The organism is Pseudomonas sp. (genome assembly GCF_030684895.1).
Taxonomy (GTDB): Bacteria; Pseudomonadota; Gammaproteobacteria; order Pseudomonadales; family Pseudomonadaceae; genus Aquipseudomonas.
Window position 1 is genome coordinate 1 of record NZ_JAUXXP010000067.1, and the last position, 48,650, is coordinate 48,650.

The 48,650-nt window shown below is 61.6% G+C and carries 43 protein-coding genes and 1 riboswitch; of the genes, 18 read left to right on the forward strand and 25 right to left on the reverse strand.

What is annotated here, in order from left to right:
- Positions 1-79 precede the first annotated feature (79 nt).
- From pilP to Q8M42_RS15190, 4 genes are read right to left on the reverse strand one after another with little or no spacing between them, the layout of a single operon-like run.
- On the reverse strand, positions 80-598 hold the full coding sequence (gene pilP / locus Q8M42_RS15175; protein ID WP_304863890.1) for a type 4a pilus biogenesis lipoprotein PilP: 519 nt from the start codon (positions 596-598) through the stop codon (positions 80-82).
- Positions 595-1,218 (reverse strand): type 4a pilus biogenesis protein PilO, encoded by a 624-nt coding sequence (gene pilO, locus Q8M42_RS15180; protein ID WP_304863889.1) that lies wholly within the window; start codon positions 1,216-1,218, stop codon positions 595-597. Before pilO ends, pilP begins: the two co-directional genes overlap by 4 nt.
- Complete coding sequence (gene pilN, locus Q8M42_RS15185; RefSeq protein WP_304863887.1) at positions 1,215-1,787, reverse strand: type 4a pilus biogenesis protein PilN; 573 nt, start codon at positions 1,785-1,787, stop codon at positions 1,215-1,217. Before pilN ends, pilO begins: the two co-directional genes overlap by 4 nt.
- Positions 1,787-2,851, reverse strand: coding sequence for a pilus assembly protein PilM (locus Q8M42_RS15190; RefSeq protein ID WP_275960449.1), 1,065 nt, complete (start codon positions 2,849-2,851; stop codon positions 1,787-1,789). The genes pilN and Q8M42_RS15190 overlap by 1 nt, the downstream gene beginning before the upstream one ends.
- A gap of 184 nt (positions 2,852-3,035) precedes the next feature.
- Between Q8M42_RS15190 and Q8M42_RS15195 the strand changes: the two genes are divergently transcribed.
- Positions 3,036-5,450 carry a penicillin-binding protein 1A gene (locus Q8M42_RS15195; protein WP_370692682.1) on the forward strand — a complete coding sequence of 805 codons (2,415 nt, stop codon included), beginning with the start codon at positions 3,036-3,038 and terminating at the stop codon, positions 5,448-5,450.
- A 97-nt stretch (positions 5,451-5,547) separates the two neighbouring features.
- Here the strand turns inward: Q8M42_RS15195 and Q8M42_RS15200 are convergent, their stop codons facing one another.
- The 3 genes from Q8M42_RS15200 to rpmE all read right to left on the reverse strand — a co-directional run bounded on the left by Q8M42_RS15200 (position 5,548) and on the right by rpmE (position 8,183).
- Positions 5,548-6,816, reverse strand: coding sequence for a malic enzyme-like NAD(P)-binding protein (locus Q8M42_RS15200; protein ID WP_275960447.1), 1,269 nt, complete (start codon positions 6,814-6,816; stop codon positions 5,548-5,550).
- Between the two features lie 324 nt (positions 6,817-7,140).
- Positions 7,141-7,941 carry a thermonuclease family protein gene (locus Q8M42_RS15205; protein ID WP_304863879.1) on the reverse strand — a complete coding sequence of 267 codons (801 nt, stop codon included), beginning with the start codon at positions 7,939-7,941 and terminating at the stop codon, positions 7,141-7,143.
- A 26-nt stretch (positions 7,942-7,967) separates the two neighbouring features.
- Positions 7,968-8,183: a 50S ribosomal protein L31 gene (rpmE, locus tag Q8M42_RS15210; protein ID WP_296216777.1), complete on the reverse strand. Its 216-nt coding sequence runs from the start codon at positions 8,181-8,183 to the stop codon at positions 7,968-7,970.
- Positions 8,184-8,490: 307 nt separating this feature from the next.
- Between rpmE and Q8M42_RS15215 the strand changes: the two genes are divergently transcribed.
- The 3 genes from Q8M42_RS15215 to Q8M42_RS15225 all read left to right on the forward strand — a co-directional run bounded on the left by Q8M42_RS15215 (position 8,491) and on the right by Q8M42_RS15225 (position 13,493).
- Positions 8,491-10,710 carry a primosomal protein N' gene (locus Q8M42_RS15215; protein WP_304863872.1) on the forward strand — a complete coding sequence of 740 codons (2,220 nt, stop codon included), beginning with the start codon at positions 8,491-8,493 and terminating at the stop codon, positions 10,708-10,710.
- A gap of 89 nt (positions 10,711-10,799) precedes the next feature.
- Positions 10,800-12,179: an ATP-dependent RNA helicase DbpA gene (gene dbpA, locus Q8M42_RS15220; RefSeq protein WP_304863869.1), complete on the forward strand. Its 1,380-nt coding sequence runs from the start codon at positions 10,800-10,802 to the stop codon at positions 12,177-12,179.
- A 78-nt stretch (positions 12,180-12,257) separates the two neighbouring features.
- On the forward strand, positions 12,258-13,493 hold the full coding sequence (locus Q8M42_RS15225; protein ID WP_304863866.1) for a diguanylate cyclase domain-containing protein: 1,236 nt from the start codon (positions 12,258-12,260) through the stop codon (positions 13,491-13,493).
- Here Q8M42_RS15225 and Q8M42_RS15230 read toward each other — a convergent pair whose 3' ends face one another.
- On the reverse strand, positions 13,494-14,231 hold the full coding sequence (locus tag Q8M42_RS15230; protein ID WP_304863863.1) for an ABC transporter substrate-binding protein: 738 nt from the start codon (positions 14,229-14,231) through the stop codon (positions 13,494-13,496).
- 133 nt (positions 14,232-14,364) lie between these two features.
- On the opposite strand from Q8M42_RS15230, the gene Q8M42_RS15235 reads away from it, so the two are divergent.
- Positions 14,365-15,549 (forward strand): NAD(P)/FAD-dependent oxidoreductase, encoded by a 1,185-nt coding sequence (locus Q8M42_RS15235; protein ID WP_304863861.1) that lies wholly within the window; start codon positions 14,365-14,367, stop codon positions 15,547-15,549.
- A 4-nt stretch (positions 15,550-15,553) separates the two neighbouring features.
- On the opposite strand, the gene Q8M42_RS15240 is transcribed toward Q8M42_RS15235, so the two are convergent.
- Complete coding sequence (locus Q8M42_RS15240) at positions 15,554-16,330, reverse strand: ABC transporter substrate-binding protein (protein ID WP_304863860.1); 777 nt, start codon at positions 16,328-16,330, stop codon at positions 15,554-15,556.
- Positions 16,331-16,501: 171 nt separating this feature from the next.
- Between Q8M42_RS15240 and yccS the strand changes: the two genes are divergently transcribed.
- The 3 genes from yccS to Q8M42_RS15255 are packed head-to-tail and all read left to right on the forward strand — an operon-like array spanning position 16,502 to position 19,422.
- Positions 16,502-18,673: a YccS family putative transporter gene (gene yccS, locus Q8M42_RS15245; RefSeq protein ID WP_304863858.1), complete on the forward strand. Its 2,172-nt coding sequence runs from the start codon at positions 16,502-16,504 to the stop codon at positions 18,671-18,673.
- A complete protein-coding gene (locus Q8M42_RS15250; protein ID WP_304863855.1) occupies positions 18,670-19,152 on the forward strand; it encodes a GreA/GreB family elongation factor in 483 nt (160 codons plus the stop codon). The genes yccS and Q8M42_RS15250 overlap by 4 nt, the downstream gene beginning before the upstream one ends.
- A gap of 36 nt (positions 19,153-19,188) precedes the next feature.
- A complete protein-coding gene (locus Q8M42_RS15255) occupies positions 19,189-19,422 on the forward strand; it encodes a DUF2789 domain-containing protein (protein WP_304863852.1) in 234 nt (77 codons plus the stop codon).
- Here Q8M42_RS15255 and Q8M42_RS15260 read toward each other — a convergent pair.
- The 3 genes from Q8M42_RS15260 to Q8M42_RS15270 all read right to left on the reverse strand — a co-directional run bounded on the left by Q8M42_RS15260 (position 19,405) and on the right by Q8M42_RS15270 (position 21,598).
- Positions 19,405-19,929, reverse strand: a complete 525-nt coding sequence (locus Q8M42_RS15260) for a YgjP-like metallopeptidase domain-containing protein (protein WP_304863850.1) — start codon at positions 19,927-19,929, stop codon at positions 19,405-19,407. The genes Q8M42_RS15255 and Q8M42_RS15260 overlap by 18 nt on opposite strands.
- An 81-nt stretch (positions 19,930-20,010) precedes the next feature.
- Positions 20,011-21,111 carry a PQQ-dependent sugar dehydrogenase gene (locus Q8M42_RS15265; protein WP_304863847.1) on the reverse strand — a complete coding sequence of 367 codons (1,101 nt, stop codon included), beginning with the start codon at positions 21,109-21,111 and terminating at the stop codon, positions 20,011-20,013.
- Between the two features lie 31 nt (positions 21,112-21,142).
- Positions 21,143-21,598 carry a hypothetical protein gene (locus tag Q8M42_RS15270; RefSeq protein ID WP_304863845.1) on the reverse strand — a complete coding sequence of 152 codons (456 nt, stop codon included), beginning with the start codon at positions 21,596-21,598 and terminating at the stop codon, positions 21,143-21,145.
- A 178-nt stretch (positions 21,599-21,776) separates the two neighbouring features.
- On the opposite strand from Q8M42_RS15270, the gene Q8M42_RS15275 reads away from it, so the two are divergent.
- Positions 21,777-22,775 carry a carboxylesterase gene (locus Q8M42_RS15275; protein WP_304863843.1) on the forward strand — a complete coding sequence of 333 codons (999 nt, stop codon included), beginning with the start codon at positions 21,777-21,779 and terminating at the stop codon, positions 22,773-22,775.
- Positions 22,776-22,853: 78 nt separating this feature from the next.
- On the opposite strand, the gene Q8M42_RS15280 is transcribed toward Q8M42_RS15275, so the two are convergent.
- The 7 genes from Q8M42_RS15280 to tkt form a co-directional block, all read right to left on the reverse strand.
- The gene (locus Q8M42_RS15280; protein WP_304863840.1) at positions 22,854-25,343 is read right to left on the reverse strand and encodes a collagenase; all 2,490 of its coding nucleotides are present in this window, start codon (positions 25,341-25,343) and stop codon (positions 22,854-22,856) included.
- A 177-nt stretch (positions 25,344-25,520) separates the two neighbouring features.
- A complete protein-coding gene (locus tag Q8M42_RS15285; protein WP_304863838.1) occupies positions 25,521-25,958 on the reverse strand; it encodes a hypothetical protein in 438 nt (145 codons plus the stop codon).
- A 218-nt stretch (positions 25,959-26,176) separates the two neighbouring features.
- Positions 26,177-27,241, reverse strand: coding sequence for a class II fructose-bisphosphate aldolase (fba, locus tag Q8M42_RS15290; RefSeq protein WP_304863836.1), 1,065 nt, complete (start codon positions 27,239-27,241; stop codon positions 26,177-26,179).
- A gap of 110 nt (positions 27,242-27,351) precedes the next feature.
- The gene (locus Q8M42_RS15295; RefSeq protein WP_304864140.1) at positions 27,352-27,669 is read right to left on the reverse strand and encodes an MliC family protein; all 318 of its coding nucleotides are present in this window, start codon (positions 27,667-27,669) and stop codon (positions 27,352-27,354) included.
- Between the two features lie 29 nt (positions 27,670-27,698).
- Complete coding sequence (locus Q8M42_RS15300; protein ID WP_304863834.1) at positions 27,699-28,862, reverse strand: phosphoglycerate kinase; 1,164 nt, start codon at positions 28,860-28,862, stop codon at positions 27,699-27,701.
- 86 nt (positions 28,863-28,948) lie between these two features.
- Positions 28,949-30,055, reverse strand: a complete 1,107-nt coding sequence (epd, locus tag Q8M42_RS15305; protein WP_304863832.1) for an erythrose-4-phosphate dehydrogenase — start codon at positions 30,053-30,055, stop codon at positions 28,949-28,951.
- A 66-nt stretch (positions 30,056-30,121) separates the two neighbouring features.
- The gene (gene tkt, locus Q8M42_RS15310; RefSeq protein ID WP_304863830.1) at positions 30,122-32,122 is read right to left on the reverse strand and encodes a transketolase; all 2,001 of its coding nucleotides are present in this window, start codon (positions 32,120-32,122) and stop codon (positions 30,122-30,124) included.
- 198 nt (positions 32,123-32,320) lie between these two features.
- Between tkt and Q8M42_RS15315 the strand changes: the two genes are divergently transcribed.
- Positions 32,321-33,352 carry a metalloregulator ArsR/SmtB family transcription factor gene (locus tag Q8M42_RS15315; RefSeq protein WP_304863827.1) on the forward strand — a complete coding sequence of 344 codons (1,032 nt, stop codon included), beginning with the start codon at positions 32,321-32,323 and terminating at the stop codon, positions 33,350-33,352.
- Positions 33,349-34,539 carry a methionine adenosyltransferase gene (metK, locus tag Q8M42_RS15320; RefSeq protein WP_304863825.1) on the forward strand — a complete coding sequence of 397 codons (1,191 nt, stop codon included), beginning with the start codon at positions 33,349-33,351 and terminating at the stop codon, positions 34,537-34,539. Before Q8M42_RS15315 ends, metK begins: the two co-directional genes overlap by 4 nt.
- 69 nt (positions 34,540-34,608) lie before the next feature.
- On the opposite strand, the gene Q8M42_RS15325 is transcribed toward metK, so the two are convergent.
- Entirely contained in the window at positions 34,609-35,523 is a 915-nt protein-coding gene (locus Q8M42_RS15325) for a hypothetical protein (RefSeq protein WP_304863822.1), read from the reverse strand.
- A gap of 82 nt (positions 35,524-35,605) precedes the next feature.
- Between Q8M42_RS15325 and ligB the strand changes: the two genes are divergently transcribed.
- Positions 35,606-37,288 (forward strand): NAD-dependent DNA ligase LigB, encoded by a 1,683-nt coding sequence (gene ligB, locus Q8M42_RS15330; protein WP_370692681.1) that lies wholly within the window; start codon positions 35,606-35,608, stop codon positions 37,286-37,288.
- Between the two features lie 7 nt (positions 37,289-37,295).
- Here the strand turns inward: ligB and Q8M42_RS15335 are convergent, their stop codons facing one another.
- Both Q8M42_RS15335 and Q8M42_RS15340 read right to left on the reverse strand, forming a co-directional pair.
- The gene (locus Q8M42_RS15335; protein ID WP_304863818.1) at positions 37,296-37,748 is read right to left on the reverse strand and encodes a cytochrome c; all 453 of its coding nucleotides are present in this window, start codon (positions 37,746-37,748) and stop codon (positions 37,296-37,298) included.
- A gap of 123 nt (positions 37,749-37,871) precedes the next feature.
- Positions 37,872-38,258, reverse strand: coding sequence for an MAPEG family protein (locus Q8M42_RS15340; RefSeq protein WP_304863816.1), 387 nt, complete (start codon positions 38,256-38,258; stop codon positions 37,872-37,874).
- Between the two features lie 191 nt (positions 38,259-38,449).
- Positions 38,450-38,600: riboswitch (S-adenosyl-L-homocysteine riboswitch) on the forward strand.
- A gap of 22 nt (positions 38,601-38,622) precedes the next feature.
- On the opposite strand from Q8M42_RS15340, the gene ahcY reads away from it, so the two are divergent.
- The 4 genes from ahcY to Q8M42_RS15360 all read left to right on the forward strand — a co-directional run bounded on the left by ahcY (position 38,623) and on the right by Q8M42_RS15360 (position 44,615).
- Entirely contained in the window at positions 38,623-40,017 is a 1,395-nt protein-coding gene (ahcY, locus tag Q8M42_RS15345) for an adenosylhomocysteinase (RefSeq protein WP_305284406.1), read from the forward strand.
- Between the two features lie 86 nt (positions 40,018-40,103).
- On the forward strand, positions 40,104-40,949 hold the full coding sequence (gene metF / locus Q8M42_RS15350; RefSeq protein WP_304865952.1) for a methylenetetrahydrofolate reductase [NAD(P)H]: 846 nt from the start codon (positions 40,104-40,106) through the stop codon (positions 40,947-40,949).
- 189 nt (positions 40,950-41,138) lie between these two features.
- Positions 41,139-42,512 carry a nucleotide 5'-monophosphate nucleosidase PpnN gene (gene ppnN / locus Q8M42_RS15355; RefSeq protein WP_304865954.1) on the forward strand — a complete coding sequence of 458 codons (1,374 nt, stop codon included), beginning with the start codon at positions 41,139-41,141 and terminating at the stop codon, positions 42,510-42,512.
- 228 nt (positions 42,513-42,740) lie between these two features.
- Complete coding sequence (locus Q8M42_RS15360; RefSeq protein ID WP_275960407.1) at positions 42,741-44,615, forward strand: DEAD/DEAH box helicase; 1,875 nt, start codon at positions 42,741-42,743, stop codon at positions 44,613-44,615.
- A 109-nt stretch (positions 44,616-44,724) separates the two neighbouring features.
- Here Q8M42_RS15360 and Q8M42_RS15365 read toward each other — a convergent pair whose 3' ends face one another.
- Together Q8M42_RS15365 and Q8M42_RS15370 are read right to left on the reverse strand one after the other, a co-directional pair.
- Positions 44,725-45,303: a YceI family protein gene (locus Q8M42_RS15365; protein WP_304865957.1), complete on the reverse strand. Its 579-nt coding sequence runs from the start codon at positions 45,301-45,303 to the stop codon at positions 44,725-44,727.
- 60 nt (positions 45,304-45,363) lie between these two features.
- Positions 45,364-45,909, reverse strand: a complete 546-nt coding sequence (locus Q8M42_RS15370; protein ID WP_304865960.1) for a cytochrome b — start codon at positions 45,907-45,909, stop codon at positions 45,364-45,366.
- Between the two features lie 302 nt (positions 45,910-46,211).
- On the opposite strand from Q8M42_RS15370, the gene Q8M42_RS15375 reads away from it, so the two are divergent.
- Together Q8M42_RS15375 and Q8M42_RS15380 are read left to right on the forward strand one after the other, a co-directional pair.
- Positions 46,212-47,618: an adenosylmethionine--8-amino-7-oxononanoate transaminase gene (locus tag Q8M42_RS15375; protein WP_304865963.1), complete on the forward strand. Its 1,407-nt coding sequence runs from the start codon at positions 46,212-46,214 to the stop codon at positions 47,616-47,618.
- A 154-nt stretch (positions 47,619-47,772) separates the two neighbouring features.
- Entirely contained in the window at positions 47,773-48,492 is a 720-nt protein-coding gene (locus Q8M42_RS15380; RefSeq protein WP_304865965.1) for a 16S rRNA (uracil(1498)-N(3))-methyltransferase, read from the forward strand.
- A gap of 26 nt (positions 48,493-48,518) precedes the next feature.
- Here Q8M42_RS15380 and Q8M42_RS15385 read toward each other — a convergent pair.
- Positions 48,519-48,650, reverse strand: a 132-nt coding sequence (locus tag Q8M42_RS15385; protein WP_304865968.1) for a transposase, incomplete at its 5' end; no start/stop codon positions are given.

The following is a 48,650-nucleotide window of genomic DNA, read 5'->3' on the forward strand; positions in this document are numbered from 1 at the left end:
TATACATTTAATTTATTTTTTCATTTTTATATTCCGGCGTTCTAATTGTTTTTTCTTTTTAATTTGCATTCCTCTCTATTCAAGAGCGCTCTTTGAGAGACAAGCTACGCGGACGCTCCAACCAGCCACCCTCGCCGTCTGGAACAATCTCTACAACATCAATCTTTGAATTATCTATAGAGAGTATGTACCCATGATTACGCCCCAAATAATCACCGACCTTCACTCGATGAACACCACCCGCACCATTTATCAAGGCAAAAGAACCTGACTCATTGGCCAGAGTCCCAACCATTACAAAAGTCTCTATATTAAACCCCTCAAGAAACTGCTTAGTCCGAGCATCATCAGGTTTTATATCTTTGGAACCTTTCTGCCTGCTTGCCATCTCCAACTTTACAGGAGGCTGAAACGGGCTACGTAATGCCGCTGCGCTGTAAGCGAAGCTTTCATAAGTTATGAACTTCGGCAACGGCTCAATCTCGCCCTTAGGCCGTGAGCGCACTTCATCCATATAGGCCTGAAGATCTGAAAAATCGCCACCAGCACCGCACCCCGCAAGAACAAAAAAAAGCAAACCAAGCATATAAATCTTCATGGCTGAACCCCCTTATCATTATACCGATAAGTTTTAGCCGTAATATTCATTCGCAATTTTGAAGAGTTTTCCTCATTGACCGGAACCAAATCAAAATCATGCAATGTAACGATCCGAGGAAGACTCGCGACACCACTGACAAAAGTTGCCAAATCATGATAGGAGCCGACGACCGAAATCTGGATAGGCAACTCAATATAGAACTGTTGCGCAGCCTCTGGCAGAAGCTTTATTTCTTCAAACTCCAGACCACTACCCAAACCTGTGCGGGTAATATCCTCTAGCAAGCCAGGAACCTCAGTATCACTTGGCAACTGCTTCAGCATCGCCCCAAACGAGACTTCCATTTCTTTCATTTGCTCTTTGTAGGCATCTAGGTTTGCAGCCTGAAAAGCCTTGCTGGAAAACTGATCTTTTAAAGAAATCTCTTCGGCTTGCTTACCTTCCAATTGAGCCTGCAAATCCTTGAGATGAAAGTTATACCCAATAGCACCAACCGCCAACACTACCAAGACACCTGCAATAAACTTAACTGCGGCAGGCCAGGAACCGACGTTATTGAAATCAAGGTCACTCAGATCAATCTGACGCAGACTTTCTAGCGAATCATTAAGGCTCATTGCTTAGCCTCCTCTGCCGCAACTCCTGGCTGAGTCTGTTGCACACTCAACTGAAATACGTTTGCCTGATCAACCGCACCCGCCGTCACAGACTTAACTTCAGTTAGATTTGGCGCAGTCAGCCACTCAGATGAATCCAAGTTACGCATCAAATTTGATACACGGTTGTTCGACTCAGCAGCACCAACAATTGCGATATTTTTTGCAGTCATTTTCACACCAGTGAAATGAACACCATCGGGCAATGTTCTAACCAGCTGATCGAAGACACGACCGATGATCGGTCGATTACCCTGCAGATCCTGAATAATTTTCATCCGTTCAAGGAGCTGCTGGCGACGGGTTTTCAGCTCGCTAATCTCTTTAATCCGAGCATCCAAAACAGCAATTTCCTTACGCACAAACTCATTTCGAGCATCTTGCCGCTCAATCGCCCCACTTAAATATTGATCACCGAGAAATACAGCCCCAGCGGCAACAACAAACACACCAGCAAGCGTCACTAAAAAGCGCTGTTTACGCTCTTCGCGTAGCTGCTCGCGCCAGGGTAGAAGGTTAATCCGCGCCATTAGTCGAAACTCCTCATCGCCAGACCACAGGCAATCATCAAGGCCGGCGCATCACTGGCGAGCGCGCCGGCGTTGACCTTGCCACTCAGCGCCATTTCAGCGAATGGATTGGCGACCAATGTCTGGGTGCCTATTTTTTGCTGAATCAAACGGTCAAGGTCTGGAATCGACGCAGTGCCGCCCGCCAACAGGATGTAGTCGACGTCATTGAACTGACCGGCGGCGAAGAAGAACTGCAGAGAACGCGCAACCTGCTGAACCACAGCTTCTTTGAACGGTTGCAAAACTTCGCTGTCGTAGTCATCTGGGAGGCCGCCTTGTTTTTTTGCAAGGCCAGCTTCTTCGACGGACAGACCATAGCGACGCTGAATTTCTTCGGTGAGCTGTTTGCCGCCAAACAGCTGCTCACGGGTATAGATAGTGCGACCGTTATGCAGGACGCTGAGGGTGGTCATGGTCGCGCCAATGTCGACAACCGCAACAGTCAGCTCATCACGACCACCACCCAGCTGATCAATCAACAGACCGTAGGCACGCTCAAGCGCATAGGCTTCGACATCAACCACTTTGGCGGTAAGCCCTGCGAGCGCCAGAGCGGCCTCGCGAACCTCGACGTTCTCCTTGCGGCAAGCGGCAAGCAGCACTTCGACACGATCGGCATTGCGCGCAGACGCGCCCTGCACTTCGAAATCGATTGCGACTTCTTCCAGCGGATAGGGAATGTATTGATCGGCCTCGATCTTCAGCTGATTCTCAAGCTCATCATCGGAAAGCCCAGCCTCCATTTCGATGGTCTTGGTAATCACCGCTGAGCCCGCCACCGCCACCGCTACGGTTTTCACACCGCTCTTGGCTTTGGCAAGCACGCGTGAAAGGGCCTGCCCCACCCCTTCCAGCTCGGCGATGTTCTTTTCGACCACCGCGTTTGGCGGGAGCGGCTCGACTGCGTAAGCCTCTACCTTGTAGCGGCTTCCGGAGCGGCTCAATTCGAGGAGCTTGACGGAGGTCGAACTGATATCGATCCCGAGTAGCGTATTCGCTTTCTTATTGAAGAGCCCTAGCACGACCGATTTCCTATTGGCATCCGCGACTTACGGACTATTTATGTTTTTTCACATTAAATAACAGTCTTGACAGAAGCGCAAATGGCTACCTAGCAAAAAAACCGCTTATAATGTGATCAGTTTTTCTCTTTTAACCTTGTGTTCCGCTTAACCCGTTCTTTTATTTGGAAATCCAAAAATCTTGATGCGTCTTTTGCGTTTTTTCTGCTGGTCTGGCCTCGCCGCTTTTTGTGGCCTGGTGCTCAGTTTCAGCGGGGCCTTCCTCTATCTTAGCCCTAGCCTTCCATCCGTCGAATCTTTGCGCAGCATTCAGCTGCAGATTCCTCTGCGCGTTTACAGCAGCGACGCCAAGCTGATTGCCGAATTCGGTGAAATGCGCCGCTCGCCAATCGCCTTCGCGGATATACCCCAGGATTTCATCAGCGCATTGCTAGCGGCCGAGGACGACAATTTTGCCAACCATTATGGCGTCGACCTTACCAGCCTGATGCGCGCTGCAACGCAAATCTTGAAAAGCGGGCAGATCCAATCCGGCGGCAGCACCATTACGATGCAGGTAGCGAAGAACTTCTTTCTCACCAGCGAAAGAAGTTTCTCGCGCAAGATCAACGAGATACTTCTGGCTCTGCAAATTGAACGAGAGCTCAGTAAGAACGAAATTCTTGAACTTTATGTGAACAAGATTTACCTGGGTAATCGCGCTTACGGTATTGAAGCAGCCGCACAGGTGTATTACGGCAAATCCATTCGAGAGGCCAGCCTGGCGCAAATGGCAATGATTGCCGGCCTGCCCAAAGCCCCCTCACGCTTCAACCCCCTGGTTAACCCAACCCGCTCGATGGAGCGCCGCGACTGGATTCTGGGGCGCATGTACGGACTTGGCCGCATCGACAAACAGCGTTACGAAGAAGCACTGGCTGAACCCATCAATGTCAGCTACCACGTACCGGCACCGGAGCTGGCGGCACCTTACATCGCGGAGATGGCACGTGCAGAAATGGTCGGCCGTTACGGCAGCGAGGCTTACACCGATGGTTTTAACGTCACCACCACGGTATCCAGCGACCTGCAACTAGCCGCCAATTCGGCAGTCCGCGAGGGATTGATGGCTTACGATCAGCGCCATGGCTATCGCGGGCCGGAGAGCCGTCTGCCTGGCATGACCAGGCCAAACTGGCAAGCCGAGCTAAGCAAGCAAACCTCTCTCGGAGGCCTGGAGCCGGCTATTGTCACGGGGGTGGAGAAAAGCGGAATCATGGTTCTGCTGCGTAACGGCGAAGAACACGCCGTAGCCTGGGACAGCATGAAATGGGCGCGGCCTTTCCTCAATACCAACAGCATGGGCCCGCGTCCACAGCAGCCTGCCGACGTCAGCCAGATCGGCGACCTGATCCGCGTGCAGTTCCAGGAAGACGGCAGCCTGCGCTTTGTTCAACTACCCGCGGCACAGAGCGCTCTAGTATCGCTGGACCCGAATAGCGGTGCCATTCGCGCCCTGGTCGGTGGTTTTTCCTTTGAACAGAGCAACTACAACCGCGCCGCACAAGCCAAGCGCCAGCCAGGTTCAAGCTTCAAACCCTTCGTGTACAGCGCCGCGTTGGATAAAGGCTACACCGCCGCCACCCTAGTGAATGACGCGCCAATCGTGTTCGCCGACGATGCGCTGTCGCAGGTATGGCGACCGAAGAATGACAACAACACCTTCCTCGGCCCGATCCGCCTGCGCGAAGCCTTGTATCGCTCGCGCAACCTGGTGTCGATTCGCCTGCTGCAGGACCTCGGCATCGCCAGCACCCTGAGCTATATCGAGCGCTTTGGTTTCGAGAAGAAGGACCTGCCGCCCAATCTGTCGTTGGCGCTGGGCACCGCGAGTCTCACACCAATGGAGATCGCCGAAGGCTGGAGTGTGTTTGCCAGCGGCGGCTACAAGACCGAGCCTTACCTGATCGAACGGATCGAAGACCGCACCGGCAAGCAGCTGTTCAACGCCAATCCGGCGCAAACCCCGACCGGTATCGCCCAGCGCACAGAACAGAGTAGCGCCGTGCAATTCAGCGGCGGCGACCAGCCACTGCCGCCTGAGCCGGTGCTTGCCGAGCAGATCATTGATGAGCGCACCGCCTACATCATGACCAGCATGCTCCAGGACGTGATCAAGCGCGGCACCGGACGCCGCGCCATGGCCTTGGGTCGCGATGACCTGGCGGGCAAAACCGGCACCACCAACGAGTCGAAAGACAGCTGGTTCTCCGGCTACAACGCGGATTACATCACCACGGTCTGGGCCGGCTTCGATCAGCCGGAAAGTCTTGGCCGCAATGAATATGGCGGCACCGTGGCCCTGCCGATCTGGATGAGTTATATGGCCGCCGCCCTGAAGGACAAGCCCAGCCACCTGCTGGCCGAACCCGAAGGCCTACTGACCCTGCGCATCGACCCACACAGCGGCCGAGCCGCCACGCCGGATACGCCGCAAGCCTATTTCGAGCTGTTCAAAAGTGAGGACTCCCCGCCCCCCATGGGCGAATTCGAGCCTGGCATGTACATCCCGGGCAGCCCGCTGCCCGCCGATGAAGCAGCGCCAATCGATCTGTTCTAAGGCCTCTCGCGGCAGATGCATGACGCCTGGCATTGCCAAAATAGCGCCAATAAAAAACCCGCCGTAGCGGGTTTATTATTGCTCTATAGCTAAGCGCTTAGCCGTTGAATACGTCGTTTACCGACTGCAGCGGGTAATGCTTCGGATACGGCAGAGTCGCCACACCGCTTTCAATCGCAGCCTTGGCCACAGCATCGCAGACCACTGTAATCAGGCGTGGATCCATCGGCTTCGGAATGATGTACTCACGGCCGAACGACAGGGCAATGCCACCGTAGGCGTCACAGACCTCCTGCGGCACCGGCAGCTTGGCCAGGTCACGCAGAGCCAGGGCTGCAGCGATCTTCATCTCTTCGTTGATGCGGGTCGCGCGAACGTCCAGGGCACCACGGAAGATGAACGGGAAACCCAGCACGTTGTTGACCTGGTTCGGGTAGTCGGAACGACCGGTGGCCATGATCACATCATTACGCACTTCATGGGCCAGTTCCGGTTTGATTTCCGGGTCAGGGTTGGAGCAGGCGAACACGATTGGGCTCGGCGCCATGCGCTTGAGGTCTTCCGGCGCCAGCAGGTTGGCACCCGACAGGCCGACGAATACGTCAGCACCGTCCAGCGCATCAGCCAGGGTGCGCTTAGTGGTTTCGCTGGCGAATACCGCCTTGTACTGGTTCAGGTCGTCGCGGCCGGCGTGGATCACGCCTTTGCGGTCGATCATAAAGATGTTCTCGACCTTGGCGCCCATGCTCACCAGCAACTTCATGCAGGAGATGGCGGCAGCGCCAGCGCCCAGGCAGACGATCTTGGCATCTGGCAAGGTCTTGCCGGCGATTTCCAGGGCGTTGAGCATGCCGGCCGCAGTCACGATAGCGGTGCCGTGCTGGTCATCGTGGAACACTGGAATGTCGCACTGTTCGATCAGCGTGCGTTCGATTTCAAAGCACTCAGGCGCTTTGATGTCTTCCAGGTTGATGCCACCGAAGGTGATCGAGATGCGGCGTACGGTGTCGATAAAGGCCTGCGGGCTCTCGGACTCGACTTCGATGTCGAATACGTCGATACCGGCAAAGCGCTTGAACAGCACGCCTTTACCTTCCATCACTGGCTTGGAAGCCAGCGGGCCGAGATCACCGAGACCGAGAATAGCGGTACCGTCGGAAATGACTGCCACCAGGTTGCCTTTGCCGGTGTAGCGGTACGCCAGCTCCGGATCACGCGCGATTTCGCGCACAGGCTCAGCGACGCCCGGGCTGTAGGCCAGGGACAGATCGCGTGCGGTTGCGGTGGGCTTGGTTAGCTCGACACTCAGCTTACCCGGACGGGGATGGGCGTGATATTCGAGAGCGGCTGTTTTCAAATCAGACATGTTGGCATTTCCGCTTTGGGCTGTTGAACAGGCAGGCGGCCGAGGATACGCAAGTTGTATACAGCTGCACAAGACTGGCAAGTCCGGATGGGCACGCGGGTCCAAGGGGCTGTTGCCATTTCATTCACGGCCGCGATGAAACGGCAACAGCCCCCTAGCACAAGCCCTTCAGCCAATCGCTAGCACGCAACTGGCCTGCCCGTACTCTGCACGCATCATTACCCAGAAGCCTGGTGACGCTTAGAAAACGATCATCCTGGCATTCCGGCGAGGCGCTGGCGCAACAGTTCAGCCGGAGGGCGTTTTTACTGATTGCCTCCAGGATCATGGCAACACCTCTAGCATCGCCTTATCGGTCAACGGCAACATCCAGCGCGCCTGCCCCGCGCGCAAACCACCACGCTTGGCGCGGTCGATCACCCAGCCGCGGGCCTCGACCTTACGACCCTCAAGGCCTTGGACGGCATGTAGATCAAAATTACCTAACGCACGGGGCGCGATATGCAGCACCAGCGAATCGCCCATTTCTAGCCACAGACCGCCGCCATTACGCTCGATACGCTGGACCTGGCCCTGGAGCAAGGCAAAGCCGCCGCTGTTTAACTGCTTGGGCGTTTGCACCGGTGAACGCTGCCAGAGCCCGGTACGCGCCTGCCGGGCACTGCGCTCGGCAGCCTGTTGGCACTGCACCAGCGCCAGATTGGGCGCCACAGCCACTAGATAGCCGAGGCCCTCGGCCAGCAACTGCGCCTCCAGATTGTGCCCACGGCTGTCATAGGCATGCGCCAGGGTGCGCCCGTAGTGATCCTTGGCCTGCTTGCCGTACTGCAACGAAACGCGCTCATCGCTGGCAGCCACCAGCGCCTGCAAGCGTTTGCGCGCGGCATCGGCAAAGGGCTCGGCAGAACGGCCCTGACGGCCCATCTCCGGGCTATTTAGGCCGATCAACCGCACACTGCGTCCATCGACCAGACGCAGGGTGTCGCCGTCCACCACGCGCTGCACCTTAACGCTGGGCAAGTTGCCCGGCGCCGGGCAGAACGCCAGGGCGCCGCCTGCATAAACGCCGAGAACGAAAAAGGCGCCCACTAGGGACGCCTTTTTCAGTAGCGCGGGGTAACCCATGTGGGTCTCCGTCGCTGCGCGCAAGCTTACTGCTTGGCGCCGAACATGCCGAAACGCTGTTTGAAGCGATCAACACGGCCGCCGGTATCCAGCATTTTCTGCTTGCCGGTGTAGAACGGGTGGCACTCGTTGCACACGTCCAGGCTCAGCGCTTTGCCCAGGGTGGAGCGAGTTTCGATCACGTTGCCACAGCTGCAGGTGGCGGTGATGGCTACATAGTTTGGGTGGATATCGGCTTTCATGGTGATTCCTCAGGGCTATCGCGCCGCCACCAGACACTATTGTCAGGTACCGCACGGAATTAGGCCGGCGATAATACCAGAGCACCGCAGCGACGCAAGGCCGGCCGTCGACTGGCTGCATGCTAAGATCGCGGCTCTCCAAGAACGTGTTCAAAGTCTCGCGAGCTAGAGTCATGCAAGGCAAAGACAGGCGAGGAAGCGGAGTTTACTGATGTAAATGAGCATTCCGAGCCTGTCTTTAACGCAGCAGGGCCGACGCGCAGCAGACTTTGGGCAGGTTATTACCCCGAGACCAGGAGCCCCTTGCTTGCCCGACGTCATTCTGCGCCTTGCCCTGCCCTCGCCGCTGCGCCGTCTGTTCGACTACCGCGCCCCGGCCGGTGTGCCGCGCAGCTCCTTGCAGCCTGGCGCACGGCTGCGCGTGCCGTTTGGCCGACGCGAGATGATCGGCATTCTGATCGAGGTGACCGAACACAGCGAAGTTCCGGCAGACAAACTCAAGCCCGCCCTGCAACTGCTCGACGCCCAATCGCCGCTGCCGCCCGCGCTGTTCAAGCTGTGTCTGTGGACAGCGCAGTATTACCAGCACAGCCTCGGCGACACCCTGAGCTGGGCGCTGCCGGTGCTGCTGCGCCAGGGCGAGCCGGCGGAAGTGCGCCAACAGCGCTTCTGGTCGGTCACTGCAGGCGCACAGCTGGATGATCCACGCCTGAGCCGCGCGCCGCGCCAGCGTGACGCGCTGAAAACCCTGGCCCAGCATCCGCACGGCGTCGCCCATGCGCTGCTGAGCAAACTGCAGCTGAACAAGGACAGCCTTGACCTGCTGCTGGAAAAGGGTCTGGTCAAGGTCGAAGTGCGCCGCCATGCGCCGAGCGAGCGCCACGCCAACTGGCTGGCACAGCCGGAACTGCCGCTGAATGCCGAACAGCGCGCGGCCAGCGAGGCGATCCGCTCGGGCTTCGGCAGCTTCAACGCCTTTCTCCTCGCGGGGGTCACCGGCAGCGGCAAGACCGAGGTGTACCTGCAGTTGATCCGCGAAACCCTGGAGGCTGGCAAGCAGGCCCTGGTGCTGATCCCGGAGATCAACCTGGGCCCGCAAACCCTGGCGCGTTTCGAGCAGCGCTTTAATGCGCGCATCGCCCTGCTGCATTCGGCGGTGAATGACCGCGAGCGCCTGGACGCCTGGCTGGCGGCACGCGATGGCGAGGCCGACATCATCATCGGCACCCGCTCGGCATTGTTTACGCCGATGCAGCGCCCAGGGTTGATCATCATCGATGAAGAGCACGACGCCTCCTATAAACAGCAGGAAGGTTTGCGCTATCACGCGCGCGATCTGGCCGTGGTGCGCGCGCATCAGGAAAACATCCCGATTGTGCTGGGCTCGGCCACGCCCTCGCTGGAAAGCCTGCACAACGCCCACAACGGCCGCTACGCCCTGCTGCACCTGCGCGAACGCGCCGGCGGTGCCAAGCAACCGCGCTTTCTGCGCCTGGATGTAAAAAGCCGGCCACTGGATTCAGGTATCTCCGGCCCGATGCAGCAGGCTATCGCCCAGACCCTGCAAGCCGGCCAGCAGGTGTTGGTGTTCCTCAACCGCCGCGGCTTCGCCCCGACCCTGCTCTGCCACGACTGCGGCTGGCTGTCGGAATGTCCGCGTTGCGACGCGCGGATGACCGTGCACCAGCGCTCGCGCGAATTGCGCTGCCACCACTGCGGCCACGTCGAGCGCCAGCCGAGCAACTGCCCGAAATGCAACAACGTCGACCTGCGCCCGGTTGGCGCCGGCACCGAGCGCGCCGAAGAACGCCTGGAAATTCTCTTCCCCGGCGTACCGGTCTTGCGCGTCGACCGCGACAGCACCTCGCGCAAGGAGGCCATGACCAGCCTGTTCAACACCGTGCAGCGCGGCGAGCCATGCATCCTGGTCGGCACGCAGATGCTCGCCAAGGGCCACCACTTCCCGCGCGTGACCCTGGTGGCGATTCTCGACGCCGATGGCGGGCTGTTTTCCGCGGATTTTCGCGCCAGCGAGCGCATGGCTCAGCTGATCGTTCAGGTCGCCGGCCGCGCCGGGCGCGCCGAAGAGCCGGGCAAGGTGATTATCCAGAGCCACCTGGCCGACCATCCTTTATTGGTGCAACTGACCGAGCAGGGCTACTTCGCCTTTGCCGAACAAGCCCTCAGCGAACGACGCAGCGCCGGCCTGCCGCCCTTCTGCCACCTCGCCCTGCTGCGCGCCGAAGCGCACAAACCCGGCCAGGCCGAAGGCTTTCTCGATGATGCCTGCAGCGAAGCCGAGCTGTTGCTGACTGAGCTGAAACTCAGCGGCATTGAGCTGCTCGGCCCGGTGCCCGCACCGATGGAGCGCCGCGCCGGCCGCTACCGCGCCCAATTACTGGTGCAAGCCAACGCCCGCGCACCGTTGCACCGCCTGCTCAATACCTGGATGCACGCTTTGGAGCAGATGCCCAGCGGCCGCGCCGTGCGTTGGTCGTTGGACGTAGACCCGATTGACCTCTTCTAGCGCCGGCCCACGACCGGCTGCCTGTTAACGTCGGGGCGTAGGGCGCAGCCTGTTACACTGCACGCCATTTCGTTTAGCAGGCCTGTACCGTGACCAACACCGCTTTCTCTTCTCTGCCGCTTTCCGCCGCCATGCTGGCGAACCTCGAGTCGCTCGGTTACACCGAAATGACCCCGATTCAGGCGCAGAGCCTGCCGGTAATGCTCAAGGGCATGGACCTGATTGCCCAGGCCAAGACCGGCAGCGGCAAAACTGCCGCCTTCGGCATCGGCCTGCTCAACCCGCTCAACCCGCGCTACTTTGGCTGCCAGGCACTGGTGATCTGCCCGACCCGCGAGCTGGCCGATCAGGTGGCCAAAGAGCTGCGTCGCCTGGCGCGCTCGGCGGACAACATCAAGATCCTCACCCTCTGCGGTGGCGTGCCGTTCGGCCCGCAAATCGGCTCTTTGGAGCATGGCGCGCAGATCATCGTCGGCACCCCGGGGCGCATCCAGCAGCATCTGAGCAAGGGCACCCTCAAGCTCGACGGCCTGAATACCCTGGTGCTCGACGAAGCGGACCGCATGCTCGACATGGGCTTCTACGACAGCATCGCCGAAATCATCAGCCAGACCCCAACGCGCCGGCAGACCCTGCTGTTTTCCGCCACCTACCCAGCTGGGATCAAGCAGCTGTCCGCGACCTTTATGCGCGACCCGCAGCAGGTCAAGGCCGACGCCCTGCACGACGACACGCAGATCGAGCAGCGCTTCTACGAGATCGCTCCGGAAGAGCGCATGGACGCAGTGGTCAAGCTGCTCAACTGCTACCGCCCGCAGTCCTGCGTGGCCTTCTGCTTTACCAAGCAGCAGTGCCAGGAAGTGGTCGACCACCTGACCGCCAAAGGCATCTCGGCCGCCGCGCTGAACGGTGACCTGGAGCAACGCGACCGTGATCAAGTACTGGCCATGTTTGCTAACCGCAGCCTGTCGGTACTGGTGGCCACCGATGTGGCGGCCCGCGGCCTGGATATCGATGCGCTGGACATGGTGATCAACGTCGAGTTGGCGCGCGACTCAGAAATTCACATTCACCGTGTCGGCCGTACCGGTCGTGCCGGCGAAAAGGGCCTGGCGATGAGCCTGGTTGCCCCAGCCGAAGGCCATCGCGCCCAGGCCATCGAAACCCTGCAAAGAGCGCCGCTCAACTGGCACCCGCTGAGCAGCCTGAAACACCAGGGTGGCGCACCGCTGCAGCCGCCAATGATTACCCTGTGCATTGGCGCGGGGCGCAAAGACAAACTGCGCCCCGGCGATATTCTCGGCGCCCTGACTGGCGAGGCTGGCATCCCTGGCGCGCAGGTCGGCAAGATCGCCATCTTCGACTTTCAGGCTTACGTGGCCGTTGAGCGCGTCGTAGCCATGCAGGCGCTCAAGTGTCTCAGTGAAGGCAAGATCAAGGGCCGCTCGCTGCGCATTCGTACCCTATAGTTGCCGATGCAGTTAACCCGCAGCACGAGCTAAACAGACGGCCGCACTGACGCGGCCAGCGACAGAGGAGTAGCCCCCTTGCGCAATATTCTGGTGATCGAAGACAGCCCCCTGGTGCTGAAAATTCTCGAGCATCTGTTTCGCAAGGAGACCGGCTTCCAGCCGATCTTCTGCGCCTCCATGGGCGAAGCCCAGGTGATGCTGGAAACCTCCGCCGAGCTGTTCTTCGCCGCCATCGTCGACCTCAACCTGCCGGATGCCCCGGACGGCGAGATCGTCGATGTGGTGATGGGCTATCACCTGCCCTGCATCGTGCTCAGCGGCACCTACAACGAACAGCGCCGCGACCAGATGCTGCTCAAGGGCGTGGTCGATTACGTGCTCAAGGAAAGCCAGCACTCCTACGAGTACGCCTTCCGCCTGCTGCACCGCCTGGAAAGCAACAGCGAGGTGAAGATCCTGATTGCCGAGGACTCCGACGCCACCCGCCATTACATCCGCCACGTGCTGACCCCGCATCGCTACCAGATTATGGAAGCCTGCGACGGTGACGAAGCCCTGCGCATCCTCAAGGACCAGCCGGATATCGACCTGCTGGTGGTCGATCACAGCATGCCGGGGCTCAGCGGTTTCGACCTGGTCAAACTGCTGCGGCAAAAGATGAAACGCCACGAGCTGATCATTCTCGGCCTGTCCGCCGACACCAAGGGCTCGCTCAGCGCCAAATTTATCAAGCACGGCGCCGACGACTTTCTGCGCAAACCCTTCTGCCCGGAAGAGCTCAACTGCCGGGTGATGTCGACCCTGGAGCGCCGCGACCTGCTGCGCGCGCTCAAGCAGGCCGCGCAGTTCGATGCCCTCACCGGGCTGAACAACCGCCGCGCCTTTTATGAGCACGGCCAGCAACTGTTCCAGCAGGCACGCTCGGGCGGCCGCGATCTGAGCGTGGCGATGCTCGACCTGGATTTTTTCAAACGAATCAACGACGAACACGGCCACGCCAGCGGCGATGCAGCACTGATCGCCTTCTCCCGCGCATTTTCTGCCGCCTTCCCCGATGCCCTGCTCGGCCGTCTGGGTGGCGAAGAGTTCGCCATGGTCAGCCAGCAGGATGCCGCGACCCTCAGCGACACCCTCGACCAACTGCGTACACACTGCGCCAGCCTGAAATACGCCATCGGCGCACCGCCGCTGTCGTTCAGCGCCGGCATCTACCACGGTGCCCCCGATGACCTGGAAAGCCTGCTGCACCAGGCCGACCTGCGCCTGTATCAGGCCAAGAACCAGGGCCGCGGGCGTAACGCCTGGCAGTGACTACAAGCCGTGGCGCTGAAATATCTGCGCATAGGTGCCATCGGCGCGCATGTCCTCAATCGCCTTGTTGAAGGCATCGGCAATCTGCTGATGCTGTGGGTGTTTACGGCTGACCAGAATGTGCAGGCCGTTCTCACTTAACGGCTGCGGCAGAAACTCCAGTTGATCGCGAATCCCGGCCAGGCTGCGGCTCAGGTGATAGCGCGCCACCAGCTCGTCCTCCAGGGTCAGTTGCACCCGCCGCGCCTGCAGCATGCGTGCGCCCACTTCAAAACCGACCACGCCGACCTTGGTCAGCCGGCTGTCCTGATCAAACTCGCTGGAATAGGCATAACCGCGCACCACGGCAATGCTGTAGGGGTACAGGTCGGGCAACTGGGTGAATTTGATCTGGCTGCCCTTGCGCTGCAGAAACCGCACGCGGTTGATCAGGTAGGGCTGTGAGTAATGGCCAAAAACCGCGCGCTCGTCGGTGTACCAGGCGTTGATCAGCACATCATAGATTTCCTGCTGCAACCCCCGCACCGCACGCTCCCACGGCACCTGCACATAGCTGGTGGTGTAACCGGCGCGAGTCAGCGCGGTGGTCACCAGGTCGGAGGACACCCCGTTGTTCAGCAGCGTCTGGTCATTGAATGGCGGCCAAGGGTCCGCCACCAGACGCAAGGTCTCTGCAGCGTTGCCATACAGGGGTGCCAACAGCGCCCACGACAACAGGCAGGCACGCAGTCCATTCATCAACGGGGCTCCAGAGAAAACCGAAAGCTAAGCCTAGTCGATCACCGGCGCAGTCACACCCTGATGACCATAGGCTAAGATGCGCGCTGTTTTGCGCCCGCCATGGCGCACGTCGCAGGTTGAGGAAATAGCTGTGCTTACACCCCAGGTCGTGATTATCGGAGCCGGTGCCGCCGGGCTTATGTGCGCGCTGACCGCTGCCGCGCGCGGGCGTCAGGTGCTGTTGCTGGATCACGCCAACAAGGCCGGCAAGAAGATCCTGATGTCCGGCGGTGGGCGCTGCAATTTCACCAATATGTACTGTGAGCCGAGCAACTTTCTCTCGGAAAACCCGCACTTCTGCAAGTCGGCCCTGGCGCGCTACACCCAGTGGGACTTTATCGGTCTGGTGGCCAAACACGGCGTGCCGTACCACGAGAAAAAGCTCGGCCAGCTGTTCTGCGACAACAAGGCCAGCGACATCCTCGGCCTGCTGCTCAGCGAGTGTGATGAAGCCGGCGTGACGCTGCGTCTGGACACCTCGGTCAGCGAGATCAGCAAGCTGGATAACGGCTACCAGCTGCAGACCAGTGCTGGCGCGGTGCGCTGCGAATCGCTGGTGATCGCCACTGGCGGCCTGTCGATTCCGACCCTCGGCGCCACGGGCTTTGGCTATCAGGTGGCCAAGCAGTTCGGCCATGAGCTGCTGCCGACACGCGCCGGCCTGGTGCCGTTCACCCTCACCGACCCGGCGCTCAAGGTGCTGTGCACCGAGCTGTCCGGCACCTCGGTGGAGGACTGCGTGGTGAGCTGCAATGGGCAGAGCTTCAAGGAAAATATCCTGTTTACCCACCGTGGCCTCAGCGGCCCGGCGATTCTGCAGATTTCCTCATTCTGGCAACCCGGCGAGGCCATCAGCATCAACCTGCTGCCGCATATCGACCTGCCCGAGTGGCTAGAGCAGCAACAACGCGAGCGGCCGAACAGCGAGCTGAAAACTCTGCTGGCTGAGCTGTTTACCAAGAAGATGGCCGGCCTGCTGGCGGACAACTGGTTCGCCTCCAAGCCAATGAAGCAGTACACCCACGCCGAACTCAAGGCGATTGCCGAACAGCTCGGTGACTGGCAACTGGTGCCAGCCGGCACCGAGGGTTACCGCACCGCCGAGGTCACTCTGGGCGGCGTGGACACTCGCGAGGTGTCATCGAAAACCATGGAGTCGCTGAAATCGCCAGGGCTGTATTTTGTCGGCGAAGTGCTGGATGTGACGGGGCACCTGGGCGGCTTCAACTTCCAGTGGGCCTGGGCGTCGGGCTATGCGGCGGCCCAATACGTCTGAAGCATCAAGGCGCGGGAGCGGGTTCAAGCGGCGGCAACGGCTCACCCGGCAGCCACTTCTGATGGATCGCGGCAAAGCTGCCGTCGCGTTTCATGCTGTCGAGTTCGCGCTGCCAGCGGGCGATCAAGGCGTCATCGGTCTGCTGGGAAAAGGCGATATAGCTGTCGCTATGCATAAAGTTGAACAACAGCTGCACTTCATCGGCCTGGATATCACCCTGCGCCAGCAGCGCATTGAGGCTGAGGTTATCCAGCACCATCAGCTTGACCCGCCCGCGCTTGAGCATGCTCACCACCTGCGCCGGCCCGGTGACCGGGGTGAGGTTGCTGAAGCCCTCGGCCAGCAGGCGCTGGTGGCTGTACCAATCGCGCGGCACGGCAATTTCGCCGTACTCGCGGGCTTCCTCTAAACGACTGATAGACAGAAAGGAGCGGCGCAGCGCGTAGAAGCTGGTGACGTTGCGAGTAATCGGCCCGACCCATTTGAACAGCTGTTCACGCTCACGGGTGCGCATGGTCACGAACAGCCCAGTATTGGCACGGGTCAGCGCTTCTTGATAACCGCGCGCCCAGGGCACCATAGTAATCGGCGCGCTCTGCCCGGTGCGCTGCATGATGGCCTGCACCACCTCGGTGGCCAGCCCTGTCGGTTTGCCCTCTTCGCTGAAGTTGATCGGTGGGTATTCTTCGGTGTACAGGCGCAGCGGCTGGGCCTGTAGGCTCACACACCAGAAGCTGGCAAGCAGCAACGCGAGCAATCCACGCACACAGGTGTACAACACGGCAGATGCCTCGCGAATGAGCGGATAGTTTCAGCGTAGCCCGGCCACGGTGATTCACCTCACACAACCGATCAGCGCGACATTTTAATCGGCCCGAGCAGCGCTTGCTGCTGCCAAGTCGACACAGACTCCGTTAGGCTGCTACCTGTTACGGTTGATCAAGGTCGGGCCATGCCGTCCACTGCGCTGCGCCACTCGCTTCGTCGTCTCTGGGCTCAGGATAAATTCAGCTACAGCCTGCGGGTGTTTATCGCCCTGAGCGGGGCGTTGCTGCTGTGCTGGTCGCAGGGCTGGATGCATGCGCTGATCCCGCTGTTTCTCGGGGTCATCGCCAGTGCCCTGGCGGAAACCGACGACAGCTGGCAAGGCCGCGTGATGGCGCTGCTGGTCACCCTCGGCTGCTTCAGTGTGGCGGCCTATGCGGTGGAGTTTCTCTTTCCCTACCCCTGGCTGTTTGTCTGCGCCTTGGCGCTGTCGAGCTTTGCCCTGACCATGCTCGGCGCCCTCGGCGAACGCTATGCCACCCTCGGCGCGGCCACACTGATTCTCGCGGTCTACAGCATGATCGGCGTAGAGCAGCGCGGCGGCGCGGCGGGCCTCTGGCAGGAGCCGCTGCTGCTGGTGGCGGGCGCAGCCTGGTATGGCCTGCTGTCGGTGCTGTGGAATGCGCTGTTTGCCAACCAGCCGGTGCAGCACAGCCTGGCGCGGCTGTTTCGTGAGCTGGGCCAGTACCTCAAGCTCAAGGCGGCGCTGTTCGAACCACTGCGCCAGCTGGATGTGGAGGAACGCCGCCTGGCCCTGGCCAAGCAGAATGGCCGGGTGGTGGCGGCGCTGAATGCGGCCAAGGAAATCATCCTGCACCGGGTCGGTAATGGCCGGCCCGGGCCGAAGGTCAGTCGCTACCTGAAACTGTACTTTCTCGCTCAGGACATTCACGAGCGCGCCAGTTCCTCGCACTACCCCTACAACGAGCTGGCCGAGGCGTTCTTCCACAGCGACGTGCTGTTTCGCTGCCAGCGCCTGCTGCGCCTGCATGGCGAAGCCTGCCAGCGGCTGGCCCAGGCCATCGAGCTGCGCCAGCCATTCGAATACCGTGAGCTGTGCCGCCAAGCGCTGGACGACCTGCACGACTCCCTCGAACACCTGCGCGTGCAAAGCAACCCGGCCTGGCGCCACCTGCTGCGCTCCCTCGGCGCGCTGGCCGGTAACCTGCGCAGCCTGGATACGCTACTGGGCAACGCCAGTAACCCCGACGCCATGGCCGAGCAGCAGGACAGCAGCCTGCTCGACCGCGAACCGCAGTCACTCAAGGATGTCTGGGAGCGCCTGCGTCTGCAGCTGACGCCGACCTCGCTGCTGTTTCGCCACGCCTTGCGCCTGTCGCTGGCACTGGCGGCCGGGTACGGCATGCTGCACTGGATTCACCCGACCCAAGGCTACTGGATTCTGCTGACCACGCTGTTTGTCTGCCAGCCGAACTACGGCGCGACCCGGCTCAAGCTGGTGCAGCGTATCAGCGGCACGGTGCTCGGTCTGCTGCTGGGTTGGGCGTTGTTCGACCTTTTCCCCAACCCGCTGGTGCAGGCGCTGTTCGCGGTGGTCGCCGGGGTGGTGTTCTTCGCCCTGCGCAGCAGCCGCTACACCCTGGCCACCGCCGCCATCACCCTGCTGGTGCTGTTCTGCTTCAACCAGGTCGGCGATGGCTACGGGCTGTTTATTCCACGCCTGGTCGACACCCTCCTCGGCAGCCTGATCGCCGGCCTGGCGGTGCTGCTGATTCTGCCGGACTGGCAGGGCCGCCGCCTGAATCGCCTGCTGGCCAGCACCCTGAGCTGCAACAGCCGCTACCTGCAGCAGATCATCGCCCAGTACGCCAGCGGCAAGCGCGACGACCTGACCTACCGCCTGGCCCGGCGCAACGCTCACAATGCCGACGCCACGCTGTCGACCACCCTGGGCAATATGCTGATGGAGCCGGGGCACTTCCGTAAGGAGGCGGATATCGGCTTCCGCTTTCTGGTGCTCTCACACACCCTCTTGAGCTACCTCTCGGGCCTTGGCGCGCACCGTGGCGAAACCAGCCTGAGCGGCAGCGACAACCCGCTACTGACCAGCGCCAGCCAGTTGGCCGCCAGCCTGGAAGAGATTGCCAGCTGCCTCAACGAGCAGCGCCCGGTGGCCATTCACAGTGACGCAGAGGAGCAGCTGGCGGCCGAGCTTGAACAACTCAGCGACGACCTGGACGACCAGCAGCGTCTGGTGCAAACCCAGCTGGCGCTGATCTGCCGCCAGCTCGGGCCCCTGCGCACCCTGGCCGCACACCTACTGAAGAGCCACGCATGAACAAACCCCAGTTGCAGCAACAGGTCATCGCCCGCCTCGAAGATGACCTGCTGCAGGCCCAGCAGGCGGCGCAAACCGCCTATGAAACGGCGACCCATGAAGAAAATATCGCCGAAAACAAATACGACACCCTGGGCCTGGAAGCCTCCTACCTGGCCACCGGGCAGGCACGCCGCGCGGCCGCCATTCGCCAGACCCTGGCGAACTGGAAGCAGCTTGTGCTGCGCAGCTTCGACCCACAGCTGGGCATCCAGCTCGGCGCGCTGATCGAGCTGAGCGACGATGAAGACCGCCGCCAATGCCTGTTCCTCGGCCCGGACGGCGCGGCGATGAAACTGCAGCAGGACGGCCAGACCGTGCACGTGATCGGCCCACAAGCGCCGCTGGGGCAGATTCTGCTCGGCAAGACCATTGGCGACGAAGTGACCCTGCGTGTGGCCAGTGGCGTGCAACTGTTGGCGATTCTGTCGGTCGACTAAAGGGCTATCAGCCGATAGCGCCATGGGGAGATCGCTATGCAAGCCAACGTCCAAGAGCTGGAAACACTGTTCCAGCAACTGGGTCTCGAGCATGACCAGGAAAGCATCGACCGCTTTATCAAGCAGCACTCACCCTTGCCGGAAGACTGCCGCCTGGCGGATGCGCCATTCTGGGACAAAGCGCAGGCCGACTTTCTGCGCCAACAGTTTTTAGCCGACGCCGAATGGGCCGAGGTGGTGGATCAGCTCAATCTACTGCTGCGGGGCTGACAACTCGCCGAGTGAGCCGGGCAGCTCGCGCCAGGTCAGGTAAACCCGCAGATCGAACTCCAGCTGGTGGTAGCCCGGCAGCATGTGCTCGCAGAGTTTGTAGAAGGCCTTGTTGTGCTCGGCCTCCTTCAGATGCGCCAGCTCGTGCACCACGATCATCTGCAGAAACTCCGGCGCGGCATCGCGAAACAGCGAGGCCACGCGGATTTCCTTCTTCGCCTTGAGCTTGCCGCCCTGCACCCGCGAGATCGCCGTATGCAGGCCAAGGGCGCGATGGGTCAGGTCAAGACGATTGTCGTAGAGCACCTTGTCGATGGCCGGAGCATTGCGCAAATGCTCCTGTTTGAGGCCTTGGATATAGGCGTACAGCGCCTTGTCGCTCTGAATCCCGTGCTTGCCGCTGTAAGACCGCGCCAGGTAATCGCCCAGGCGCTGCTCGGCGATCAGCTGGCGGATCTTGTCTTGCAGCGGGGCCGGATAGCCTTGCAGGTATTTAAGCGGAGTCATGGGCGAAGTAGCGCTGGCACGGTAAGGCCGTGAATTATGCCGCAAGCCGCACGCACCGGGGGTGCGGCTTTTGGCGGCGCGCTACTGGCTCGGCAGCACACGCAGCAGCCGTCCGTCGGCGCTATCGGTAAGCAAGTACAGCGCGCCATCCGGGCCGCCGCGCACATCACGAATACGTTCCTTGAGCTCTTCGAACAGAATTTCTTCGCCGGCCAGCTTGCCGTCCTGCAAGCGAATGCGGCGCACGCTGCGTTCGGCCAGGGTCGAGGCAAAAAGGTCGTCCTGCCATTCGGGGAACAGCGCGCCGCGGTACTGGGTCAGGCTCGACGGCGCCACCGAGGGCGTCCATTGCAACAAGGGCTGCTGCAGGCCAGGCAGCTCGGTGTAAGGCGAGATCTGCGCGCCGGTGTAATCCACACCAAAGGTGATCAGTGGCCAGCCATAGTTGTTGCCGGGCTCGATCAGGTTCAGCTCGTCGCCGCCGCGCGGGCCGTGCTCGTGGCTGTACAGGCGCTGCAGCTGGTTGTCATAGACGATGCCCTGCACGTTGCGATGGCCCAGGCTGTAGATCTCCGCGGCGGCGCCGGCCTGGCCTACGAGCGGGTTGTCCTTGGGAATGCTGCCATCGCGATTGAGGCGCACGATCTTGCCGATATGGTTAGTCGGGTCCTGGGCCTGCTCACGCAGGTCAAAGCCATCGCCCAAAGTCAGCACCAGGCTGTTATCCGGCAGCCAGGCCATGCGCCCGCCGTAGTGTGCGGCACCTGCTTTGGCGGGCTGCGCACTGAACAGCACCTGCAAATCCTGCAACTGGCCATCGACCAGTCGCGCTTTGGCTAGACGCGTGTTGTTGGCCTGGGCGGTGCCGTAGGCGTAGCTCAGATAGAGCTGCTGATTGCTGGCGAACTCGGGATCGAGCAGCACCTCCATCAACCCGGCCTGCGCGGCGACGAAGCCCTCAGGGACGCCGCCGACCGGCTGCGGATTGAGGCTGCCGTCCGCCTCGATGATGCGCAGGCGGCCGACCCGTTCGGTCACCAGCATGCGCCCATCCGGTAGAAAAGCCAGTGACCAGGGATGCTCCAGGCCTGCGGTCACGGTTTCGATGCGGTAGTCCATGGCATGCGCCAGGCTGCTGCCAAGCAGACCAAGCAACAACAGGGCGCGGGAGGTATTCAGCATGGTTCGGGCCTTTTGCTCACAGAGGAATCAATCAGGATTGTGCTGGGGGCGAGCGCCTCGCCAGCACGGCAAACAACAGCGCGCCCAGGCTGCCGCAGGCCATCAGCCCGACGGTGCCGGCCAGGCTGCGGTTGGCGCCGATCAGCGTCGGCATCGGCAATAACGCATTGGCCAGCGCCATCGCCGCCAGCACCGCGATTGCCCCGGCCAGGGCAAACAGCAGCCAGCGCCCCGTCGGCCAGGCGCCTGCCAGGCGGCTGGCCACCGGCAAGGCAAAGATAAAACCGAGGATCACCAGCACCGCGAAGGTCGGGCTAAAGCCCAGCAGGTCCAGGCAGGTAGTGTGCACCCGCACGCCAAATGGCATGGGCGCACCGAGCGCCTGCAGGTTGGCCAGGTTGAACTGGGTCTGCAGCACAGTGCCCAGCACACTCGCCAGCAGCACAGCCAGAAAGAAGTACAACAGAGTGCGCAATTGGCTCGGCATGCGGGCGGACTTCCAGAGACGACAGTGGCCCGAGTATGGACCAGCGCGCCGCGCGGCATGTGGCCGGTGTTTTACATGGTTTTACCAAGCCCACAAATGGGCGATAGGCGCGGCCACAGCGCTGTAGCAGAATGCCAGCAGCCATCCTGCCGACAACAACCCACACAAGAACTGCACGATGAAAAAAGCCCTGCCTCTTTGCGCGCTGACGCTTGCGCTATTCGCCCTAGTGTTCAGCCTCGGTCCCGTGCCGCCAGTCGATACACAACTGACCTCGATCCAGCTGCCTGCCGACCTCGACCGCTATCTGGCCGCGACAGAAGCGCGCTACCCGGACATTACCCCCGGCGCGGGAAAGACCATCGTCTGGGCCCACCCGGACCAACGCCAGACTGACCTGGCAATCATCTACCTGCACGGTTACTCGGCCACCCGCCAGGAAACTGCGCCGCTCAGTGATCAACTGGCCCGGCAGCTGGGTGCCAACCTGTTCTACACCCGTCTGAGCGGTCATGGCCGCAGCGGTGCGGCGATGGCCGAGGCCAGCGTGCACGACTGGCTGCAGGACAGCCAGGAGGCCCTGCAGATCGGCCAACGTCTGGGCAAACAGGTGCTGGTGATCGGCACCTCCACCGGCGCCACCCTCGCCACCTGGCTGGCGCTGCAAGGCGATAACCCGCAGGTGCTGGCCTATATCATGGTGTCGCCAAACTTCGCCCCCAAAGACCCAGCCGCCACCGTGCTGACCTGGCCCTGGGCCAGCCATTTCGTGCCCTTGCTGCTGGGCCCCGAGCATCAATGGCAACCGCGCAACGCCGAGCAGGCGCGCTACTGGAGCCACCGCTACCCGGTACAGGCGCTGCTGCCGATGATGGCGTTGGTGAAATACGTGCGCGAGCAACCGCTGGAACAGATCAAAGCGCCGATTCTCACGCTCTACTCGCCAGACGATCAGGTGGTCAGCGCCCCGGCCATCGAAGCGGCCTTTACCCGCTTCGGCTCGGCGCATAAGCAACTGATCGCGCTCAAGGACACCCAGGACCCATCGCACCATGTGCTGGCTGGTGAGATCCTGTCGCCAAGCGACACTGCGCGAGTCAACCTGGCGATCATGCAGTTTCTAAAAGCCTTGCCGGGCCTGCCGTCAATATCGATGCGCAACGCAGACCCGCAATAAGCGGCCATAAAAAATGCTCGTATCCAAGGATACGAGCATTGATTACCGAGCAAAGCGTGACTCTAGGCCAGCCGTACCTCAGTCACGCGGTGGACGGGCCAGGCTTGCACGCGGGTCAGGCTGACGCTGATGCGCCGTGGCATGTTCCGGCATGTCCTGCACCTCACCCAGCTGTGCGGCACTGCGCGGCTGCTGCAGCCAACTGGCAAGTAGCTGGTCGCGCCACTGCGGGTACTGCGCACCGTGCAGTCGATTCAGCTCATCCAGCGCCTGTCGGTAAGCCGCCAGGTCATTGCGCCGCAGGTGCGCGGCAAGGGCCAAATGGCGGGCTGGATCGCGCTCCTGCAGGTAGCGATGCAGGGTGTAAGACCAGTGATAAACCATGCTGCTGCCACTCTCGTAACTCAGCTTGGTGATCGCCTCAAGGCTCGGGCGCTGGCCGGCAGCCACGCGACTGATGTCATTCATGCCACGCTCGAACTGGCTTCCCCAGGCCAGGTATTCCGCCAAGCCTTCCGCCCACCAGGTGGTCAGATTGAGCGGGTAGTGGCCAAAGGCACCGTATTGATTGAAACGGCCGTCCAGGTAGTGGACGTACTCATGGTTCAAGTTCCACACCTGCCCCGCCTGCACATAAGCGAAGAAGCGCGCCTGATTACCCGCCAGCCACGGGCTGCCTTCCAGGTACATGCCACCATTATCGGTGCTGAAGCCGTACAGCAGCCCGCCGAACTTCTGGTACTGCTCGCGACTGGAGAAAATCACCAGTTCCAACGCCGCGTTGAGGTCATCGGCGACCGGCTTCCAGTTGGTCTGCATGATGCGATGGAAGTCCTGCTCCTGCTTGCCCAGGCTCTGGCAGATTTCCAGCATTTGCGTCTGGCTCAATGGCTGTGAGCGCACTTTAAGCGTGGGGCCGCAGACGTGCGTTTGCGGCAACACCTGAGCGATTTCAAACGTGTAGCACAGCCCGTTGAACAGGCTGCTGCACGCACCGTCAACATCTGCACGGTAGGCGTAGTCCACGTAATAGCTGCGGAAGTTGCTCTTCAGCTCCAGATCATCCAGCACCCCTTGTCCGAGATGCGCCTGCATCACCTGACGCACTGCACGGTTGCTGCCCTCACGCCAGACGCCATCACTCAGTTGGGCAAGTTTGCCCAAGGCCTCAATGGCGTTCATCACGATAAAACCATCGCGATTGAGCCACAGCCCATTGCGGCTGCTGGCCAGTTGGGCGATCGCGTCTGCAAAGCGACTGTCCTGGATCAAGGCACTGCGTAATGCGCCTTCGGCCCAGCCAAAACGGTCAAACAGGTTCAAGGTCTCGAATACCGCATCACCGTAACTGCGCTCCTTGCTCAGCTGTGCGGTACTGGTGAAGTGCTGCAGTAACGCCTGCAAACGCGGCAGGTGGCGCACGATGCCGGCACTGGCTTGCGGCGTAGCCATCAGCGCACCCAGACCGACGACATAACCTTCGATCACCTCGCCCGAGGCTTTCTGGTAGGTCAGCAATTCACGCATGTTCGACACTTGGAACAGCGCGTGCTCCAGCATGCTCAACTGCGCCGGCGTGGCCTTGCTGAAACCCAGGAAGTAGTTATAGGCACGCACGTAGTACAACAGCTTGTTCAGGTCAGGGTCCTGAATCTGTTGCTGGCGGGCCAGGAAGTCGATGGCGGCCAATACCGCCTCCAAACGTCCAGCCTTGGCATGCTGGAAATGCTCAACGAAAAATTCGTTTTCCAGCACCTCGCGGACCATGGGCGAGAAATCCGCTTTGCTGCGCAGCGAAGGGTCCAGCGGCGGCAGGGTTGGCTGCACCGGCTGGACAGGCGGTTGCGGCGTAACCGGCGGCTGTACCGGCGGCGTGACGGGGGGCGTAACCGGCGGTTGCGGCTGTGCCCCGCTGCGCAGCTGCAGACGAACCTGAGTAATACCAGAGTGGGCATGCTTGCTGTCCCTGATCTGGTAGCTGAAGCTGTCCTCGGCGTTCTGCTCGCGGTAGGCCCGATAGCTGTAGCGCCCGGTTTTACCATCCAGCTTGAGGCTACCCAGGCGTGGATAATCAATGATGCTGAACGTCAGCGGATCGCGGTCCGCATCGCGCCCCAACAGAGTCGCTTCAAACAGCGTATTGGTACTCACCGCCAGAACCTGGCTGGTCGCCTCTGGCGCACGATTACCGGCGCTGCCGTCTGCAGGCAACAGGTTAAGCTGCACCACGGCAGGTGCCGACCAGCTCTTGCCATCGGTGGCGCGGTACTCGAATTCATCGTAATTACCAGGGGCGCTGGCCGTCGGCTGATACGCATAACGCCCAGTGTTCCAGTCCAGCTGAATACGGCCGTACTTGGGCTGCTTGGTAATCGCAAACGTGATTCGCTCGCCCTCTGCATCGCGCGCCCAGATCCAGCTGGCATTCACTTTGCCCGCTGCGATGTGCTCACTGTGCCCGCGCACTTCAGGGGCCTGGTTAACCGCAGCAAGCGCGGCGCTCAGTGGCGTCAACGCCAGGATTAGCGCGCAGACGTGCAGGTCTTTTCTGATTATTTTTCTGAACATAGCGTCATCATCTTGATGAATAGTAAGGGGCGCGGATTCTATCCAGCCACCTACCGTGAAGACGCCAATCACCGCACGTTGCCTGCAACTTACCTGGCTTTTACCGGTTAAATCCCGAATTTGCGCAACTGATCGCAACGCAAGTGCCAACCCGTTCGTACCGAGTTGCCTGCGGGCTTACTGCGTTTCAACAACACAGGGCCGAACATCTGCCTGGAAAGCACACGCACGCCCACGCAAATAGCTGCGGTAGATCTGCAACAGCTGCGCGGCCGTCAGGCGACAGGTCTGCGCCCGGCACTGCGCATTAAAGGCAAAGGCGCTCTGCTCGGCTTCGGCCAGACGGATATATAGCGCCGGCCAGTCAGTGACGGGCGCATCAGCCGGAGTAAACAGCAAGCGCCCGTCACGCTGCGCCAGCGGCGCGCCGGCTGCGGCATAGTCGAAGATGAACAGCAGCGTACGCGCGGTCTTGGTGGTGCACTCGGCGCGGGTAAGGCATTGCTGCGGATCGACGGCGATAGCCACTGGAGCAGGTGGCTCGCTAACCGGTGACTGACTTGCACAGCCGGCCAACGCAGTGAGCACGACAAACAGCGCGATCAACCTCGTCATAGAGTCCTCCCGGATAACGACTCAGTACCTATTGCATGCGATGAGGCACCAAGTCGTAGGTTGGTGCTGAGCGCAGCGAAGCCCAACAAGCAGCGGCCTTCTCGTTGGGCTTCGTCGCGTTGCTCCTTAACCCAACCTACCCATCGCATGCACCACAACACGGGGACATAGCCAACAAAAAGCCCCGCATCGGCGGGGCTTTCAGTACAGCAACAGGCTTAGTTGACCTTGGCGGCCAGCTCACCCTTGGCGTAACGCTGGAACATGGTTTCCAGGTTCATCGGTTTGATCTTCGAGGCGTTGCCGGCGGTGCCGAAGGCTTCGTAGCGGGCGATACAGATGTCGCGCATGGCAGTCACGGTCGCGCCGAAGAATTTACGCGGATCGAATTCACTCGGGTTCTCAGCCATCAGGCGGCGCATGGCACCGGTGGAGGCCAGACGCAGGTCGGTGTCGATGTTGACCTTGCGCACGCCGTACTTGATGCCTTCAACGATTTCTTCAACCGGCACGCCGTAGGTTTCTTTGATGTCGCCGCCGTACTGGTTGATGATCGCCAGCCACTCTTGCGGTACCGACGAGGAACCGTGCATCACCAGGTGGGTGTTGGGGATGCGCTTGTGGATTTCCTTGATGCGGTCGATCGCGAGGATGTCACCGGTGGGCGGCTTGGTGAACTTGTACGCGCCATGGCTGGTGCCGATGGCAATGGCCAGGGCATCGACCTGGGTGCGCTTGACGAAGTCAGCCGCTTCTTCCGGGTCGGTCAGCATCTGGCTGTGATCGAGCACGCCTTCAGCGCCAACACCGTCCTCTTCGCCGGCCATGCCAGTTTCCAGGCTACCCAGGCAACCCAGCTCACCTTCCACCGACACACCGCAGGCGTGGGCAAAGGCGACGGTCTGCTGGGTGACACGCACGTTGTAGTCGTAGTCGGCCGGGGTCTTGCCGTCTTCTTTCAGCGAGCCGTCCATCATCACCGAGCTGAAGCCCAGCTGGATCGAGCGCTGGCAGACGTCAGGGCTGGTGCCGTGGTCCTGGTGCATGCACACCGGAATATGCGGGAACTCTTCGATAGCGGCCAGGATCAGGTGGCGCAGGAACGGCGCGCCGGCGTATTTACGCGCACCGGCGGAAGCCTGAACGATCACCGGGGAATCGGTCTTGTCGGCCGCTTCCATGATCGCGCGCATCTGCTCGAGGTTATTGACGTTAAAAGCCGGCACGCCGTAACCGAATTCGGCGGCGTGGTCGAGCATCTGGCGCATGCTGATAAGTGCCATGGTGTTCTTTCTCCCGGTGGTGCTCGTTAATCGTGCAAGCCTGCCGCAGGGGCAGGCGCTATTCAAGTCATTCAGACCGGGGGTGAACCCAGTCTGTATTCAAGTCGTTATCAGGGCGCCTTGCAGCCACGGCCGATCAGGTCATCCTTGGCTGTCCAATAAACCAGGCCTTCCTCACCCTTGGCGTGAAAGGACAACAGGCCATCGCTGTACAGCGCGCCCGAGCCGGACGGCTCCTGAGCCAGGCGATAAACGATATCGCCGCCACCCAAGCGCAGATCAACGGACTCGCGGCTGCTGTCGGCGAAGCGCCAGAGCACTTCGGTCTGACTGTCACAGACCCAGCGCGTCCAGTTATCCGACGGTGCAGGCTGACTGGCGCAAGCGCCAAGCAGGCTGAGCAATGCCAGCAGGGTAATCCGTTTCATCATCGGGACTCGCTCCATGATCAGGCGGCTTATGCCTTAGCGCGCTGTTCCAACACGTCTACGGCCGGCAACACCTTGCCCTCAACGAACTCGAGGAAAGCGCCGCCACCGGTGGAGATATAGCTGATCTGCGCGCCAACGCCGTATTTGTCGATGGCCGCCAGGGTATCGCCACCGCCGGCGATGGAGAACGCCGGGCTTTCAGCGATGGCCTGGGCCAGCACCTTGGTGCCGTTGCCGAACTGGTCGAACTCGAACACGCCGACCGGACCGTTCCACAGAATGGTCTTCGACGACTTCAGCAGCTCGGCGAACTGCGCGGCGGTCTGCGGGCCGATATCCAGAATCATGTCGTCTTCAGCCACATCGGCGACCAGCTTGACGGTGGCTTCGGCGTCTTCGGCGAAGGCTTTGGCGACGACCACGTCGACCGGCAACGGCACGCTGACCTTGGCCGCGATGGCCTTGGCAGTGTCGAGCAGATCGGCTTCATACAGCGACTTACCGACCGGGAAACCGGCGGCGGCAAGGAAGGTGTTGGCGATGCCGCCACCGACGATCAGCTGGTCGCAGATCTGGCTCAGGCTATTGAGTACGTCGAGCTTGGTCGACACCTTGGAGCCCGCAACAATCGCCGCCATTGGCTTGGCCGGGTTGCCCAGCGCTTTGCCCAGTGCGTCCAACTCAGCAGCCAACAACGGGCCGGCGCAAGCTACCTTGGCGAACTTGGCTACGCCGTGGGTCGAGCCCTCGGCGCGGTGAGCGGTGCCGAAGGCGTCCATCACGAACACGTCGCACAGGGCGGCGTATTGCTGGGCCAGTTCGTCGCTGTTCTTCTTCTCGCCCTTGTTAAAGCGCACGTTCTCGAACAGCACGATCTCGCCGGCCTTGAGCTCAACGCCGCCCAGATAATCCACCACCAGTGGTACATCGCGGCCCAGGGCCTTGCTCAGGTAGTCAGCGACTGGCTTGAGGCTGTTCTCTGCGCTGAACTCACCTTCAGTCGGACGCCCCAGGTGCGAGCAGACCATTACCGCTGCGCCTTTCTCCAGCGCCAGCTTGATGGTCGGCAGGGAAGCGAGGATGCGCGCGGCGCTCTTCACCACGCCGTCTTTTACCGGCACGTTGAGGTCTTCGCGGATCAGCACGCGCTTACCGGCGAGGTCGAGGTCGGTCATCTTCAGAACGGTCATATATCAGTCCTTCACGGGGGCTGGTTGCGCCAAACCACAAGAGGCTGCGCGTCGGCGATACGGCGTTAAAAACAGGCTCAGAATGCTCATTTACCACCTGTAAACTGCGCTTCTTCGCCTATTTTTGCCTTGTCTCGCTCTAGCTCGCTCACTTGTGGATTGGCTTTTAAAAGGAAATGTTCAGCGACATCGAGCATACGGTTGGCAAAGCCCCACTCGTTATCGAACCAGGCCAGCAGATTCACCAAACGCGGGCCGGAGACCCGGGTCTGGCTGCCGTCGACAATCGCCGAATGCGGGTCGTGGTTGAAATCGCAACTGGCATGCGGCAGTTCGGTATAGGCCAGCAGGCCTTTTAGCGGACCGCTCTCGGCCGCCTGACGTAACACCGCGTTGATTTCGGCCGCCGAGGTATCGCGCGCGGTCTGCAGGGTGATATCCAGGCACGAGACGTTTACCGTCGGCACGCGAATAGCTTTGGCCTGAATGCGCCCGCTTAGTTCCGGCAGCAGCCGCTCAATACCGCGGGCCAGACCGGTGGACACCGGAATCACCGACTGGAAGGCCGAGCGCGTACGGCGCAGGTCTTCGTGGTGGTAAGCGTCGATCACCGGCTGATCGTTCATCGCCGAGTGGATGGTGGTGATGGACACGTAGTCGATGCCCACCGTCTCATTCAGCAACTTGAGCAGCGGCACGCCACAGTTGGTGGTGCAGGAGGCGTTGGACACCAGCTGCTCGCGGCCGGTCAGGCAATCCTGATTGACCCCGTAGACCACCGTAGCGTCGATATCCGCCTCGCTGGCCATCGGTTGCGACAGCAACAGCCGTGGCGCGCCTGCATCGATAAAGCGCAGGGCGTCGGCACGGCTGGTGTATTGGCCCGAGCATTCGAGCAACAGGTCAATATCCAGGGCGGCCCAATCGATGGCCTCAGGCGTCGACTGACGCAGCACTTTCACGCAGTCGCCATTGATATGCAGGCAATCACCGTCGACCTTCACCTCACCGGGGAAACGCCCGTGGGTGGAGTCGAAACGGGTCAGGTATTCGATGCTGGCCTGGTCGGCCAGGTCGTTCAGCGCGACGATTTCCAGCTGCGCCCCGGCGCCACGCTCATGCAACGCGCGCAGCACGCAGCGGCCGATCCGGCCGTAGCCGTTGAGGGCAATTCGATAGGGGCGCTTGGGCATGGTGGTCTCGATAGGGAACCGTAGGATGGGTGAGCCGCAACGCGGCATCACCCATCATTCGCCGGATCAGGCGTCCAGCAGCTCGGCGGCGGTTTCCAGGATATTTTCGACGGTGAAGCCGAATTCCTCGAACAGCGCCGGCGCGGGGGCAGACTCACCGAAGGTGGTCATGCCGATGATGCGACCTTCCAGACCGACGTACTTGTACCAGTAGTCAGCATGCGAGGCCTCGATGGCGATACGCGCGCCCACCTGCACCGGCAGCACGGCCTGCTTGTAGCCGGCGTCCTGCTGGTCGAACACACTGGTGGACGGCATCGATACCACGCGCACCTTGCGGCCCTGCTCGGTCAGTTTCTCGTAGGCGGCAACCGCCAGACCGATTTCAGAGCCGGTGGAAATCAGGATCAGCTCTGGCTCGCCGGCGCAGTCTTTCAATACATAGGCACCGCGAGCGACATCGGCCAGTTGCTGAGCGCTGCGCGACTGGTGCGGCAGGTTCTGCCGGCTGAAGATCAGTGCGCTCGGGCCGTCGTTACGCTCGATGGCGTATTTCCAGGCCACCGCCGATTCCACGGCGTCGCATGGGCGCCAGGTGTCGAGGTTCGGCGTGCCACGCAGGCTGGCCAGCTGCTCGATTGGCTGGTGGGTCGGGCCGTCTTCACCGAGGCCGATGGAGTCGTGGGTAAACACGAACAGCACGCGCTGCTTCATCAGCGCGGCCATACGCACCGCGTTGCGCGCGTACTCCATAAAGATCAGGAAGGTCGCGCCGTACGGCACGAAGCCGCCGTGCAGGGCGACGCCGTTCATAATCGCGCTCATGCCGAATTCGCGCACGCCGTAGAACATGTAGTTGCCGGAAGCATCCGCAGCCGACACGCCCTTGCAGCCTTTCCACAGGGTCAGGTTGGAGCCGGCCAGATCCGCCGAGCCACCAAGAAACTCTGGCAGTAGCGGGCCGAAGGCGTTCAGCGCGTTCTGGCTGGCCTTGCGGCTGGCGATGGTTTCGCCCTTCTCGGCAACTTCCTGGATATAGGCAGCGGCTTTGGCGGCGAAATCGGTGGGCAGCTCACCGGCAACACGGCGCTTGAACTCGCTGGCCAGCTCCGGATAGGCAGCGGCGTAGGCAGCGAAACGCTGATCCCACTCGGCTTCGGCAGCGGCGCCGGCTTGTTTGGCGTCCCACTCGGCGTAGATGTCTGCGGGAATTTCGAACGGGCCGTGGTTCCAGCCCAGGGTGGCGCGGGTCAGGGCGATTTCTTCGAGGCCCAGTGGCGCACCGTGGCAATCTTCCTTGCCACCTTTGTTTGGCGAACCGAAGCCGATGGTGGTTTTGCAGCAAATCAGGGTCGGGCGGTCACTGGTTTTGCGCGCGGTCTCGATGGCGATCTTGATTTCGTCGGCGTCGTGGCCGTCGACATTGCGAATCACCTGCCAGCCGTAGGCTTCGAAGCGCGCCGGGGTGTCGTCGGTGAACCAGCCTTCGACTTCGCCGTCGATGGAGATGCCGTTGTCGTCGTAGAAGGCGACCAGCTTGCCCAAACCCAAGGTACCGGCCAGCGAGCAGACTTCATGACTGATGCCTTCCATCATGCAGCCGTCGCCGAGGAAGGCGTAGGTGAAGTGGTCAACGACCTGATGGCCGTCGCGGTTGAACTGCGCGCCCAGCACTTTCTCGGCGATGGCGAAACCGACGGCATTGGCGATGCCCTGACCCAGCGGGCCGGTGGTGGTTTCCACACCTGGGGTGTAGCCATATTCCGGGTGGCCCGGCGTACGGCTGTGCAGCTGGCGGAACTGCTTGAGGTCTTCGATGCCCAGGTCGTAGCCGGTCAGGTGCAGCAGCGAATAGATCAACATCGAGCCGTGGCCGTTGGACAGCACAAAGCGGTCACGGTCGGCGAACTTCGGGTTGCTTGGGTTGTGCTTGAGGAAATCACGCCACAGCACTTCGGCGATATCCGCCATACCCATCGGGGCACCGGGGTGGCCGCTGTTGGCTTTCTGCACGGCATCCATGCTCAGGGCACGAATGGCATTGGCTCGCTCACGACGGCTGGGCATCACTGAATCTCCTACGGGGCTGCTTGGGCAACTGGGGGTCGAAAAAGGCGGCCATTTTCGCCCAGCGGGGCCTGTCGGGGCAATGACAGATAGTCGCACCACCAATGTTTTCTGGGCGGAGCGCCAGCAAGGGCAATATCAAAACTTTTTGATATTGCCCTTGCTGGATAAAAAGTGACCGACTAGACTGCCCAGCCTATGAATATGCGCGCCTCCTACCTGGCCTTCGAGCCCGTCGATGCCCTCGCCGCCCTGTGCAAGGCCAGCGGTGATGCGCTGCGCCTGAACATTCTGCGCGCCCTGGCCAACGACTCGTTCGGTGTACTGGAGCTGGCGCAGATCTTCGCGACCGGTCAATCCGGCATCAGCCATCACCTGAAAGTCCTGGCCCAGGCCGGCTTGGTGGCCACCCGCCGCGAAGGTAATGCGATCTTCTACCGCCGCGCCCTGGCTCAAGGCGAACAGCTGGGCGGCCGCCTGCATGCCGCATTGCTCGACGAAGTGGACCAGCTGTCACTACCGGCCGAGGTGCAACAACGCATTGCTGCGGTGCACGGCCAGCGTGCCGCCGCCAGCCAGGAATTTTTCGCCCGCAGCGCAGCGAGCTTCCAGGCGCAGCAGGACCTGATCGCCGGCCTGCCGCAGTACCGCGACAGCGTGCTGGCCCTGCTCGATTCCCTGGGCTTTGCCCGTGACGCCAGCGCCGTGGAAATCGGCCCCGGCGATGGCGGCTTTCTCCCGGAATTGGCGCGGCGTTTCCAGCAGGTGCTGGCTCTCGACAACAGCGCGGCGATGCTTGAACTGGCCCGTAAACGTTGCACCGAGGAAAGCCTGGGCAATGTGCAACTGCAGCTGGCCGACGCCCTGCAGGACGACTACCCAGCTGCCGACTGCCTCGTGCTGAACATGGTGCTGCACCACTTCGCAGCCCCGGCCGACGCGCTCAAGCAGCTGGCGCAGCGCGTGAAACCCGGCGGCAGCCTGCTGATCACCGAACTGTGCAGCCACAACCAGAGCTGGGCCCGCGAGGCCTGCGGCGACCTCTGGCTGGGCTTCGAGCAGGACGACCTGGCCCGTTGGGCCAGCGCAGCCGGCCTCAACACCTGCGAAAGCCTCTATGTGGGCCTGCGCAACGGCTTCCAGATTCAGGTGCGGCACTTTGCCAAACCGCCACTCACTCATGGCCCACGGGCTGCAATTACCGGTAACCAACAGGAACCCGCACGATGAGCGAATACTCCCTCTTTACCTCCGAGTCCGTCTCCGAAGGCCATCCCGACAAAATCGCCGACCAGATTTCCGATGCGGTGCTGGATGCCATCATCGCCCAGGACAAACACGCCCGCGTGGCTGTGGAAACCCTGGTCAAGACCGGCGTGGCCATCGTTGCAGGTGAAGTCACCACCAGCGCCTGGGTCGACCTGGAGCAGATCGTTCGCGACGTGATCTGCAACATCGGCTACACCAACTCCGACGTCGGCTTCGACGGTGCCACCTGCGGCGTGCTGAATATCATTGGCAAGCAGTCCCCGGACATCAACCAGGGCGTCGACCGCGCCAAACCGGAAGACCAGGGCGCCGGCGACCAGGGCCTGATGTTCGGCTACGCCAGCAACGAAACCGACGTGCTGATGCCCGCGCCGATCTGCTTCAGCCACCGCCTGGTCGAGCGCCAGGCCGAAGCGCGCAAGTCCGGCCTGCTGCCATGGCTGCGCCCGGATGCGAAATCCCAGGTCACCTGCCAATACGAAAACGGCAAGGTAGTCGGCATCGACGCCGTGGTGCTGTCCACTCAGCACAACCCGGAAGTGTCGCTGAGCGATCTGCGTGAAGGCGTGATGGAGCTGATCATCAAGCACGCCCTGCCAGCCGAGTTGCTGCATAAAGGCACGCAGTTCCATATCAACCCAACCGGCAACTTCGTGATCGGCGGCCCAGTGGGCGACTGCGGTCTGACCGGGCGCAAGATCATCGTCGACAGCTACGGCGGCATGGCCCGTCATGGTGGCGGCGCGTTCTCCGGCAAGGACCCATCCAAGGTTGACCGTTCGGCGGCCTACGCCGGTCGTTACGTGGCGAAGAACATCGTTGCCGCCGGCCTCGCCGAGCGCTGCGAAATTCAGGTGTCCTACGCCATCGGCGTGGCCCAGCCGACCTCGATCTCGATCAACACCTTCGGCACCAACAAGGTGGCGGACGACCTGATCATCAAGCTGGTGCGCGAGGTGTTCGACCTGCGCCCTTACGCCATCACCAAGATGCTTGATCTGCTGCACCCGATGTACCAGGAAACCGCGGCCTACGGCCACTTCGGCCGCACGCCGAAGCAGAAGACTGTCGGCGACGACAGCTTCAGCACCTTCACCTGGGAGAAGACCGACAAGGTCGCCGACCTGCGCGCCGCCGCCGGCCTGTAAGCCCAAATCGGCTGAATAGAAAACCCGCTAAGGCGGGTTTTTTATTGCCTCAACGGGCGACTCGCCGCACTAGGGCATCGGCGTAAACCAATAGGCAGGCTTGTCGAACGGATGGTTCGAGGAAAGATGGGGGTTGGCAATCCTCAATGTACGCCGACGATCCAGGCCGAGCTGCTCGATGGTGGCGGCATATTCTTCGGTAAACAGCCGATCTAGGGTGCCATCGGCAATCAGCGCTAGCATGCCCTCCTCGACACGCTGCGCGCGCAGCCGCCCCTCGTCGGTACGGGCAAACCAGAAGTACACCGGCAACGGGTAATACAGCAGCAACTCGCGCTCGATGGCCATCTGCGGGTATTGCGTGCGCCAATGCGCCAGCTCACCACTCACCTCACTGACGCCTCGGCCGAAGGCATCGAAACGCCGCAGCATCAGCATATGGAACAGGCCCTCATAACTGCTGCCGGTGACCACTGGTAAACCAGCAGCCCGGTACACCGCGACATCAGACCACTCACGCTGCTGACCAAAGCGCAGCTGGCGTAACTGCTCCAACGACTGCACACCGGCAAAGCGCGGCTGATCCTCGGCCTGAATCAGGAACACCCGGTAACCGAGCAAGCCCTTGTCGACCGGAATCTTTACCGGCAGCAGCGCCTCTTCCAGGGTCTGCGTGGCATCCAGCACCAGGGTATTGAGGCCAACCTGCGGGCGCTGCATCTCGACTACCTGCAGCTTCTCGCTCATCGGCAGGCCAGGCTCAAGCCGATAATCGCCGTACTTGCTGCGCGTCACCTCCAGCGCCGCACGCAATACGCGCCAGTGATAGTCATAGCGCTGATCACCCGCCGTTTCCGGCGCGTTGTGCACAAAACGCCACTGCGGCGCCACATCATCAGCCGCACGCACCACACCAAAAGGCGCAAAGCCCATAGCACACAGGCACACACACACCCGACTAAACCGCTGCAAACCCATTGGCATAACGACAACCACCCCCAAACACGCGCTAAAGCGGACCCGACAAGCATAGCTGCTACGCTGGGTAAACCGCTCCCGAGCAAGGATGCTCAGCATGAAAGCCGCCCTCGCGCTGTTATTCACCGCCTTAACCTTCGAAACCTGGGCCGCACCCTGCCCGGACTGGCCAGAGCAACGCGCCGAGCTGGAAATCGCCGCCCTGAGCCAGCAACTGGCGGCCTGGGACGACGCCTACCATCGCCAGGGCCAATCACTGGTAGCCGACGAGCTCTATGACCAAGCCAGCGCCAACCTGCAGCGCTGGCTTGCCTGCTTCCCTGAAATCAAAGTTGCCACGACAGACCCGCTCAGCACCAGCAACGGCCGCCATCAACACCCTACCGCGCATACCGGCCTGCGCAAACTGGCCGATAGTCACGCGGCAGGCGCCTGGATCGCCAGCCGCGAGGATGTGTGGGTTCAACCCAAGGTCGATGGCGTTGCCGTCAGCCTGGTCTATCGCGATGGCCAGCTGCAGCAGCTGATCAGCCGTGGCGATGGCCGTACGGGACAAGACTGGAGCATCCACGCCCGCCACCTGCCGGCCATTCCCGTGCAACTGCCCAAGCCGCTCAACCTGGTGCTGCAGGGCGAACTGTACTGGCGTCTGCCTGGGCATATCCAGCACAAGGCCGGCGGCCTTGGTGCGCGTAGCAAGGTCGCCGGGCTGATGAGCAGGCAAACGCTAACCGCCAAGGAAGCCGCCGGCATTGGCCTGTTTGTCTGGGATTGGCCCGACGGCCCGGCCTTGATGCCGCAGCGCTTGCAACAGCTGGCGGAGCTGGGTTTTGCCGACAGCCAGCAGTTCAGCCAAGCAATCCGCAACCTGGAACAGGCCGCCCACTGGCGCGAGCGTTGGTACAACAGCGCCCTGCCCTTCGCCACCGATGGCGTGGTGCTGCGCCAGGGGCAACGCCCGGCGGCCGCGCGCTGGCAAGCCGAACCACCGCACTGGGCGGCGGCCTGGAAATATCCGGTCAGCCAGGCTTTGGCCGTAGTGCAGGCGGTGGACTTTCGCATCGGCCGCAGCGGGCGCATCACCCCGGTGCTGCGCGTACAACCGGTCAAGCTGGATGATCGACGCATCGAATATGTCAGCGCCGGCTCGCTGCAACGCTGGCAGGCGCTGGACATCCGCCCCGGTGATCAAGTGGTGCTCCGCCTGTCGGGGCTGACCATCCCCGCGCTGGACAGCGTGCTCTGGCGCACCCAACAACGCGCCGCACTGCAAGTGCCTGACCCTGCGGCCTATCACCCACTGAGCTGCTGGCGCGCCACCCCGGCCTGCGCTAGCCAGTTCCGCGCACGCCTGGCCTGGCTCAGCAGTAAACAGGGCCTGGCGTTGCCGGGCGTAGGCCCAGGCACCTGGGACAAACTGCTGCACGCGCAACAACTCGACAGCCTGCTCGACTGGTTGCACCTCTCAGCGGAACAACTCAAAAGTATTCCAGGCCTGGGCCCACGCAGCGCCAGCGCCCTGCAACAGAGTTTCGATCTGGCCCGCGAACGCCCCATGCAGGACTGGCTACGCGCGCTCGGCCTGCCGGGCAATGGCAATCTGGCGCTGGACGCCGACTGGGACAGCCTGGCGCAACGCAGCGTAGCCGACTGGCAACGCCAACCTGGCATCGGCCCGCAGCGCGCAGCGCAGTTGCAAGCCTTCTTTCAACACCCCGAAGTGCAGGCCCTGCGCGCGCAACTGCGCGCGGCGCAGATAGCGGGGTTCTGAGCGATCATCAGAAGGCGCGAAACTCTTCATGACAGGCCTTGCAGCTGTCTTCGACACGCTGCATAGGCGCAGCCAGCGCCTCAGGCTTTAACGGCTGTGCGGCCGTGGCGGCCACCAGCGCCGCGGTGCTGGCTTCCATGGCCTGGGCCAGTTCCTGAAAGCGCGCCTGGCGTTGCCAGACTTCATCTTTGGCGCGGCTTTCACCGCCCTCTTCTTCGCGTACCTGCGGGAAGTGCTGCCAGGGCGTGCGGGTCAGCTGATCGAGCTTGGCGGCGCCCTCAACAAATGCCTGCTCCTTGAACGCCAACCGCCCGCGCAACATGCCGCCGAGGTCTTCGCTGACCTTGAGCATCTGCTTGAAAATGCTCTGGCGCTGGCCTTGCGGCGAATTGGGGTCAACACCGCCGCAGCCACTTACAGCCAGCGCCAGTACAACCAGGGACAAGGTTTTAAGCTTCATAACACCTTCAATGCCAACAGCCGGGTGGATAACGGGCGACAGTATCGCCACCCGTCCGTCACCGGCCAAGCGTGGTGTTTTGCCGCAGATGTCAGAAGCTGCGCGGGCGCTGGTGCGCAGAGGTTAAGCGGAGACCACAAACAGGCTGACGATCAGCGCCATCCCGGCGAACCACACCAGCGAACGGATCGGCCCCCAGTCGGCCAGGTAGCAGAGGAAATACAGCACCCGGCTGAGCACAAAGGCAATAGCCAGTTGATCCAACAACCCCTGCTCAGCGCCGCCGGCCTGGTGGGCGATAATTACCGCTGCGGCGAATGCCGGCGTCACCTCAAAGCCGTTGAGCTGGGCGTTGTTGGCACGTTTGCGCCAGCCCTCCAGGCCAGAGAGAAACGCGCGCGGGTCCTGATTGGCACGCGGTCCGTAGCCTGGGCCAAGGAACTTGGCAGTGGCGGTACTCAAGTAAGGCAGGAAGATGGCGATCAGCACGCACCAGTAGGCGAGGGTCATACAGGCTCCAAAGGCTAAAACAGTGAGGCTTGCAGCCTGCCTCAGGTGCACCACCAAGGCCATGGCTGAACTGGCCAGAAGGCACGGCGCAACAGCCAATTCGCCCGACAGAAAGCCTTGGGCTTATGCGCCAGGCTGGCTATACTTCGCCAGCTTCACGCAGCCGGCACAGCTCCGGTTGCTCCCGCCACCTGTCCGAGGGGCGCTGCAGCATGCGGTAAGTGTGTTTTGAATCCCCAAGCCTCGCATTCCAGCAATGCAATCAGGCGGATTCAAATCAAACTTCCGCCTGTCAGGCTCGGATGGGGCGTTAACCATACGCATCAACGGCGCCCATTCGCAGACAACGAATGGAGAGCTTTTTATGAGCGCCGCTTTTAACGATTTCAAAGTCGCCGACATTTCCCTGGCTGCCTGGGGCCGTCGCGAAACCATCATCGCCGAATCCGAAATGCCAGCCCTGATGGGCCTGCGCCGCAAATACGCCGGTGAGCAGCCGCTGAAAGGCGCGAAGATCATCGGCTGCATCCACATGACCATCCAGACCGCCGTGCTGATCGAAACCCTGACTGCACTGGGCGCTGAAGTACGCTGGTCGTCGTGCAACATCTTCTCGACTCAGGACCAGGCCGCTGCCGCCATCGCTGCCGCCGGTATCCCGGTATTCGCCTGGAAGGGCGAGACCGAAGAAGAGTACGAGTGGTGCATCGAGCAAACCATCCTAAAAGATGGCCAGCCGTGGGATGCCAACATGATCCTCGACGACGGCGGCGACCTGACCGAGATCCTGCACAAGAAATACCCGCAGATGCTTGAGCGCATCCACGGCGTCACCGAAGAGACCACCACCGGCGTACACCGCCTGCTGGACATGCTGGCCAAGGGCGAGCTGAAAATCCCGGCAATCAACGTCAACGACTCGGTGACCAAGAGCAAGAACGACAACAAGTACGGCTGCCGTCACAGCCTGAGCGACGCGATCAAGCGCGGCACCGACCATCTGCTGTCCGGCAAGCAAGCGCTGGTGATTGGCTACGGCGACGTGGGCAAGGGCTCCGCCCAGTCGCTGCGCCAGGAAGGCATGATCGTCAAGGTCACCGAAGTTGACCCGATCTGCGCCATGCAGGCCTGCATGGACGGCTACGAAGTGGTTTCTCCGTTCAAGGACGGCATCAATGACGGCACCGCCGCCAGCATCGACGCACAGCTGCTGAGCAAGATCGACCTGATCGTCACCACCACCGGCAACGTCAACGTCTGCGACGCCAACATGCTCAAGGCCCTGAAAAAGCGCGCAGTGGTGTGCAACATCGGTCACTTCGACAACGAAATCGACACCGCCTTCATGCGCAAGAACTGGGCGTGGGAAGAAGTGAAGCCACAGGTGCACAAGATCCACCGCACCGGCGCTGGCAGCTTCGACCCGCACAACGATGACTACCTGATCCTGCTGGCCGAAGGCCGTCTGGTTAACCTGGGCAACGCCACCGGCCACCCAAGCCGGATCATGGATGGCTCGTTCGCCAACCAGGTGCTGGCGCAGATCTTCCTGTTCGGCCAGAAGTACGCCGACCTGAGCCCTGCACAGAAAGCCGAGCGCCTGACCGTGGAAGTGCTGCCGAAGAAACTTGACGAAGAAGTAGCCCTGGAAATGGTCAAAGGCTTCGGCGGCGTAGTCACGCAGCTGACCAAGACTCAGGCCGACTACATCGGCGTAACCGTCGAAGGCCCGTTCAAGCCGCACGCTTACCGCTATTGATGCGTAGGTTGGGTTGGCCGCACGGCCGACCCATCGAGAACCCTGGTGGGTTAGCCTACGGCTGACCCACCCTACGGAATGTCCTTATGTCTCAAGAACGCCGTTACAGCTTCGAGTTCTTCCCCACTAAGACCGAAGCCGGGCACGAAAAACTGATGAACGTGGCGCGCCAGCTGGCGACCTACAAACCGGATTTCTTCTCCTGCACCTACGGTGCCGGTGGCTCCACCCGCGACCGTACGCTGAACACCGTGCTGCAACTCGATGGCGAGATCAAGGTGCCAGCCGCGCCGCACCTGTCCTGCGTCGGTGACAGCAAGGCCGAGCTGCGCGAGCTGCTCAACCTGTACAAAAATGCCGGAATCAAGCGCATCGTCGCCCTGCGCGGCGACCTGCCTTCCGGTATGGGCATGGCCAGCGGCGAGCTGCGTTACGCCAACGAACTGGTCAGCTTTATCCGCGAAGAAACCGGTGATCACTTCCATATCGAAGTGGCCGCCTACCCGGAAATGCACCCGCAGGCGCGCAATTTCGAGGACGATATCGCCAACTTCGTGCGCAAGGCCAAGGCCGGCGCGGACAGTGCGATCACCCAGTACTTCTTCAACGCCGACTGCTACTTCTACTTCGTCGAGCGCGTGCAAAAGCTGGGCGTGGATATTCCGGTGGTGCCGGGCATTATGCCCATCACCAACTACAGCAAACTGGCGCGCTTCTCCGACGCCTGTGGTGCTGAGATCCCGCGCTGGGTGCGCAAACAACTGGAAGCTTACGGTGACGATACCGACAGCATCCAGGCGTATGGCGAGCAGGTCATCACTGAAATGTGCGAGCGCCTGCTACAAGGTGGCGCCCCGGGCCTGCACTTCTACAGCATGAACCAGGCCGAACCGAGCCTGGCGATCTGGAACAACCTCAAGCTGCCACGCTGAGGCGCACGCCCCCATCCATGGCACCGCCGGTGCCATGGACATTTAGCGGCACATCGTCATCCCGCGCCTGTGACTTCAGCAGAGCGCCCTGCCTCAGACATATCCTGCAGCGACTCGACATCGACGCCGACTTGACCACAAGGTCAGCCCTGCATAGCTTGAAGCTCAAGACCTCCATGGAGTTGCACAATGGTCAGCAGAAAAACCATCAACGCCTCAGTCACCCCCAAAGGCAGCCTGGAAACCCTCTCGCAGCGTGAAGTGCAGCAGCTGCGCGAAACCGGTTCCGGCAGCGTCTATGCGCTGTTCCGCCAGTGCGCCCTGGCGATTCTCAACACCGGCTCGCACAGCGATAACGCCAAGACCATTCTGGAAGCCTACCCGGACTTCGAAATCCGCATCCTGCAGCAGGATCGCGGCATTCGCCTGGAACTGTTCAACGCTCCGGCCGACGCCTTCGTCGATGGTGAAATGATCGCCAGCACCCGCGAGATGCTGTTCAGCGCCCTGCGCGACATCGTCTACACGCAGAGCGAGCTGGAGAACAAGCGCGTCGACTTCGGCAGCTCCCAGGGCATCACCGATTACGTCTTCCACCTGCTGCGCAACGCCCATACCCTGCGCGCCGGCGTCGAGCCGAAGATCGTGGTGTGTTGGGGCGGCCACTCGATCAGCACGGAAGAATACAAATACACCAAGAAAGTCGGCCACGAGCTGGGCCTGCGCGGCCTGGACATCTGCACCGGCTGTGGCCCCGGCGTAATGAAGGGGCCGATGAAAGGCGCGACTATTTCCCACGCCAAACAACGCAACGTGCATGGCCGTTATCTGGGCCTGACCGAGCCGGGCATCATCGCCGCCGAAGCGCCCAACCCGATCGTCAATGAGCTGGTGATCCTGCCGGATATCGAGAAGCGCCTGGAGGCCTTCGTCCGTGTCGGCCACGGCATCATCATCTTCCCTGGCGGCGCGGGCACAGCCGAGGAGCTGCTGTATTTCCTCGGCATCCTGATGCACCCGGACAACCAGAACATCCCCTTCCCGCTGATCATGAGCGGGCCACGCAGCGCCGCCGCCTACCTCGAACAGCTGCATGAGTTTATCGGCGCGACCCTGGGTGAAGCGGCGCAGCAGCGCTACCGCATCATCATCAACGACCCCGAGCAGGTCGCCCGGGAAATGGCCGAAGGGATCAAGGCGGTGAAACAATTCCGCCGTGAACACAACGACGCCTTCCACTTCAACTGGCTGCTGAAGATCGACGAGAGCTTCCAGCACCCGTTCGAGCCAACCCACGCCAATATGGCCAGCCTCAAGCTGACCCGCGAGCAACCGGTGCATGAACTGGCGGCCAACCTGCGCCGGGCGTTTTCCGGGATTGTCTCGGGCAACGTCAAGGACAAGGGTATCCGCCTGATCGAACAGTACGGCCCTTACGAGATCACCGGCGACCGCGACATCATGCAGCAGCTCGACCAATTGCTGCAGGCCTTCGTCGATCAGCATCGGATGAAGCTGCCGGGCAACAGCGCCTATGTACCCTGCTACAAACTGACCCGCTAATCGGTGAAACCCGCGCCGTTACTGGTATGGCAACGGCGCGCGACCACCGAGCAGGCAGACGCTCGCACAGACCGGCCGCTCTGTTATACTCGGGCCTTCCCGCCAGGCTTGCGCCCGGATGCTAGCCCCCAGAGGCCAGTAGTACCGGACGGGATTACGCCCCCCAAGCGTGATTCAAGCCAGGCAATACACCCCATAGGGCTGCGCCCTCACTAGACAGGATTACACATGTCCTTTGCCTCCCTCGGTCTCTCCGAGGCTTTAGTCCGTGCGGTCGAATCCGCCGGCTACACCCAACCCACTCCGGTGCAACAGCGGGCCATCCCCGCCGCGTTGCAAGGTCGCGACCTGATGGTGGCGGCCCAGACGGGTACAGGTAAGACAGGCGGTTTTGCCCTGCCGATCCTCGAGCGACTGTTCCCCAACGGTCACCCGGATCGCGAACAGCGTCACGGCCCGAAACAACCGCGCGTCCTGGTATTGACCCCGACCCGCGAACTGGCCGCCCAGGTGCATGACAGCTTCAAGCTGTATGCCCGCGATTTGAAATTCGTCAGCGCCTGCATCTTCGGCGGCGTTGGCATGAACCCGCAGGTGCAGGCCCTGGCCAAGGGCGTCGACGTACTGGTGGCCTGCCCCGGCCGCCTGCTCGACCTGGCCAACCAGCGCGCCATCGACCTGTCGCATGTAGAAATCCTCGTCCTCGACGAAGCCGACCGCATGCTCGACATGGGCTTTATCCACGACGTGAAGAAGGTCCTCGCCAAGCTTCCGGCCAAACGCCAGAACCTGCTGTTCTCGGCGACCTTCTCGAAAGACATCACCGACCTGGCCGGCAAGCTCCTGCACAACCCGGAACGCATCGAAGTCACGCCGCCGAACACCACGGTCGAGCGTATCGAACAGCGGGTATTCCGCGTTCAGGCCAGCCACAAGCGCGCCCTGCTCGCCCACCTGATCACCGCTGGCGCCTGGGAACAGGTACTGGTCTTCACCCGTACCAAGCACGGCGCCAACCGCCTGGCCGAATACCTCGACAAGCACAACCTGCCGGCTGTGGCGATCCACGGTAACAAGAGCCAGAACGCCCGCACCAAAGCCCTGGCTGACTTCAAGGCCGGCAATGTGCGCATTCTGGTGGCCACCGATATCGCCGCCCGCGGTCTGGATATCGATCAGCTGCCGCACGTGGTCAACTTCGAGCTGCCGAATATCGAAGAAGATTACGTGCACCGCATCGGCCGTACCGGCCGTGCTGGCCGCAGCGGTGAGGCGATCTCCCTGGTTGCTCCGGATGAAGAGAAGCTGCTCAAGGGCATCGAGCGCATGACCAAGCAGAAGATCGGCGACGGTGATCTGCTCGGTTTTGATGCCAGCACCGTCGAGGCCGAGCGCCCGGAAGTGCGTGAGCCGCAGAAGCCACGTCAACCGCGCGGCGCCAAGCCGGAAGGCGAACGCCATGGCGGCGGGCGCAAGGACAAAGGCAAGGACAGCGGTCGCGACAACAACCGCAGCAAGCCCCAGGGCGGCCGAAGCCAACAGCCGCGTGGCGCATCATCAAGCCGCGCCGCCGCGCCAGCCGTGCCCGCACTCCCTCCGGACCGCGCGCCGGACGAGTTCCGCGACGATGAAATCGATAATTTCGGCAACCGTGCCGACTATGTAAGCCCGAACCAGAACAAGCAGCAGAACCGTGGCCGTCGGCCCGGTGCGCCTGCTGCACCAAGCGGTCCGAGCGCCAGCAATGGCGTCGGCCTGGGTGCTCGTCCAGCTAAGCCACCGCGCAGCAATGGCGGCGGTGCAAATGCTGGCGGCCAAGGCCGTCGCCAGGGCTCAGGCTCTGCAGGCCAGGGTGGTCAGGGCCGTAATGGCTCCGGTCGCGCACGTCCGCCGCGTGACACCCGCACCACCTCGCTGAACCGCGATGAGCTGCCACGCCAGGAAGCCGCAGTGAAAAGCCCACGCGACAAGCAACCGGTGATCGTGCACAAGGGCTCGCGCCTGGACCGCTTCCCGACACCGGAGCAGCTCGACGAACTGGCGAGCGCACGTCCGCGCGGCGAAAAGCCGGCCCTGCTGACGCGTAACCGCGAAGAGTCGTAACTCGCTAGCCGTACACAAAAACGCCGCCCAATGGGCGGCGTTTTTGTTTGTGCATAGTAAGCGTTGCAGGTCACGCCATCGGCATGGGTATCGCTACGCTCGACCCATCCTACTTGCGTACGCCTTCAACCGAGATGATCAGCTCAACGCTTTCCGACGCTGGGCCCAGATCCTTGGTGATGCCGAAGTCTTTCAGCTTCAGCGTGGTGCTGCCCTCGAAGCCAGCACGGTAGCCGCCCCACGGGTCCTTGCCTTCACCGATAAACTTGGCGGCAATCACTACCGGCTTGGTCACGCCATTAAGGGTCAGGTCGCCGGCGATATCGGCAGTGCCTTCACCAGTGGAGGTAACGGCAGTGGAGGCGAAGGTCGCGGTTGGGTGCTTGCTGACGTTGAGGAAGTCACCGCTGCGGATGTGCTTGTCGCGCTCGGCATGGTTGGTGTCGACGCTGGTGGTGTTCAGTGTCACGTTAACCTTGCTGTCCTGCGGCTTGGCGGCGTCGAAGCTGAAGCTGCCGTCAAAATCCTTGAACGTACCGTACAGCCAGCTGTAGCCGAGGTGGCTGATCTTGAAATTGACGAAGGCGTGCTGGCCTTGCTTGTCGATGGCGTAATCAGCCGCCATCGCCTGACCAGCGCCGATCAGTGCGCCACCAAGTGCCAGGGCTACGAGGGTTTTCTTCAACATGGGCATGCTCCTTGTGAGTGTGGGATGGGGCCTAAACAGCCCCGGAAACAGCAAAGGTCATTAGCGACCAAACATCCGCGTCAGCGTACGGTCACGATCAATAAAGTGGTGTTTCAACGCAGCCAGGGCATGAATGCCAGCAAAGATCACCAGCGCCCACGCCAGGTATTCATGCACCAGACCGGCGATATCTTCCTGATCAGGAATGCTGGTCAGGCTGGCCGGTACTTCAAACAGGCCGAACACCGGGATGCCGCGCCCGTCAGCCGTAGAAATCAGGTAGCCAGAAATCATCAGCACAAACAGCCCCAGGTAGAGAAAGCTGTGGCCCAGCTTGCTGGCCAGGCGGGTCATCCGCCCGTGGTTGGGCAAGCTCGCCGGTGGCGGACTGAACCAGCGCCACAACACCCGAGCCAGCATCACCGCAAACAGCACCAGGCCGATGCTCTTGTGCAGGTCCGGTGCGGTCTGCCGCCAGCTGCTGTAGTAGTCCAGGCCGACCATCCAGTAACCCAGGCCAAACAGGCCAAACACGGCCAGCGCCACCAGCCAGTGCATCAGGATGCTGACCAAGCCGTAGTGAGAAGAGCTATTGCGCCATTGCATTGCAAACTTTCCAAAGGAAGGACTAGGACCGCGAGTGGAGCAAGACTAGCAACAAACCTATCGACTAAAAGCGGAAATTTTCGCTTTGAAATATCGAGAAATACGATGCGTTACCCGATCCTTTAACTCAGCCGAATTAGTCTAGCGGCACTCGGCAAAGTTCAGCAGGCCGGCTACAAACGGCAGGATAGAGGGGATCAGCGGGAAACCTGGGTCATCAAGCGCAGTTGTGCCGTCCATCCTCCGCAGTGCTTCTGGTAGGCTTGGCGCAGATGATTGCGAGCCGAGGAAGAAGTAGAGCGATGAGCCTGAACGACCAGTGGATGCAGCGTGACCTGAAAGTGCTCTGGCACCCCTGCACGCAAATGAAGGACCACGAACAGCTGCCGCTGGTGCCGATCAAGCGCGGCGAAGGCGTATGGCTTGAGGACTTCGACGGCAAGCGTTACCTCGATGCGGTCAGCTCCTGGTGGGTCAACGTGTTCGGCCACGCCAACCCACGGATCAATCAGCGCATCAAGGATCAGGTCGACCAGTTGGAGCATGTGATCCTCGCCGGCTTCAGCCATCAGCCGGTGATCGAATTATCCGAGCGCCTGGTCAAGATGACCCCGGCAGGTCTGGACCGGGTGTTCTACGCCGACAACGGCTCATCCTGCATCGAAGTCGCGCTGAAGATGAGCTTTCACTACTGGCTCAACGTCGGCAAACCGGCGAAGAAGCGCTTCGTCACCCTCTCCAACAGTTACCACGGCGAGACCATCGCGGCGATGTCGGTGGGCGATGTCGCGCTGTTTACCGACACCTACAAGGCGTTGCTGCTCGACACCATCAAGGTGCCCAGCCCGGACTGCTACCACCGCCCCGACGGCATCAGTTGGGAAGAACATTCGCGCAACATGTTCCTGGCCATGGAACAGACCCTGGCCGAGCACGGCCATGAAGTCGCGGCGGTAATAGTCGAGCCGCTGATCCAGGGCGCCGGCGGCATGCGCATGTATCACCCGATCTACCTCAAGCTGCTGCGCGAAGCCTGCGACCGCTACGGCGTGCACCTGATCCACGACGAGATTGCCGTAGGCTTCGGCCGCACCGGAACGATGTTCGCCTGCGAACAGGCCGGCATCCGTCCGGATTTCCTCTGCCTATCGAAAGCGCTGACTGGCGGCTATCTGCCGCTGGCCGCCTGCCTGACCACCAACGAGGTGTACCAGGCGTTCTACGACGACTACTCGACCCTGCGCGCCTTCCTCCACTCGCACAGCTACACCGGCAATCCGCTGGCCTGCGCCGCCGCCCTGGCAACCCTGGATATCTTCGAGCAGGACAATGTGATTGAGGCCAACAAGGCGTTAGCCGCGCGGATGGCCAGCGCCACCGCGCACCTGGCCGATCACCCGCATGTCGCCGAAGTGCGTCAGACCGGCATGGCCCTGGCCATCGAGATGGTGCAGGACAAAGCCAGCAAAACCGCCTACCCCTGGCAGGAGCGTCGCGGCCTCAAGGTGTTCCAGCACGCGCTGGAGCGCGGCGCACTGCTGCGACCACTGGGCAGCGTGGTGTATTTCCTGCCGCCTTACGTGATCACCCCCGAGCAGATCGACTTTCTTGCCGAGGTGGCCAGCGAAGGCATCGACATCGCCACCCGCACCTCGGTCAGCGTGGCGCAAGGCAATGCCAACTACCCAGGGTTTCGTGATCCGGGCTAGAAGTAGGGTGGATCGGGGCGCGTAGCTGACGCTTCACCCATCCACCATTGCGATATTGCGGTGGATGAAAAGAGCGTCATCCACCCTACGGATTTCAATGCGCACGGCTCACCCTGAGGCTAAAATTCGCGCCTTTATTCTAGGTTCACCTCTTATGCGCCTATCCCGTTTCTTTATCGATGCCTCCCTCTCCCTCGGCCAGCACGAGCTGCCGGAGGCTCAGGCCCACTATATCGGCCGTGTGCTGCGGCATGCCGTGGGCGATGCGGTGCAATTGTTCGATGGCAGCGGTCAGGAATACCGCGGCGAGCTGATCGAGGTGGGCAAGAAAAGCGTGCGCGTCGAGTTGCGCGAAGCCTTTGCCGGCCAGGCCGAATCCCCCCTGCATATTCATCTGGGCCAGGGTCTGTCGCGCGGTGAGCGAATGGATTGGGCGATTCAGAAAGCCACCGAACTGGGCGCCAATGAAATCAGCCTGATAGTCAGCGAGCGCTGCGAAGTGCGCCTCAAGGATGAACGCGCCGACAAGCGCATGGCGCATTGGCGGCAAGTGGCGATCAGCGCCTGCGAGCAATGCGGGCGCTCGGTGCTGCCGATCATTCACCCACCCATTAGCCTCGCGGACTGGCTGGGGCAGGTAACCGCCGAACTCAAGTTGGTGCTGCACCCAGTCGCCGAGCCCTGGGCCAGCCACCCGCAGCCTAAGTCGCTGGCCTTTCTGATCGGCCCGGAAGGTGGTCTAAACGACAACGAAGTCGCCTTGGCTAAAGCCCAGGGCTTCCACGCTGCCCGCCTCGGCCCGCGTGTGCTACGCACGGAAACCGCACCGGTAGTGGCATTGAGTGTGGCGCAGCAGTTGTGGGGCGATTTCTAGGCCCACTTTCGCGCCATAAAAAAGGTTCATCGCGCTTTCCCGGGGAAGGCGGCCTTGATTTTCAGGAAGAAGTAGTCCGAGTCCCTGAAGCCATAGGCCATACGCTTGATCACCTTGATGCGGTTGTTCACCCCTTCCAGCAGGCTGGTATGCATGCG

Coding starts and splice junctions, on each gene's coding strand:
- pilP (WP_304863890.1), bottom strand. CDS start 598: ATGAAGATTTATATGCTTGGTTTGCTTTTTTTTGTTCTTGCGGGGTGC.
- pilO (WP_304863889.1), bottom strand. CDS start 1,218: ATGAGCCTTAATGATTCGCTAGAAAGTCTGCGTCAGATTGATCTGAGT.
- pilN (WP_304863887.1), bottom strand. CDS start 1,787: ATGGCGCGGATTAACCTTCTACCCTGGCGCGAGCAGCTACGCGAAGAG.
- Q8M42_RS15195 (WP_370692682.1), top strand. CDS start 3,036: ATGCGTCTTTTGCGTTTTTTCTGCTGGTCTGGCCTCGCCGCTTTTTGT.
- Q8M42_RS15200 (WP_275960447.1), bottom strand. CDS start 6,816: ATGTCTGATTTGAAAACAGCCGCTCTCGAATATCACGCCCATCCCCGT.
- Q8M42_RS15205 (WP_304863879.1), bottom strand. CDS start 7,941: ATGGGTTACCCCGCGCTACTGAAAAAGGCGTCCCTAGTGGGCGCCTTT.
- rpmE (WP_296216777.1), bottom strand. CDS start 8,183: ATGAAAGCCGATATCCACCCAAACTATGTAGCCATCACCGCCACCTGC.
- Q8M42_RS15230 (WP_304863863.1), bottom strand. CDS start 14,231: ATGAATGGACTGCGTGCCTGCCTGTTGTCGTGGGCGCTGTTGGCACCC.
- yccS (WP_304863858.1), top strand. CDS start 16,502: ATGCCGTCCACTGCGCTGCGCCACTCGCTTCGTCGTCTCTGGGCTCAG.
- Q8M42_RS15250 (WP_304863855.1), top strand. CDS start 18,670: ATGAACAAACCCCAGTTGCAGCAACAGGTCATCGCCCGCCTCGAAGAT.
- Q8M42_RS15255 (WP_304863852.1), top strand. CDS start 19,189: ATGCAAGCCAACGTCCAAGAGCTGGAAACACTGTTCCAGCAACTGGGT.
- Q8M42_RS15260 (WP_304863850.1), bottom strand. CDS start 19,929: ATGACTCCGCTTAAATACCTGCAAGGCTATCCGGCCCCGCTGCAAGAC.
- Q8M42_RS15265 (WP_304863847.1), bottom strand. CDS start 21,111: ATGCTGAATACCTCCCGCGCCCTGTTGTTGCTTGGTCTGCTTGGCAGC.
- Q8M42_RS15270 (WP_304863845.1), bottom strand. CDS start 21,598: ATGCCGAGCCAATTGCGCACTCTGTTGTACTTCTTTCTGGCTGTGCTG.
- Q8M42_RS15275 (WP_304863843.1), top strand. CDS start 21,777: ATGAAAAAAGCCCTGCCTCTTTGCGCGCTGACGCTTGCGCTATTCGCC.
- Q8M42_RS15280 (WP_304863840.1), bottom strand. CDS start 25,343: ATGTTCAGAAAAATAATCAGAAAAGACCTGCACGTCTGCGCGCTAATC.
- Q8M42_RS15285 (WP_304863838.1), bottom strand. CDS start 25,958: ATGACGAGGTTGATCGCGCTGTTTGTCGTGCTCACTGCGTTGGCCGGC.
- fba (WP_304863836.1), bottom strand. CDS start 27,241: ATGGCACTTATCAGCATGCGCCAGATGCTCGACCACGCCGCCGAATTC.
- Q8M42_RS15295 (WP_304864140.1), bottom strand. CDS start 27,669: ATGAAACGGATTACCCTGCTGGCATTGCTCAGCCTGCTTGGCGCTTGC.
- Q8M42_RS15300 (WP_304863834.1), bottom strand. CDS start 28,862: ATGACCGTTCTGAAGATGACCGACCTCGACCTCGCCGGTAAGCGCGTG.
- epd (WP_304863832.1), bottom strand. CDS start 30,055: ATGCCCAAGCGCCCCTATCGAATTGCCCTCAACGGCTACGGCCGGATC.
- tkt (WP_304863830.1), bottom strand. CDS start 32,122: ATGCCCAGCCGTCGTGAGCGAGCCAATGCCATTCGTGCCCTGAGCATG.
- Q8M42_RS15315 (WP_304863827.1), top strand. CDS start 32,321: ATGAATATGCGCGCCTCCTACCTGGCCTTCGAGCCCGTCGATGCCCTC.
- metK (WP_304863825.1), top strand. CDS start 33,349: ATGAGCGAATACTCCCTCTTTACCTCCGAGTCCGTCTCCGAAGGCCAT.
- Q8M42_RS15325 (WP_304863822.1), bottom strand. CDS start 35,523: ATGCCAATGGGTTTGCAGCGGTTTAGTCGGGTGTGTGTGTGCCTGTGT.
- ligB (WP_370692681.1), top strand. CDS start 35,606: ATGCTCAGCATGAAAGCCGCCCTCGCGCTGTTATTCACCGCCTTAACC.
- Q8M42_RS15335 (WP_304863818.1), bottom strand. CDS start 37,748: ATGAAGCTTAAAACCTTGTCCCTGGTTGTACTGGCGCTGGCTGTAAGT.
- Q8M42_RS15340 (WP_304863816.1), bottom strand. CDS start 38,258: ATGACCCTCGCCTACTGGTGCGTGCTGATCGCCATCTTCCTGCCTTAC.
- ahcY (WP_305284406.1), top strand. CDS start 38,623: ATGAGCGCCGCTTTTAACGATTTCAAAGTCGCCGACATTTCCCTGGCT.
- metF (WP_304865952.1), top strand. CDS start 40,104: ATGTCTCAAGAACGCCGTTACAGCTTCGAGTTCTTCCCCACTAAGACC.
- ppnN (WP_304865954.1), top strand. CDS start 41,139: ATGGTCAGCAGAAAAACCATCAACGCCTCAGTCACCCCCAAAGGCAGC.
- Q8M42_RS15360 (WP_275960407.1), top strand. CDS start 42,741: ATGTCCTTTGCCTCCCTCGGTCTCTCCGAGGCTTTAGTCCGTGCGGTC.
- Q8M42_RS15365 (WP_304865957.1), bottom strand. CDS start 45,303: ATGTTGAAGAAAACCCTCGTAGCCCTGGCACTTGGTGGCGCACTGATC.
- Q8M42_RS15370 (WP_304865960.1), bottom strand. CDS start 45,909: ATGCAATGGCGCAATAGCTCTTCTCACTACGGCTTGGTCAGCATCCTG.
- Q8M42_RS15375 (WP_304865963.1), top strand. CDS start 46,212: ATGAGCCTGAACGACCAGTGGATGCAGCGTGACCTGAAAGTGCTCTGG.
- Q8M42_RS15380 (WP_304865965.1), top strand. CDS start 47,773: ATGCGCCTATCCCGTTTCTTTATCGATGCCTCCCTCTCCCTCGGCCAG.